This window comes from Micromonospora sp. NBRC 101691 (genome assembly GCF_030269285.1).
Classification (GTDB): domain Bacteria; phylum Actinomycetota; class Actinomycetes; order Mycobacteriales; family Micromonosporaceae; genus Micromonospora; species Micromonospora echinospora.
This window is the reverse complement of sequence record NZ_BSTB01000001.1, coordinates 633204-689694: the sequence shown is the minus strand read 5'-3', so window position 1 is coordinate 689694 and position 56491 is coordinate 633204. Positions and strand designations below refer to the sequence as shown.

The following is a 56491-nucleotide window of genomic DNA, read 5'->3' as shown; positions in this document are numbered from 1 at the left end:
AACACCGAGGGCGCGCAGAAGTTCCTCGAGTTCCTCTTCGACGACAAGCTCCGCGGTGAGCTGGCCAAGGAGTACTTCCAGATCCCGGCGGTGGAGATCGCCGAGCAGCCGGAGTGGCTGGCCAACCTCGACCTCAAGCCGCTCGACGTCGACTGGGACGTGATCGGCAAGAACGAGACCGAGTGGATCAACCACTGGAACAGCCAGATCAAGAACAAGGGCTGACCGCGCGGACGCCGGACCGGGGCCGACCCGGTCCGGCGTACCCGCCCGTCAGTGGTGCGTCCGACCAGGTGGCGTACCGCACGAAGGAGAGGGCCTCATGATCGATGTCACGCTGGAGTCGGTGAGCAAGCGCTTCGCGCGCGGTGGCGACACCGCGGCCGTGGACGACGTCGACATCACCATCGCCGCCGGGGAGTTCTTCACCCTGCTCGGCCCGAGCGGCTGCGGCAAGACCACCACCCTGCGCATGGTGGCCGGGTTCTACTTCCCCACCTCCGGGCGGATCCGCTTCGGCACCGAGGACGTCACCCGCCGGCCGCCGAACAAGCGCGACACCGGCATGGTCTTCCAGAACTACGCGCTCTTCCCGCACATGAGCGTGGCGCAGAACGTCGCCTACGGGCTCAAGATCCGCAAGGTGAACCGGGCCGAGGCGCGGCGGCGGGTCGAGGAGGCCTTGGGCGAGGTGCACCTCGGCGGCTACGGCGAGCGGCGCATCGACGAGCTCTCCGGCGGCCAGCAGCAGCGGGTCGCGCTGGCCCGGGCCCTGGTGATCCGGCCGCGTACCCTGCTGCTCGACGAGCCGCTGTCGAACCTCGACGCCAAGCTGCGCGAGGAGACCCGCACCGAGATCCGTCGGATCCAGCAGGAGGCCGGCACCACGGCGATCTACGTCACCCACGACCAGTCCGAGGCGATGGCCATGTCGGACCGGATCGCGGTCATGCAGTCCGGCCGGGTGCAGCAGATCGGCGCGCCGCAGGAGATCTACCACCAGCCGGCCAACGCCTTCGTGGCCCGCTTCATCGGCCGGAGCAACGTCCTCGACCTGCCGGTGGTCGACGCGGCCGAGCGGAGCGTCACCGTCCGGCTGCCCGGTGGCGGCGAGGTCGCCGTCGGCGCGCCCGCCGGGCACGGCCGCAAGGCCGGGGAGAACGCCCTGGTCTCGGTCCGGCCCGAGCACATCGCCCTGACCGCCACCACCGACCCGGGCGCGCTGCCCGGCCGGATCACCGAGGTGGAGTTCACCGGCATGGCCACCAACCTGGTCGTCGACGTGGCCGGCGAGTCGATCCAGGTGGCCGCCGTGGACGTGCCGGCCGGCGTCGCCGTCGGCGACCAGGTCGGCCTGCGGCCCAACCGGGAGCGGATGTGGGTGGTCCGTCCGTGAGCACCATCCCCGCCACCCCGAGTGCGGCCACCGTCCCGCCGGTCACCGAGGACCCGACGCCGCCGCGTCCGCGCCGCCGGCTCGCCGACCGCTTCGGCGGCGGCGCCGGCTCGCGTTGGTTCCCGTACGTGCTGGTCTTCCCGCTGGCGCTGATCCTCTTCGGGTACGTCGTCCAGCCGATGTTCGCCACCTTCGCCGAGAGCGTCGGCGTGAACGGGGTGGCGAACTACACCGCCTTCCTCAGCGGCGAGGGGGTGGCCCGGTCCGCCCTGCTCACCTCGCTGCTCATCTCCGCGGCCAGCGTGCTGCTCTGCGGCATCGTCGGCGTGGCGATGGCGTTCCTGCTGAAGCGCTTCCAGTTCCCCGGACGCGGGCTGATCGAGGCGATCGTCCTGGTGCCGGCGGCCCTGCCGCCGCTGATCGGGGCGATCTCGTTCCAGCTGCTCTACAGCGAGACCGGCATCCTGCCGCGCGGCCTCCAGCAGCTCCTCGGCACCGAGAACCCGGTGCTGCCGTTCAGCGGCATCGCCGGGGTGCTGGTGGTGCACACCTTCACCATGTACCCGTACTTCTACCTGGCCACCTCGGCCGCGCTGACCGGGATGGACCCGTCGGTGGAGGAGGCGGCGTACAACCTGGGGGCCGGTCGGGTCCGGGTCTGGCGCACCGTGCTGCTGCCGATGCTCACCCCGGCGCTGGTCTCCGCCTCGCTGCTGGTCTTCATGACCTCGCTGGCGTCGTACACCGCCCCGCTGCTGTTCGGCGTGGACCGCACGATGACCATGCAGATCTACATCAACCGCACCAACGGCGACCTGCCGATGGCCTCCACGTACGCCTCGGTGCTCGGCGTGGTCTCGGTGCTGTTCCTGCTCGGCATGCGCTGGTACGAGGGGCGGCGCAGCTACCGCTCCCAGTCCAAGGGCGTGGCCAGCCACCGGCGGGAGATCACCAACCCGTTCGGGCGCTGGGCGGCGCTGGCCGCGTCGCTGCTGGCCACCGCCGTGCTGCTCGCGCCGGTGGCGACCATCGCCCTGGTGGCCTTCTCCGAGGACGGCACCTGGACCACCGAGGTGATCCCGGCCGCCTACACCTGGCAGAACTTCGTCACGATCTTCTCCGACCCGGACGCGTTCCAGCCGATCCTGAACTCGCTCCAGATGAGCCTGCTCGCGACCATCGGCTGCATCGTGGTCGGTGTGCTCATCGCCTACGCGGTGCGCCGGCTGGACTTCCGGGGCCGGGGCCTGCTGGACGTGGCGGTCATGCTGGCCTGGGCGCTGCCCGGCACGGTGGTCGCGATCAACCTGATCTCGGCGTTCAGCACCGGCAACGCGTTCAGCTTCGGGCAGGTGCTGATCGGCACCTTCTGGATCATGCCGCTGGCGTACTTCGTCCGGTTCCTGCCGCTGGTGTTCCGGTCCAGCTCGGCGTCCCTGGCCCAGATCGACCCGTCGCTGGAGGAGGCCGCCCGGAACCTGGGCGCGTCCTGGTGGCGGGCGTTCGGGTCGGTGACGCTGCGGCTGATGCTCCCCGGCGTGCTGGCCGGCGCGCTGCTCGCCTTCGTGCACGGGGTCGGCGAGTTCGTCGCCTCGGTGCTGATCTACACCTCGGACACCGCGCCGATCTCGGTGGAGATCAACAACCGGATGTACTCGTTCGAGGTCGGCACCGCCGCCGCGTACGGCATGCTCCAGGTCGTGCTGATCTTCGTGGTGATGGTGCTCTCCGGCCGCCTGGAGGGCGGCCGGCGGTCCAGCCGGGAGGCGGCGAAGTGGACGGCCTGACGGCCTGGCCGGGCGGGGGCGGGCTGATCCCCGCCACCCGGATCCCCGGCGGGGAACTGGCGGCGGTCGCCGCCGCGGCCGACTTCGCGGTGCTGCCGGTCGGCGCGGTCGAGTGGCACGGCCCGCACCTGCCACTCGGCACCGACCTGATCCTCGCCGAGGGCTTCGCCCGGGAGAGCGCGGTGGACGCCCCGGCCGGCGAGGGCACGGTGGGCGTGCCGGCCGGCGCCAACGCGACGGGCGACGACGCGTCGGCCGGCGGGAACGGCGCCCAGGGGCCCGGTCCGCGCGGGGTACTCTTCCCGGCCGTGCCGTACGCGGCCTGCCCCGGGCAGACCCGCCCCTGGCCGGGCACCGTGGCGATCCGCCCGGAGATCGCCGTCGGCTACCTCGCCGACGTGATCGAGGGGATCGTGGCGGCCGGCTTTCCCCGGCTGCTGATCGTCAACGGGCACGACGCCAACATGTCGACCGTCCGGGCCGCGATGGAGTGGGTCTCCGGGCGGCGCACCGCCAGCCTGATGCTGGTCAACTGGTTCCAGTTGGTCACCCCGGAGGAGACCGCCGCGCTGTACGGCCCACTGCCGGCGCGCGGGCACGGCGGGGCGTACGAGACCTCGGGCGTGCTCGGCTTCGACCCGGACGCGGTCCGCCTCGACGCGGTCGACGACCTGCCGCCGAAGCCCAAGCTGCCGGTGCCGCACCCGTACGTGCTGGTCGAGTCCCGACCCGACCCGTGGCAGGGCTGGTCCGGGCACATCTCGCTGGCCGACGAGACGATCGGGCGACGGGTCCGGGAACTGGCCGGCGGGCGGCTGCGCGAGCTGGTCGCCGCCTGGGTGGCCGCCGAACCCCCGGCCGCCCCCACCGCCGACCCGCTGCCCCGGCCGGCCCCCTCCTCGGGGGAGAACTCGTGACCGTCGACCGGGGACTCGACGTCGTCGACTTCCACCTGCACTTCCGGATCGGCGCGGACGAGACGATCCGGTGCTGCGAGCACGCCGCCGGCATGCACCCGGGCGGGGAGCACGAGCGGGCCGTCCGGGCCGCCGGCTCCGCCCCGTACGCGACGCAGTGGCGACAGGCCTGGGGCTTCCCCGACCCGGAGCCACCGGCCGAGCGCTGGCAGGACGAGGCGGACCGGTGGGCCGACGAGCTGCGGGCGGTGAACGTCCGGCGGGCGGTCTTCGTCACCGGCGGTGGCAACGACACCCTCGCCGACGTGGTCGACCGGCATCCCGACCTGCTGCTCGGTCTCGCCCACCACGACCCGTACGGTCCTGGGGCCGCCGCCGAGCTGGAACGCGCGGTGGTCGAACGCGGCCTGCGCGGGCTGAAGCTCTTCGCCCCGCTGCTGCGCGGCCCCCTCGACGACGAGGCCCTCGACCCGCTCTGGGGCACCGCCCAACGGCTCGGCGTGCCGGTGCTCGTCCACATCGGGCACTACGGCAGCGCCGGTGGCCTCTCCCACGGCCGGTACGGCGGCCCGGACGAGCTGGCCCGGATGGCCCGCCGCTTCCCGGAGCTGGCCGTGGTGGTGCCGCACTTCGGCGTCCAGCACGTGCAGGACCTCTTCTTCGCCGCGTGGGGCTGCCCGAACATCCACGTCGACACCTCCGGCTCCAACCAGTGGGTGCGTTGGATGCCGTACAAGCTGACCCTGGAGGACCTCTTCCGCCGCTGTTACGAGACCATCGGCCCGCACCGGATCGTGTTCGGCAGCGACTCGTCGTGGTTCCCCCGGGGCTACGTCACCCGCTACCTCGACGACCAGCTGCGAATCTGCCGGGAGCTGGGCATGCCCGAGGATCACCTGCGCGCCATCTTCGCCGGGAACGCCGAGCGGCTGCTCGGCCTCGGCGACTGACCGGCTGACGTCGGGCGCGGCGAGCGACGCACCCGGCCTGGAAGGAAGTGGACACCCGTCATGAGCACACCCCCGCTGACCACCTACCAGCGGCACCACCTGCGGCCCACGTACGACCACCACGTCGGGTACCTGTTCCCGGCGATGGTGCGGGCCAGCCAGGCGCACGTGGTGATGCTGACCGAGCAGGGACTCGTCCCCGCCGACCGGGGCGCCCGGCTGCTGCGCGGCCTCGCCGAACTGCGCGCCGACGACACGCCCGCGCCGGAGTTCGACGGCACCTTCGAGGACACCTACTACCTGCTGGAGAAGCGGCTCGCCGAGGCGTGCGGCATCCCCGCGTCCGAACTGGACGTGCAGATGGCCCGCAGCCGCAACGACCTGGACGCCGGGGTGTTCCGGATGCTCCTGCGCGACCAGCTCGTCGGCGTCCTCGAACGGGTGCTCGCCACCGCCGCGACCACCCTGGACGCCGCGCACCGGTACGCCGACGTGGTGATCACCGGCTACACCCACCGCCGGCCCGCCCAGCCCACCACCATCGGGCACGCCCTCGCCGGCTACGCCGAGGCGCTCGCCGGTGAGGCCGTCGCGTACGTCGACCTGATCGACGCGCTCAACACCTCGCCGCTGGGATCCTGCGCGTTCGCCGGCACCGACCTGGACATCGCCCCCGCCCGGGTGGCCGAGCTGCTCGGTTTCGGCGGCCTGGTCACCAACTCGTACGAGGCGGTGGCCGGTGCCGACCACCTGGTCCGGGTGGGCACGCTCAACGCGCAGGCCCTCGCCACCGGCGCCCGGCTGGCCCGCACCCTGATGGACTGGCTGAGCTGGCGTTGGGTGACCACCCCCGGCGACTTCACCCAGGGCAGCAGCATCATGCCGCAGAAGCGCAACCCGGTGGTGCTGGAACACCTGGTCTCGATGGCCGGGGCGACCGCCGCCGACGCCGCCAGCGTGCTCAACAACGTCGGCGCAGCCTGGTGGGAGGACTCCAACAACGCCACCACGGACGTGCAGGTGCGCCTCTGGGAGAGCAACGACCGCACCGACCGGTTCTTCGCCCTGCTCGGCGGCTTCCTCGCCGAGATCGAGCCGTTGGAGCCACCGTCGGCGGAGGAGATCGTCGCCTCCGGGGCCACCACCACCGCCGCGGCCGACGCGCTGACCCGGCACGGGGTGCCGTTCCGGGCCGCCCACTCGGTGGTCGGCCGGCTGGTCCGGGGCGGCGCTCCGGGCACCTGGACCGTCGACGGGGTCCGCGCGGCGGCCGAGGGGATCGCCGACGGGCTCGACGACGCCGCGGTCGAGGATCTGATCGCCGCCGCCGTCCGTCCCGCGCAGGTCCTCGACCGCGCCCAGGTCGACGGGCCCGGCACGCAGGCCGTACGGGCCCAGGTGGCGACGCTCCGCGTCGCCTTCGACGGGGTCGCCGGCCGGCTCGACGCGGTCCGTGACCGGCTGGCCCGGGCCGACGCGGTGCTGGACGCCGTCGCCGCCGAGCGAGCGGGGCTGGATGCCGCCGTCGCCGCCGAGCGAGCGGCGCGGTGAGCGCGCGTCCCGTCCTGTCGACCGGAGGGTGTGACCGGTGAGTGTTGGATTGTCCGGTCGAGCGGCCCAGCCCGCGCCGGTGGCCGGTGACCGGGCGGTGCTGCTCGGCATCGACTTCGGCGGCACCAAGATGGCCGTCGGGGTGGCCGACGGGCAGGGCCGGCTCCTGGTCCGCGAGCGCGTTCCCACCCACGCCGAGCAGGGTGCCCCACAGGCCCTGGACCGGGCGCTGGCGCTGGCCGCGAAACTGGTGGCGCAGGTCGGCGGCCCGGTCGCGGCGGCCGGCGTGGCCTCGCCCGGCGTGATCCGGCCCGACGGTATCGACCTGGCCCCGAACGTGCCCGGCTGGGACCGGCTGCGGCTGGCCGACGCCGTCCGCGACCGGTTCGGCGTGCCGGCGGTGGCGGTCGACAACGACCTGAACGCCGCCGCCCTGGCCGAACTGCGCCTCGGCGCGCTGCGCGACGTCGATCCCGGGCTGGTGGTCGGCATCGGCACCGGCGTCGCGGCGGCGGTCACCGTGGGCGGCCGGGTGGTCGCCGGCCACCGGGGCGCGGCCGGCGAGATCGGGTACGCCGTGGCCGGTGGCCCCTGGCCGGGCAGCATGCTGGAACTCAACTTCTCCGGCCGGGCGCTGGACCGGCTCGCCGACGAGCAGGGGGTGCCGGGCGGCGCGGCCGGGCTGGCCGCCGCCGCCGCGCGTCCCGGCCCGGCCCGGGAGGCGCTCACCGCCCGGGTCGACGAGTTCGCCCGTCACCTGGCCACCTGCTGCCTGCTGCTCGACCCGCAGCGGGTGGTGCTGGTCGGCGGGGTGTCCGGCAGCGACCTGATCCGGGGTCTGCTGACCGAGCGGCTCGGCGCGGTGCTGCCGTACCGGCCGGAGGTGGTGCTCTCCCGGTTCGCCGACGACGCCGCCCTGCACGGCGCGGTGATCCTCGCCCGCGAGGCGGTGCCCGCGTCCCGCTGAGCCGGTTCTGATCGACTCCGTTTCGCCGAAACGGTGGCCTCCAGGGTTCTGGACGGCCCCACCTCGCCGAAACGGAGTCGATCAGGGTGCCCCGGCGCGGCACGGCGCGGCGCGACCCGGCGCGTCCCGCTTCCGGTCAGCTGGCGGCGCGCAGCGCCTGGATCAGCCACTCCACCGCCGGCACCGCCGGCGGGAACGGCGGCCGTCGGTGCAGCACCCCGACCAGCTGCCAGTACCGCTCCACCCGCCGGTCGGTGAAGGTGGACATCCGGTCGGCCAACGCGGCCCGCTGCCCGGCGGAGAGTCCCGGGTCGACGATGCGGTCGACGATCTCCCGGGCGGCGGGGGAGTCCGGGGCGATGCCGGCGGCGAGGGCGTCCCGGGCCGGGGTGACGTCCGGCATCGGCTCCGCCGGGGTGCCCTCCCCGGCCGCCCCGGCCACCGCCATCTCCCGGGTCCGCTGGCGGAACGTCGGATCGCCCACCAGTTCGGCCAGCTCCACCCAGGCGTCCACCTCCTCGTCGGTGGGGTCGTCGGGCAGGTCGGCCGGGATCGCCCCCCGCATCGCCGCGCCGATGCCGCCGGCGGAGGAGTCCGGGTCGATGCCGGCGAACACCTCGGTCACGAAGTCGTCGATGATCTGCTGCCGCTCCCGGGCGGAGAGGCGGGCCAGGTCGTGCATGAGTCTCAACTCCTCGGTTGTGCTTCCGCGACGGACGACCGACCGCAGCACGGCCCGGCGCAGACGTAGCGTCCGGATCTCGACGTCCAGCGCCCGGACGTGTGCCCGTGCCACGTCCGTGACACCGGTCTGCCGGTCCAGGATCCGCCGGACGTCGTCCAGACCGACGCCGAGGTCACGCAGGGTCCGCAGCAGTTCCAACCGGGCCACGGCCTCGGCGTCGTAGAGGCGGTAGCCGCCACCGGACCGGGTGGTCGGCGGCAGCAGCCCCTCATCCGACCAGAACCGGATGGTGCGTACGGTCAGGCCGGTGCGATCGGAGAGCTGTCCGATGGTGAACAGCTCGGTACGGTCGTCCACGGACACAGCGTGCAGCCTCCAGCCGGTGGAGACTCAAGTCCTCAACCGTCGGCCGGGCGGTGGGCGCGCAGCATCAGCGACACCCCGGGCAGCCCCTTCACCGGCAGGTACCGTTCGGCGGTGACCACCGCCCGCAGTCCGAGGTTGACCACGGCGGGCAGGTCGCCCAGGTCGCTGCCGGTGGAGGTGCGCCGCCGCCACGCGGCGACCGGCCGGAGCAGCACGTTCCAGCTCCACAACTCGTCGACCACCAGCCCGGCCTTCTCCACCGTCGCCCGCAGCGACTCCCGGTCGTAGCGGCGGACGTGCCCGACCGCCACGTCGTGCGCCGACCAGAGCCGCATGTCGCAGGGTACGGCGATCAGCGCGGTGCCGCCCGGCCGCAGCGTCCGGCGGATCTCGGCGGCGGCGAGGTGGTCGGCGTCGACGTGTTCGAGGATGTCGAAGGCGACCACCAGGTCCAGACCGGCCGAGGCGACCGGCAGGTGCCGGGCGTCCGCCCGGATCACGTCCAGCCCACGTTCCCGGGCCACCTCCGCGCCGTCCACGCTGAACTCCAGCGCCACCGGTCGCCAGCCGTACGCCCGCAGCACCCGGGTGTTGCCGCCGCCGGCCGCGCCGACGTCCAACGCCCGACCGGGGCGCTGCCCCGAGGCGGCGAGCCGGCGCAGTGCCCGCCCCAGCAGCGCGCGGCGCTCGCGGTACCACCAGTGGGTGTCCTCGAGCGCGGCGAGCTTGCGGATCTCGGTCGCTTCCACGCGTACTCCTCGCAGATCGGGCGACCCTCACCCTATCCACGCCGGCCCGCGCCTCCACCCGGCTCGCGCCGAGTTGGTAGCAGGGGCCCCCTACAGGTGATTTTTGCACTGCAAGGTGCCCCTGCTACCAACGCGGCGGAGCGCGATGCGGACGGCTGGCCCAGCGCAGGAAGCGGCGGAACAGCTCGGCCGGTGCCGGCGGTTCCGCCGGGTGCAGTGCCCGCAGGTCCGCGTCGGCGTCGAGCATCAGCGCAGCGAGGAACAGGCAGAGTCCGACCCGGTCCCCGGCGTACGCCCGCAGCAGCGCCTCCCGCGCCGCCGGGCAGGGCCAGGCGGTCAGGCAGACCCGGCACAGCCAGAGCGGGCGCAACGGCGGATGTGGCCGGCGGTCGGGTCGGTCCATGGCATCTCCTCCCAGGTGGACCCCGGGCGGCGGTCCGGTGGGCCCGCACCCTCGCTGGCCTGCCGGTGGTCGCCCGCTGGTCCGTTCGATGGCCTGCCGGTGGTCGCCCGCTGGTCCGTTCGATGGCCTGCCGGTGGTCGCCCGCTGGCCTGCCCCGGGGACCGCCGGGACCGGGCCGCCCGGGGATCGGTCGTGGCCGGTGTGGGGGCCGCCCCCGGGGAAGGCCCGGCGGTCGCCACGGCCGGGGGAGGGCCGGGCGGTCGCCGCAGCCGGGGCGGCCCCCGCGCTGATCCGGCCGCCGGGCGACGCCTCCACCAGCCGAATCGCGTGTCTCCACCCTGGACTTCGCCGCCGTCGGGGTCGAGGATGGCGGGACGCACACGACGGCTGGTGACGAGAGGACCGCAGACGGTGAGGGTCGGTGAGTGGTGAGCACGTATCTCGCCCTGGTCATGAAGCACGCCCGGGGCGCCCGGGGGCTGACGCAGGAGCAGACCGCCGAGGCGGTGCACGTCTCCGGTTCGCTGATCGCGATGTTCGAGACCGGCCGGCGGATTCCGCACCCGGACACCGCCAAGGCGCTCGACGGGCTGCTGGAGACCGGTGACCTGATCGTCAAGATGGCGGCCGAGGCCCGCCGGGACGCGCAGCCCCGGTGGTTCCGGCCGTGGGCGGAGGTGGAGCGGGAGGCCACCTCGCTGCGCTGCTTCCAGCCCGCCATCGTCCCGGGCCTGCTCCAGACCGAGGGGTACGCTCGCGCGGCGCTCGCCAGTGGCCTGCACGTGCCCGGAAAGGTGGAGGAGCACGTCACCTTCCGGCTGGAACGGCAGGCGCTGCTCGACCGGACCGAGCCGCCGCTGACCACGTTCGTGGTCGACGAGGCGGCGCTGCGCCGGGGCGAACCCACCGTCCTGAAGGAGCAGTTGCTGCACCTCGCCGAGATCGGGCTGCGGGCCCGGGTCTACGTCCACGTGGTGCCGTTCGGCTCGGGCCCCTACATCGGACAGTCCGGGCCGTTCACCATCGCCGCCACCGGCGGCGGCGAGCACCTGGCCTTCCTGGAGGACCAGTTGGAGGGGCGGGTGGTGGCCGACCCGAAGCAGGTTTCCGCGTTGGAGCGGGCGTGGGATGCTGTCCGCGCGGTCGCCCTGCCCCGCGACCAGTCCAGAGACCTGATCCTGAAGCAGGTGAACGAGCTGTGAGCACCGCGCATCCCGTCTGGCGGACGGCCACCCGGAGCAACACCAACGGCGGCGAATGCGTCGAGGTCGCCGACAACCTGCCCGGCGTCGTCCTCGTTCGGGACAGCAAGGACCGCGACGGCGGCACCCTGGCCGTCGACCGCGACGCGTGGCGGGCGTTCGTCGCCCACGCCCGCGCCACCGGCTGATCCCGCACCCGCGCCCGGCCGGGGCCGGCCAGGGACGGGTGCGTGCAGAGGAGCTGGATTCAGGAGAAAACGCCCACCGCTTGCCGGTCGACGTCTACGCTCCAAGGCACCAAGGGGGCGATTATGGGCATTCAGGGCAAAGTGGCGCTCGTTACGGGAGCAGGACGGGGGATCGGCCGGGCGATCGCCCTGCGGCTGGCGGACGACGGCGCCGACGTGGCCGTGAACGACGTCTGGGCCGAGGGGGCCGAGGCGGTGGCCGACGAGATCCGGGCACGGGGCCGACGGTCGGTCGCGGTGCCTGCGGACGTCAGCGACCGGGACGCCGTCCACGAGATGGTGGCGAAGGTCGCGGACGACCTCGGTCGCGTCGACGTCATGGTCTCCAACGCCGGCATGGCGCAGATCAAGCCACTGACCGAGGTGACCGCCCAGGACCTGGAACCCCTGTTCCGGCTGAACGTCTTCGGCGTCGTCTACTGCCTCCAGGCCGCCGTGGCGCAGATGCGGAAACAGGGCGGCGGCGGAAAGATCGTCAACGCCGCTTCGATCGCCGGGCACGACGCGTTCGACTACCTCGGCGCGTACTCGGCGACGAAGTTCGCGGTGATCGGCATCACCCAGGCGGCGGCGAAGGAACTGGCGCAGTTCGGGATCACCGTCAACGCCTACTGTCCGGGGATCGTCGGCACCGACATGTGGGACGTCATCGACCAGAAGCTCAGCGGCTACCTCGGCCTCCAGAAGGGCGAGGCGCTCAAGAAGTACGCGGGCGGGATCCCGCTCGGCCGGGTCCAGACCCCGGAGGACGTCGCCGCCTTCGTCTCCTACCTGGCCGGCCCCGACTCGGACTACATGACCGGCCAGTCCGTGATGATCGACGGCGGCCTGGTCATGCGCTGACGGCCGGGCCACAGGGCACGGGAAGGCCCCGCTGTCGCGGACGACAGCGGGGCCGGAACCTACCGGGCGAACGGGGCGTCGCCGTGAACGCGGTGACCTCAGGCCCGCGTGAAGACGAGGGCCACGTTGTGCCCGCCGAAGCCGAACGAGTTGTTCAACGCCGCCGGGATGTCCATGTGACGCGCCTTGTTGGCGGCCACCTCGAGGTCGAGACCGTCGTCCGGGTCGTCCAGGTTGATGGTCGGCGGCACCACGCCGTCGCGGATCGCGAGGATGGTGGCGATCGACTCCAGCGCCCCGGCCGCTCCGAGCAGGTGTCCCGTCATCGACTTGGTCGCGGTGAGCACGGGGTGGTCACCGATCGCCTTGTGCAGCGCCACCACCTCGGCCATGTCCCCGACGGGAGTGGAGGTGGCGTGCGCGTTGACGTGCACGATGTCCTGCCGGGCCACGTCGGCGTCGGCGATCGCCTTGCCGATGGCCCGGATCGCGCCCGCGCCCTCCGGGTGCGGCTGGACGATGTCGTACCCGTCGGAGGTGATGCCGGCCCCGGCGAGCCGGGCGTAGACCCGGGCACCGCGCGCGGCGGCGTGGTCGGCGCGTTCCAGCACGACCACGCCGGCGCCCTCGCCGAGGACGAAGCCGTCACGGCCCTTGTCCCACGGTCGGGAGGCACGTTCCGGATCGTCGTTACGGGTGGACATGGCCCGCATGGAGGCGAAGCCGGCCATCGGCAGCGGGTGGATGACCGCCTCGGTGCCGCCTGCCACCACCACGTCGGCCCTGCCGGAACGGATGATGTCCAGACCGAGGGCGATGGCCTCCGCGCCGGTGGCGCAGGCGCTGGCGACCGCGTGTACGCCGGCCTGCGCGCCCAGCTCCAGTCCCACCCAGGCGGCGGGGCCGTTCGGCATCAGCATCGGCACGGTGTGCGGAGAGACCCGCCGGGGGCCGGACGCCTCCAGGATGTCGTCCTGGTTGAGCAGCGTCACCGCGCCACCGATGCCGGAGCCGACGCTCACGCCCAGCCGCTCCGGGTCGAGCCCGGAGTCGGCCAGGCCGGCGTCCGCCCAGGCCTGGTGCGCGGCGATCAGGGCGATCGCCTCGGACCGGTCCAACCGGCGCAGCTTCACCCTGTCCAGCAGGCCGGCCGGGTCGACCGCGAGCTGCGCGGCGATCCGGACCGGCATCTGCTCGGCCCACTCCTGGGTGAGCGCACTCACCCCGGAGCGGCCCGCGAGCATGGCGTCCCAGGTCGACGTGACGTCCCCGCCCAGCGGGGTCGTCGCGCCGAGCCCGGTGACGACGACGTCGGTGCGACTCATGATCAGGACTGCGCCTCGATGTAGCTGACGGCGTCACCCACGGTCTTCAGGTTCTGCACCTCGTTGTCCGGGATCTTGACGCCGAACTTCTCCTCCGCCGCCACCACGACCTCGACCATGGAGAGCGAGTCGACGTCGAGGTCGTCGGTGAACGACTTCCCCTCGGCCACCTCGTTCTGGTCCACCCCGGCCACCTCGTCGAGGATCTCGGCGAGGCCGGCGGTGATCTCTTCACGGGTCATTGCGCTGTGTTTCCTCTCATAGGGTTGTACACGCCCGGCGGCGGTACGAGCCGGGCGGGAACGGCACGGTCGGACCGCGCCGGACTTCAGGGGCAGCGCGGGCGGACCCGCGCCGGCCTCAGGGGCAGCGGACGACCTGACCGGCGTAGGTCAGGCCACCGCCGAAACCGAACAGCAGCACCGGGGCGCCCGAGGGCACCTCCCGCCGCTCGACCAGCTTGGACAGGGCCAGCGGCACGCTCGCCGCCGAGGTGTTGCCGGACTCGACGATGTCCTTGGCGATGACCGCGTCCGGGATGCCCAGCCGTCGGGCGATGCCGTCGATGATCCGGGCGTTGGCCTGGTGCGGCACGAAGGCGGCCAGCTCCTCCGGGCGTACGCCGGCCCGCTCGCAGGCCTGGAGCGCCAGCGGGGCCAGTTCGGTGGTCGCCCAGCGGAAGACCGCCTGCCCCTCCTGCGCGACGTACGGACGCCAGCCCTCGATCCGGACCGCGTCGCCCTTCTCGGGGACCGAGCCCCACACCACCGGACCGACTCCGGACGGCTCACCCTCGGCGGTGGCGGTGACCACCGCCGCGCCCGCCCCGTCGGCGAAGATGATGCAGGTCGAGCGGTCCGTCCAGTCGACGAAGTCGGAGAGCTTCTCCGCGCCGATGACCAGCGCGTTGCGCGAGGCACCGGCCCGGATGGCGTGGTCGACGGTGCCCAGCGCGTACGCGAAGCCCGAGCAGGCGGTGTTCAGGTCGAACGCGCCCGGCGCGTTGATGCCCAGGCGGGCGGCGACCCGGCAGGCGACGTTCGGGCTGCGGTCGATCGACGTGCAGGTGGCCACCACCACGAGGTCGATGTCGGCGGCGGTGAGCCCGGAGTTCGCCAGCGCCTTGTCGGCGGCGGCGGAGGCCATGTCGGCCACCGTCTCGCCGTCGGCGATCCGGCGGCTGACGATGCCCACCCGGTCGCGGATCCACTCGTCGTTGGTCTCCACGAGCTGGGCGATCTCGTCGTTGGTCACCACCCGCGAGGGCTGGTAGTGACCGAGGGAAAGGATCCGGCTTCCGCTCACGGTTGGAGTCCTCCGATACGGACGAGCGGCTGGCCCGGGGCGACCGGGTCGTCGTGGTGGGCGAGCCACTCGGTGAGCAGCCCGCTGGCGTGCGCGGCCACCTCGACCGGCCCCTGCCGGGTCGAGACGTGCCCGATGACCTGGCCGGTCCCGACGGTCCCGCCCTCGGCGAGGCCCTCGGCCGGCGCGAAGGTGCCGGCCACGGGCGCGACCACCACGCGGAACGGGGTGGTCGGCTCGTGGCGGGGTGCGGTGCCGTGCCGGGCGATCAGGTCACGGGCGGCCGGCAGGTCGTCCGGGGTGTTCAGGGTGACGATCTCGGGCAGCGCGTCGGAGCCCTTGTACTCCCGCTTGATGAGGTTGTTCAGGGTGCCGGCCGGAGGCAGCTCGATCACCCCGGTCACCCCGAGGTCGACCAGGGTCGCCATGCAGAGGTCCCAGCGGACCGGGGCGGTGACCTGGCGGACGAGGCGCTGCACCATCTCCCGGCCGTGCGGCACGGCGGTGCCGTCGAGGTTGGAGAGCAGGAGCCGGTCCGGACTCCGGACGGTGATCCCGGCGGCGACGGCGGCGAGCGCGGCCTCGGCCGGGGCCATGTACGGGGTGTGGAACGCCCCGGCAACCTTGAGCCGCATGATCCGGGCCTTGGTCGGCGGCTCGGCGGCGAGCTTCTCGATCCCCTCGGTCGCCCCGGCGGCCACCACCTGACCGGTGGCGTTGCGGTTGGCCGGGTGCAGCCCGTGCTTCTCGACGGCGGCGAGCACCTCGTCGGCGTCCCCGCCGAGCACCGCCGCCATGCCGGTCGGCTCCAGCGCGCAGGCCGCCGCCATCTCCCGGCCGCGCACACCCGCCAGGGCGATCGCGGCCTCGGCCGGGAGCACCCCGGCCAGCGCCGCCGCGGCCAGCTCGCCGACGCTGTGGCCGGCGGTGAGCCCGACGCCACCCATCGGCAGGTGCTCTGCGGCCAGCAGCGATGCCGCGACCAGCAGCGGCTGGGTGCGGGCGGTGTCCTTGATCTCGTCCGCGTCGGCCGCGGTGCCGAGGTGGACCAGATCGACGCCGGAGAGCGCCGACCACCACCGTAGCCGTGTCTCGGTGCCGTGCAGGTCGAGCCACGGAGTCAGGAAGCCGGGCTTCTGCGAACCCTGGCCTGGGGAGAGTACGGCGAGCACGCCTATGACTCTGTCTGAATCTTGGCGGCCGTGCGTTGTCGGCAGGCACCAAACCGCACTAGAACATTTGGAGGGATCCTACAAAAAGCCCGGGTCGGAGGCCTCCCGGACCCGGTCAACGCTCCTCGCCGCGCCCACCGCCGGGCGGCGCCGGGAGCACCGGTGTGACCGGGTCCAACCGGCCGACGGTCAACGCCACCTGGAGGGCGAAGGCACCCCGGGGGAGCAACGGGGACAGACCGGTCACCTCGGCGATCCGGCGCAACCGGTACCGCACGGTGTTCGGGTGTACGAAGAGGGTGCGCGCCGTGCTCTCCAACACCCCGCCCGAGGCGAAGAACGCGTCCAGGGTCTCCAGCAGCTCGCCCCCGGCGCGCACCAGGGTCGCGTAGTAGTCCTGCCGTAACCGTCGGCGGGCCTCGGCGTCCCCGGCCAGCGCCCGTTCCGGCAGCAGGGCGGCGGCCTCCACCGGACGCGGCGCGGCCGGCCAGGCCGGAGCCGCCCGGTACCCGGCGAGCGCCGACCGCGCCGACTCGGTCGCCTCGTCCAGGCTCGGCACGGCGGGACCGACCACCACCGGCCCGTCGCCGAACGCCGGCAGCAGCTTCTCGGTGGCCGCCAACGGGTCGGCCGCGCCGCCGAGCACCACCACCAGCCGGTCGCCGTGCACCCCGCCGATCACCCCGACGCGGATCCGCCGGGCCAGCCGGTAGACGGTGTGCAGCACGGCGGCCACCTCCCCGCCCGGCGAGCGACCCACCGCCACCGCCACCGGGGGCGCGTCCGCCCAGCCCAGCGCGGCGGCCCGGCTGGCCAGCACGTCCGAGGAGTCACCGCGCAGCAGCGCGTCCACCAGCAGGGCCTGGAGCCGGGCGTCCCAGTTTCCGCGCACCTCGGCGGCCCGCGCGTACGCCCGCGCGGAGGCGAAGGCGATCTCCCGGGAGAAGCGCAGCACGACCTCCCGCAACTGCTGCTCCTCGCCCTCGGCGGCCAGGTGCGGGACCTGCTCCTCCACCACGTCGATGGTCACCTTGATCAGCGCGACGGTCTGCTGGAGGCTGATCGACCGGGCGAGGGCCTGCGGGGCGATGGCGAAGACCTCGTCGGAGACCTCCTGGGTGCTGTCCGCCCGACCGCCGCCGTCGCGCAGCCACTGCACCAGCGACCGGACGCCGGCCTGGGCGACCAACGTCACCCAGGACCGCTGGTCGGCCGGAAGCGCCCGGAACCAGGGCAGGGTCTCGTCCATCCGGGCCACGCTCGCGGTGGCCAGCGCCCCCGCCGCACGCTCGATCCGGCGCAGCGTGGCCGCCAGTTGCGCACCCCCGGGCTCGGTCCCCACCGTCCTAGCCTGACACGCGCCCCGTCGGCCGCCGCGTCCGTACCCCGCGACGTGCCATCATGGGCGATGATCGCGCGTCCGCCGCTGCTCCTCCCGCTCCTCGCCCTCGCCGCTCTCCTCGCGCTGGCGGTCCCGGTCCTCACCGACTGGGCGCCGCTGGACCGCGCCGACCAGGCGCTCAGCGAGACCTTCCGGGAGTACGGCGACCAGCGCCCCGGACTGGTCTCGGCACTGCGGATCCTCACCGACGTGGCCGCCACGATCCCGTTCCTGGTCGCCGGAGCGGTCGCCGCGCTCGCCCTGCTCGCCCGCCAGCGGCGCGTTCCGGCGGTGTTCTGTGCCGTGGTCACCGTGACCGTGCCGGTGCTCTGGGGGTTGGCGCACTGGCTGCTGCACAACCCCCGCCCGCTGGACGGTTTCGTCACCGTCACCAGCAACGGTTTCCCGAGCGGGCACACCAGCAACGCGGCCGCCGCCGCGCTGGTCGTCGTGCTGCTGGCCTGGCCCCGACTGGGCCGTACCGGACGGCTCGTGACGGTGACGGCGGCCGCCGCGTTCGCGGTGTTCGTCGGCCTGACCCGGGTGGCGTTGCTGGCACACTGGCCCACGGACGTGCTCGGCGGCTGGCTGCTGGCGCTGACCGTCGTGCCGCTCGTCGCGTACGCCGTCCGGCACCGGACCCCCGCCCGCGCGGGCTGACCCCTTCCGGCACAACCCGGCGGCTCGGCGCGGTGGGCCCGCGAACCCTCCCGCGTGGGCCGACCACCACACCGTCGCAGGGATACTCGTCACGCTGGTCGATCGCGGCCTGCCTCCGCCGGGAGCCGGTTCCCGCACGATCACGCGTCGACGGACATTACGCATGCGACGTACCGCCGGACGCGCCCGGCCAGTACGGTGACAGGGCACGGTGCGGCGCGTGGAAGTTCCACGGACGTGATCGCGCGGCCCGCCGCCGGGGGCGTGACCCGGTGACGGGTCGAACAGGGTCCAGGGCGAGCGTGAGGAGACCGGAGATGCCGCACGGGGAGGCCGAGCACGGCTGCGCCCAGGGCGACGCCTGCCGGCCGGGTCACCAGGACCAGCAGACGCCCGGCAAGCACCACACCCACCGCCGGTCACCGATGGGCACCCCGCACCTGGCCGAGCCGGCCGTCCGGCCCGCCGAGGAGGATCCGCCGGTGCCCCGCCAGCGGACCGCCGACTGCGTCGACCCGGAGCCGGCGCGTGCGGCGTCCTGCCGCAGCGACCTGCCGGGCTGGGCCGGCGCGCACCAGCACGGACCGGTCCGGCCGAGCCAGCGCGCGACCCGCCGGGAACGCCCGCCGCGTCGCTGGTGCTGACCGTCGCCACGAGGGCCCGGAACAGCTGATCCGCGGTACGACCGGCCACGACTCGACGACCGGCAGCGCGATGCCCCCGTCAGCAGGACGCCGGTGCTCCCCGGTGGGAACACCCGGCGTCCGATGCATCCGGTGTACGTGTCGGGGTCAGCGGGTGCGGCGCCGGACCAGCAGCGCGATACCGGCCAGCCCGAGCGTGATGACGATCACCACGCCCGCGTTCAACAGCAGCAGGCGCTGCAACTCGCCGAGCGCCTGGTCGATGTCCCGGCCCGGGTCGAGGGACTCCTCCGGGAGCATCCGCTCGCCACCGCCGACCCCGCCGCTCACCGCCTCGACCTGACGGGGCAGGGGCACCCCGGCGGTCCGCAGGGTCTCGGACATGTTGAGCCGGCCGAGGAACCAGGCCGCGTTGCTCTTGGCCGCGTTGGGCTGCTTGGCCGGGCGGTAGGCCCGCGGTCCGCCCTTGGCGAGCGGGTAGAGGTCGAAGGTCTGCTTCGGCTGGTCGCCGGCCAGCACCACGACCGTGTACTTGGGACCGAGGTCGGCCTCCTTCGGGCCCGAGCGCGCGCCGTGGGCACCGAACCAGTTGACCTGGTCGATGACTGCGGTCACGTGGGCCGGGGCGGTGTCGGTCCGCAGCCGTAGCGGCTCGGACAGTCCCTCCCCGGTGATGTCCACTCCGGGGGGCGCGGGCTTGGGCGCGGCGTGCGCCGTCCCGACCGACATCACCGCCACCAGGACCGCCCCGACCGCCGCGACGAGTAGCCGCCTCACCCTCCGGACCACTGCCGCCTCCTCGCCCCGTTTCGATGGATGGCCTTGCTGCGGGTCACGCGCTGACTGGAGATGGCACGAGCACGCCGGGCAGGGCCGGCCGTACTTATCACAGACTCCACCGGCCGTCGTTCGGTTGCAGCTTCCAGAACAGTATTTTGAACTATCTGCGATCTCAGTCCGACTAATGACAGGACGTCTGATCGGTGGGCGGATCGTACCTTTACGGAGGGATGCATGGGGGGCAGGGTCCTACGGCTGGCGGGCTGGCTGGTCACGATCGGCGTGGCACTCGGTCTGTCGCTGTGGTCGGCGGCGCCGGCCGCCGCGCACAACTCGCTGACCGGCAGCACTCCCGCTGACGGCGCACGGTTGGCGCAGGCTCCGACCCGGATCGAGCTGCGTTTCCTCGCCCGGCTCGATCCGAACACGACGAAGATCACAGTAACCGGACCGGACAACGTGCCGGCGTCCCGGGGTGCCCCGACGGTGGACGGCTCCCGGGTGGGCGTGGACTTCGCGCCGGGCGCGGCCGGGCTCTACATCGTCGACTACCAGGTCCGCTCGGCGGACGGCCACCCGGTGCGCGGCGAGATCCGGTTCACCCTGACCATCGGCACCCCGGCCGACCCGTCACCGTCGCCGGCAGTGACCACTCCGGCACCCACGTCGGCCCCGGTCGACCCCGCGCCGTCGACCACAGGTGCCTCCACCGCGCCGGACGCCCAGCCGGCCGCCGGCAGCGGCGACGACGACACACCCGCCTGGCCCTGGGTGGTCGGCGCGATCGTCCTGCTCGCCGCGCTCGTCGCCGGGCTGCTGCTCCGCCGTCGTCCCCGCACCGGCGGCTGACCCGGTCCCTGCCAGCCGCGCCGCCAGGTCTTGGCCAGTCACCGTCCCTGTCAGACGGTGACTGGCCAGGATTCCCGTCGAGAGGACGGCAGGCGGTGGGGGCGGCCTTCTGGGGCAGTACGCGGCCACCGCCCCGTCCGGCGTCATGCGGTCCCGGCGGCTTCCGCGCGTACGGTCAGGGCAGCCGGACCCGGGCGGCGCGCAACCGGGTCAGGGTGCGCTCGTGGCCGAGCACCTCCATCGACTCGAACAGCGGCAGCCCGACGCTACGCCCGGTCACCGCGACCCGGACCGGGGCCTGGGCCTTGCCGAGCTTGAGCCCCCGCTCCGCGCCGACCGCCTCCAGGGTCGACTTGAGCGTCTCCGCGTCCCAGGTCGCCAGCGCCTCGAAGGCGGCGGTGGCGGCGTCCAGCAGCTCGCCCGCGCCCTCCTTCATCGCCTTCGCCCAGGCCGCCTCGTCGACCAGCGGCGAGGCGAGGAAGAGGAAGTCCACGTTCGGCACGATCTCGCTGAGCACCGCGATCCGGGTCTGGGCCAGCGGGGCGACCGCGGCGAAGGCTTCCGCGTCGAACTCCGCGGGCTGCCACGGCGGCGGCGGGATGGTTGCCGTGCCGGTCAGCCACGGCTGGCAGGCGGCGACGAACTCCTCGACCGGCAGCGCGCGGATGTACTCCCCGTTGAACGCGCGCAGCTTCTTCTCGTCGAAGAAGGCGGGGGAGGGGTTCACCTCCTCCAGCCGGAACTCCTCCTCGATCACCGACCACGGGACGATCTCCCGGTCGCCCGAGGGCGCCCAGCCGAGCAGCATCAGGTAGTTGCGCATCGCGTCGGCGAGGTAGCCCTCGTCCCGGTACGCCTCCAGGGCGACCTTGTCGCGGCGCTTGGAGAGCTTCTGCCGCTTCTCGTTCACCACCACCGGCACGTGTGCCCAGACCGGCGGCTTCACGCCGAGCGCGTCCCAGAGGAGCTGCTGCTTGGGGGTGTTCGGCAGGTGCTCCTCGGCGCGGATCACGTGGGTGATCCCCATGGTCATGTCGTCGACCACGTTGGCCAGCAGGAACACCGGCGAGCCGTCGCCCCGGGCGATCACGAAGTCCTCGATCAGCTTGTTCTCGAAGGTGGGCTCACCCCGGATCAGGTCGACCACCCTCGTCGCACCCTCGTCCGGGGTACGGAAGCGCAGCGCCCGCCCGTCACCCGGCCCGAGCCCCCGGTCCCGGCAGAAGCCGTCGTAACCGGCGTACTGCGAGCCGCTGCGGGCCTGCACCGCCTCCCGGGTGCAGTCGCAGTAGTACGCCCGGCCCGACTCGTAGAGACGCCCGGCGGCGGCCCGGTGCTCACCGGCGTTCTGCGACTGGAAGTACGGCCCCTCGTAGGAGCCGCGGGCGATGCCGATCCAGTCCAGCGCCGACAGGATGCCCTCGGTCCACTCCGGCTTGTTGCGGGCCGCGTCGGTGTCCTCGACGCGGAGCACGAACACCCCGCCCTGCTGCTTCGCGTAGATCCAGTTCTGCAGGGCCGACCGGGCACCGCCGACGTGGAACATACCTGTCGGGGAGGGGGCAAAACGCACACGTACCGTCACGCCTTCCAGCGTACGGCTGCTGCGTGTTGGTGGTAGGAGGGGCCCCTTGTTACCGCTTTTTGTCGTGCAGGGGACCCCTGCTACCACCCAGGCCGCAGGCGGCACGGCGAGCACGGCGGGTGCGGCGAGCGCAGCAGGTGCCGGCGGGCACGGCGAGCGCGGCGGGGAGCGGTGTGGGTGGGGCTGGTCAGGGAACGGTGCGGATCTTCAGGACCAGGACGCTGCCGAGCAACGTCACCAGGGCGGTCGCCGCGTACAGCGCCGGGTAGCCGCCGAGGTGCACCACGATCGGCGCGGAGACGGCCGGGCCGAGCACCTGCGGGGCCGAGTTGGCGATGTTGATCACGCCGAGGTCCCGTGCCCGGTTGGTCGCGGCCGGCAGCACCTGCGTGATCAGTGCGGCGTCCACCGACAGGTAGACGCCGTAGCCCGCGCCGAGCAGCGGTGCGGCGGCGACCGCGACCGACCAGACCGGCGCGACGGCGAGCAGCAGCGCCGCGACGCCCATCACCACCCCGGCGGCGATCACGAAGACCTTCCGTCGCCCGGACCGGTCGGACAGCCAACCGGCGACCACGGTGGTGAGGGTCAACCCGGCGGTGTAGAGCAGGATCAGCACCAGCAGCGCGCCGTCCGGGTCGGGGTGACGCACCTCGTCGGTGAGGAAGTACAGCAGGTAGAGCGTGCCCAGCGCGTTGCCGAGCTGGACCAGGAACCGGGTGATCCAGGCCCAGCCGAAGTCGGGGTGGTGTCGCGGGTCGACGGCGGCCAGCAGCGCCCGTGGCCGCAGCGCGGGGCGGTGCGCGCGGGGCAGCGGGTCGTCCGGGGTGAGCAGGGCGAAGGGGAGGGCGAGCACCAGGACGGCCACCGCGACCGCCAAGTAGCCGGCGGCGTTGCCGGTGACCAGCGCGGTCACCAGCAGCACCCCGAGGACCAGTCCGAGCGCCTGGGGAATCCCGACCCATCCGGAGACCGCGCCTCGTTGGGCGACCGGCACCCGGTCCGGCACGGCGGCGGTCAGGCTGGCCAGCATCGCGTTGAAGCAGACCTGGGCGGCGACCCAGCCCATCGTCACGCCGAGGATGGTCTGCTGCCGGGCCAGCAGGACCAGGGCGAGGGCGCCGAGCAGCGCGCCGCCGGCCGTCCACAGGTGCCGGCGGCCGAGGCGTCGGCCGCCGAGCCGGGCGACGGTACGGTCCGACAGCGCGCCGGCCAGCGGGTTGGCCAGCACCGCGGCGAGTGCCCCGACCCCGGTGACCACGGCGAGCATGGTCTCCTTGCCGTCCGGGGCGATCCGTTCGACCTGTTGCGGCAGCAGCACCTGGATCGGGGTGAAGAAGGCCATCCAGACGCCGAGGTTGGCGGCGACGAGCAGGGCGATCCAGCCGCGCCGTACCGGCAGGGTGGGTTCGGCGAGCGCGGCCGGCAGCGATCCGGGGGTCGGGTCGACGGTGCTCACCGTGGTCCGCCGCTCACCACCGCCGGGCCCGGGGGGCCACCCGCACCCGCACCCGCACCCGCCGGGCTCGGGGGCCCACCCACCACCGCCGGACCTGAAGGCGCACGCCCCGCCGCCGAGCCCGGGAGCTCACGCCCCGCCCTCCCGGCTGCGGGCGATCAGGTCCCGGTACCAGGCGTACGACGACTTGGGCGTGCGCGCCTGCGTGTCGACGTCGACGTGCACCAGGCCGAACCGTTTGGTGAAGCCCTCCGCCCACTCCCAGTTGTCCAGCAGGGACCAGACGAAGTAGCCGCGCACGTCCACCCCCTCGTCGACGGCTGCCCGCACCGCGCGCAGGTGGCCGTCCAGGTAGGCGATCCGCTCCGGGTCGTGCACCCGCCCGTCGGCGTCGGGCTCGTCGTCGTACGCGCAGCCGCTCTCGGTGATCTCGATCGGGGGCAGCGCGTCGCCGTACCGGTCCCGCAGGCCGACCAGCAGCTCGCGCAACCCGTCCGGGACCACCGGCCAGTCGAAGGCGGTGCGTGGGTACCCGTCGAGGTCCACCTGCTCGAACGGCAGCGGCGAGCCCTCCTCGGGGGCGCGGACGCCGGTCGGGTTGTAGTAGTTGACGCCGAGCACGTCGATCGGCGTGGCGATGGTGGTCAGGTCCCCGTCGTGCACGACCTCCGGCCCGGGTTCGAGGCCGGGCGGGTAGCCGAGGCCGAGCACCGGATCGGTGAACAGCCGGTTGTGCAGCGCGTCGTACGCCGCCCCGGCGGCCCGGTCGGCGTCGGTGTCGCCGAGGACCCGCACCGGCGAGTAGTTGTTGGTCAGCGCGACCGGGCTGGTCGTCCGGGCCCGGAGGGCGGCGACGGCGAGTCCGTGCCCGAGGAGTTGGTGGTGGGCGACCGGGACGGCGTCGAAGAGGAGTTGCCGGCCGGGGGCGTGAGTGCCCAGACCGTAGCCGAAGCTCATGTGCACGAACGGTTCGTTGAGCGTGATCCAGAGGCGGACCCGGTCGCCGAGCCGGGCGGCGACCAGGTCGGCGTACTCGGCGAACCGGTGGGCGGTGTCCCGGTTCAGCCAGCCGCCGGTGTCCTCCAGGGGCTGCGGCAGGTCCCAGTGGTAGAGGGTGGCGACCGGGTCGATGCCCCGGGTCAGCAGCGCGTCGGTCAGGCGGTCGTAGAAGTCCAGGCCGCGCGGCGAGGCCGGGCCGGAACCCGGCGGCTGGACCCGGGGCCAGGCGACCGAGAACCGGTACGCGGAGACGCCGAGCCCGGCCATCAGCGCGACGTCCTCGGCGTACCGGTGGTAGTGGTCGCAGGCGACGTCCCCGGTGCTGTCGTCGGCGATCCGCCCTGGTTGGTGGGCGAAGGTGTCCCACACCGACGGGCCGCGACCGTCGGTGCCGGCGGCACCCTCGACCTGGTAGGCCGAGGTGGACACTCCCCAGCGGAATCCGGCGGCAAACGCGGGCGTCGACGTCATGCACCCCTCCACGGGACGTGAAACGTATTCGGGACTCTAGGCCCCGCGTCGGGGATGCGCCATGGGTCGTCGACGGAGAGCGCGGGATATCGGCGTGTCTTTTCCGAACACGTCCATATCTGTCCGTTTTGACGCATAGAGTGCGGAATATCGTGGGATGTCCTCAGTGGGGGAAAGACAGAGATGATCCTCGTGGAACGCAGTGCGCACGTGGCGGCGCCGGTGGAAGTGGTCTGGGACGTGGTGCAGCGGGCCGAGCAGTTGCCGGCCTGGCTGGCCGGCGTACGAGCGGCCGAGGTGCTCTCGGGAGAGGGCTACGGTCGCCGGCAACTGGTCCAGGCCGGGCGCGGCGCGGCGCACGAGGCGGAGGTGATCGCCTTCCAGGAACCCAACCTGATCGGTTGGCGGGAACGGGCCAAGGGTGCCGGAGCCCGGGCGGAGGCGCGCACCGAGATCTACGTCCAGCTCACCTCGGACGAGGAGGAGGAAGGCGGCACCGTGGTCCGCCTCATCGTCGTCCGCTGGCCGGCCGGTCCGGTCAAGGCGGCCCTGCTCCGGCTCGGTCTGCGTCGGGTCGGCGCCGACCTGGAGGACTCGCTCGCCCGGCTGACCGACCTGGCCGCCGTCGGCTGAGCCGGGTCGGGTCCGGCGACGCCCGCGACGGCGGTGGCCCGGATTCCCCGCCAGGGTCTCCGGGCCACCACCGGAGTCCGGACACGACGAGGCCCGGCGCGATCGTCCCGCGCCGGGCCTCGTCGTGCAGTCAGATCGCTCGTCGTGCAGTCAGATCGCTCGTCGTGTGGTCAGATCAGGAGTCGCCGCCGGTCTCGCCGACCGGAGCGGCGTTGACGTCCCCGATCGCGTACTTGCGGGCCGCCTCGGCCGGCACCTCCGCCGCCACCGCGCCGCGCAGCGCGAGCTGCCGCAGCGTCGCGACGGCCACCGACTCGGCGTCGACGTTGAAGTGCCGACGCAGCGCGTGCCGGGTGTCCGACATGCCGAACCCGTCGGTGCCGAGCGAGGTGTAGTCACCCGGTACCCAGCGGGAGATCAGGTCCGGTACCGCGCGCATCCAGTCGCTGACCGCGACCTTCGGCCCGTCGGCGTCGGCCAGCTTCTGCTGGACGTACGGCACCCGCTGCTCCCCGCCCGGGTTCAGCAGGTTGTGCTCCTCGCACTCCACCGCGTCGCGGCGCAGCTCCGTCCAGGAGGTCACCGACCAGACGTCGGCGGCCACGCCCCAGTCCTGGGCGAGCAGCTGCTGGGCCTTCATCGCCCACTGCATGCCCGTGCCCGAGGCCAGGATGTTGGCCCGGGGGGCCTCCCCGGCCGAGTTCACCGACGGGGCGGGGGAGTAGCGGTAGATCCCCTTGAGCAGCCCCTCGACGTCCACGTCGGCCGGCTCGGCCGGCTGGAGGATCGGCTCGTTGTAGATGGTCAGGTAGTAGAAGATGTTCTCCTGCGCCTCGCCGTACATCCGGTGCAGGCCGTTCTCGACGATGTGCGCGATCTCGAACGCGAACGCCGGGTCGTACGCGACCACCGCCGGGTTGGTGGCGGCCAGCAACTGCGAGTGGCCGTCCTCGTGCTGGAGGCCCTCACCGTTGAGCGTGGTCCGGCCGGCGGTCGCGCCGAGCACGAAGCCCCGGGCCATCTGGTCGGCTGCCGCCCAGAACCCGTCGCCGGTGCGCTGGAACCCGAACATCGAGTAGAAGATGTACAGCGGGATCATCGGCTCGCCGTGCGTGGCGTACGAGGAACCGGCCGCGGTGAACGAGGCCACCGAACCGGCCTCGTTGATCCCCTCGTGCAGGATCTGCCCGGTGGTCGCCTCCTTGTACGACAGGAACAGCTCCCGGTCGACCGAGGTGTACTTCTGGCCGTGCGGCGAGTAGATCTTCTGCGTCGGGAAGAGCGAGTCCATCCCGAAGGTGCGCGCCTCGTCCGGGATGATCGGCACCCAGCGCTTGCCGAACTCCTTGTCCTTCATGATGTCCTTGAGCAGCCGGACGAAGGCCATCGTGGTGGCCACCTTCTGCTTGCCGGACCCGCGCTTGACGTCGGAGAACCGCTCGCTGCCGGGGATGACCAGCGACTTCTGCTCGGTCCGCCGGGACGGCAGGTAGCCGCCGAGCTGCTGCCGCCGCTCGCGGAGGTACGCCATCTCCTCGGAGGACTCGCCCGGGTGGTAGTACGGCGGGAGGTAGGGGTTCTCCTCCAGCGCCTTGTCCGGGATGTCCAGGTAGAGCCGGTCGCGGAAGGTCTTCAGGTCCTCCAGCGTCAGCTTCTTCATCTGGTGGGTGGCGTTGCGGCCCTCGAAGTGCGAGCCCAGCGTCCAGCCCTTGATGGTCTTGGCCAGGATGACCGTCGGCTGCCCGGTGTGCTCCATCGCCGCCTTGTACGCCGCGTAGAGCTTGCGGTAGTCGTGCCCGCCGCGCTTGAGGTTCCAGATCTCGTCGTCGCTGAGCTGGTCGACCATCTTGCGGGTCCGCTGGTCGCGGCCGAAGAAGTGCTCCCGGACGTACGCCCCGGACTCCGCCTTGTAGGTCTGGTAGTCGCCGTCCGGGGTGGTGTTCATCAGGTTGACCAGCGCGCCGTCGGTGTCCGCCGCGAGCAGCGGGTCCCACTCCCGGCCCCAGACGACCTTGATCACGTTCCAACCGGCGCCCCGGAAGAACGCCTCCAGCTCCTGCATGACCTTGCCGTTGCCCCGGACCGGGCCGTCCAGCCGCTGGAGGTTGCAGTTGATCACGAAGGTGAGGTTGTCCAGCTCCTCGCGGGCGGCCACGCCGATCGCGCCGAGCGACTCGACCTCGTCCATCTCGCCGTCGCCGAGGAACGCCCAGACGTGCTGCTGGCTGGTGTCCTTGATGCCCCGGTGGTGCAGGTAGCGGTTGAAGCGCGCCTGGTAGATCGCGTTCAGCGGGCCGAGACCCATGGAGACCGTCGGGAACTCCCAGAAGTCCGGCATCAGCCGCGGGTGCGGGTACGACGGCAGGCCACCACCCGGGTGGGACAGCTCCTGCCGGAAGCCGTCGAGCTGGTCGTCGCTCAGCCGGCCCTCCAGGTACGCGCGCGCGTACATACCGGGGGAGGCGTGCCCCTGGTAGAAGATGTGGTCGCCGCCGCCCGGGTGGTCCTTGCCCCGGAAGAAGTGGTTGAAGCCGACCTCGTAGAGCGAGGCGGAGCTGGCGAAGGTGGAGATGTGGCCGCCCACGCCGATCTCGGGACGCTGCGCCCGGTGCACCAGCATCGCCGCGTTCCACCGGATGTACGCCCGGATCCGCCGCTCGATGTGCTCGTCACCCGGGAACCACGGCTCGCGCTCCGGCGGGATGGTGTTGATGTAGTCGGTGGTGGTCAGCGACGGCACCCCCACCTGACGCTCCCGGGCCCGCTCCAGCAGGCGCAGCATGACGTAGCGCGCGCGCTTGGTTCCGCGCTCGTCGATGACCCCGTCGAGCGACTCGACCCATTCGCTGGTTTCTTCAGGGTCGATGTCCGGAAGCTGGCTCGGCAGACCGGCGGTGATCACCGGGCGCTTGCGTTCCGTGGCCACAGGCGTTCCCTCGGTTGTGTGTGGGATAGGTCTCTAGCGCCATCCTGCCCTCTGGTGGCACCCCTCGTCACGTCTGCCTCCCCCAGACGCGACGCTCAACACAGGTACCGACCAGTAACTTTCGACCGGGTTGCGACCGGTGCCCCAGCAGGTCCGTCAGGGTCGCTTTCGCGCCCGGCGGGGCCGCGCCGGGCGCCACCGGACCGCACCGGCCCGGCGGCGGTGGCTTCCCGGGCGGTGGCGACAGCGGCTGCTCCGGCGGCGGTGGCTCCGGCGGCGACAGCTACTGACGCCACGGGCCCGCCGCGCCGCGCGGCCTGCGGCAGAATGCGGCGTATGCGCAGTGAGGTGATCACCGTCCAGACCGGTTCCCGACCCACCGTCCGGGACATCACCGCCGAGGCCGAGCAGTTCGTCGCCGACCAGGGCGACGGACTGCTGCACGTCTTCGTGCCGCACGCGACCGCCGGACTGGCGATCATCGAGACCGGGTCGGGCTCCGACGACGACCTGCTCACCGCGCTCGACGAACTGCTGCCGACCGACGACCGCTGGCGACACCGGCACGGGTCGCCCGGGCACGGCCGGGACCATGTGCTCCCGGCCTTCGTCCCGCCGTACGCGACCGTGCCGGTGCTCGCCGGCCGGCTCGCGCTCGGCACCTGGCAGTCGATCTGCCTGGTCGACACCAACGGCGACAACCCGACCCGGAAGGTCCGCTTCTCCTTCCTTCCCGCCTGACCGACGCACGCTCCCGCCCCGTTCGTCCCTGAGATGGGCCGGAAGTGCGGGACCGGACTACCCTCGCGCCGATGAAGGCAGAGAACGTCGACGCCCCCATCGTCGCGGTGACCGTCTACGCCGACCGGGCCCGGGTGACCCGGCACGGCACCGTCCCCCTGGCCGCCGGTGAACACCGGCTGCGGATCGGGCCGCTCCCGCTCGGCCTGCGCCGTGACTCGCTGCGCGTCGGAGGCCGGGGACCGGCCACCGTGCTCGGGGTCGACCTGGTGACCCGGCACCAGCCACGCAGCACCGACGAGCAGGCCCAGGACCTGGAGCGGCGCCGCCGGGAACTCACCGAGGAACTGGCCGCGCTGGACGACGCGGACACCGTCGAGGCCCAGCGGACGGAGTTCCTCACCCTGTTGTCCCAGCGCGCCGGCGGGACGTACGCCCGGGCGTTGGCCAGCGGCGACGCGGCCCCGGCCGACGTCGCCGCCTTCGCCGACTCGGTCGCCGGGCAGTTGGCCGCCGGGCACGAACGGCAGCGGGAACTCGTCCGGCGGCGGACCGACGTGTCGGAGTCGCTCGCGGCCGTCGACCGGCACCTGGCGGACGTACGCGCCAAGCGGGCGCCGGACCGCCTGTTCGCCGAGGTGACCGTCCTGGTCACCGACGAGGCCACCACGGTCGGACCCGCCACCGACGGAGCCGCCGCCCGTGGATCCGCCACCCCTGCTCCGGCCACCACCGTCGTCGACCTGGAGTTGGAGCTGACGTACGTGGTGGACGGCGCCCGCTGGCAGCCCTCGTACGACCTGCGGCTGGTCGACGAGGTCGTCACGCTTACCTGGTTCGGGCTGGTCAGCCAGGAGACCGGTGAGGACTGGCCGGAGTGCCGACTCGAACTCTCCACCGCCCGGCCGTCGGTGACGGCGACCGTGCCCGAGCTGTCGCCCTGGTACCTGGACCGGGTCCGGCCGCTGCCCCCACCGATGCCCATGTCGGCCCCGGCCGGCGGCGCGCTCCCGAAGCCGGTCCCGCCGGCCGGCTCGTTCGGCACGGCGGAGGTCGCCCGTGCCGGCGCGCCCCGGTCCGCCCCGGTACGGCAGAGCGTCGCCGAGGTGGAGCAGGGGATCGCCGCCGCCACCTACCGGCCGGCCCGGCCGGTCGCGGTGCCCGCCGACGGCACCGCGCACCGGGCGACGGTCGCGGTCATGGACCTGCCGGCGACCCTGGACCACGTGACCGCGCCGGTCCGCGAGCCGGTGGCCCACCTGCGGGCCACCGTGCGCAACACCTCCACGCACACCCTCCTGCCCGGCCCGGCGGCGATCTTCCACGGCGCCGACTTCGTCGGCAGCACCCGGTTGCGGGCCTGGGCGCCGGGGGAGGAGACCGAGTTGGCGCTCGGCCTGGACGACCGGGTGCGGGTGGAGCGGAAGTTGACCCGGCGCAGCGACACCCGTGCCACGCTGGGCTCGACGCGGCGACGGGACGTGGAGTACGTGGTCACCGTCGCCAACCACACCCCCCGGGTCGCGACCGTGACCGTGCGGGACCAACTGCCGGTATCCCGGGACGAGGGTGTGGTGGTCCGCGAGACGCGCCTCGACCCGACCCCGGACGAACGTACCGAGCTGGGTGAGCTGACCTGGCGGCTGCGCCTCGCGCCGGGCGGGACCGGCGAGGTGGCCCTGGCCTTCCGGGTGGAGCTGGCCAAGGGCGTCGACCTCGTCGGCTGGCGCGACTGATCCGCACCCGGACTGCGGTGGCGGGGGCTCCGGCCCCCGCCACGACCGGGTCGGAAGGGCCACCGGGACCCGGGCGCGCATGCCATCGTCGAGAACGATGTCGATGGATGATCAACCCGTAGGATGTAAGACATGACTCAGGGCACCGTGACCTCCGCCACTCCCAAGGTGGCCGACAGCACGGGGCTCGCCGGGGAGACGGTGCGCCGGATCATGCACCTCGCCGCCGCGATCCGTCACTACCAGGACGTCGACATCGCGGAACTGGGCCTCACCCCGGCGGTCGCCCGTGCGTTGCACGAACTCGACCCCGATCATCCCGTGCCCGCCCGGGACCTCGCCGAACAGCTCCGCTGCGACCGTTCCAACGTGACCGCCCTGGTCGACAAGCTGGAGCGGGCCGGACTGGTGGAGCGCCGGGTCGACCCCGCCGACCGGCGGCTCAAGACGCTGGTGGTGACCGAGGCCGGCCGTCAGGTGCGCGCCCGCGTGCACCAGGTGCTGTCGGACTCCCGACTGCTCGCCGCCCTCGGCGCCGACGAACTGGCCGCGCTGCGCCATCTCGTCTGGAAGGTTTCCGGCAGCTGCGCGCCGCCGCACTGCGGCCCCGACTGAGCCCACCGGAAAGCCCCGACCGAAACCACCAGACACGCGCGGACCGGGGCGGGAACACCGGGTCGGCGGAGCCCGCCGGCCGGGCTGCGGCCCCCGCCGGGTCCGTGTCTGAGTGGGCAGGGTTGGCCGTCTTCGGTAATGCTGTGCGACGTGACCACCCCGCAAGATCTCGACGACCGGTTCCGGGAGAGCCTGGCCGCGCTGGCCGGCGCGGCACAGCGACGGGACCCGGACCAACCCGTCCGGGACGGCGCCACGCTGACCGGGACGCGCGCGCTGGAACTCTTCGACGCCCAGGTCACCAGCCGGCAGCTCGACCTGGCCGCGCGCTGGCTGCGCAGCTTTGACGAGGGCTTCCACACGATCGGCTCCGCCGGACACGAGGGCAACGCCGCGGTGGCCGCCGCGTTGCGTCCCACCGACCCGGCGCTGCTGCACTACCGCTCCGGCGCCTTCTACTGCGTCCGGGCCGCCCAGGTCCAGTCCGGGGAGCCCGACACGGACGCCCCGGGCGCGGACGACGCCGACGGCGCGACACCGGGGGCGTACGCCGGTGCGGTGCGGGACGTGCTGCGCGGCGTGGTCGCCTCCGCCGAGGACCCGGCCGCCGGTGGCCGGGACAAGGTGTTCGGCCGGACCGACCTGGCGATCGTTCCGACCACCTCGACCATCGCCTCCCACCTGCCCCGCGCGGTCGGCATGGGGCTGGCGCTGGAACGGTTGCGCCGACTCGACGGCATCGGCCGACGGCTCGGGGGCCGCGCCGGTGGCGGCGCGGGCCTGATCCGGCCGCCGTGGCCCTCCGACGCGCTGGTGGTCTGCTCGTTCGGTGACGCCTCGATCAACCACGCCAGCGCCACCGCCGCGCTGAACACCGCAGGCTGGTGTGACCACACCGGACTGCGGGTGCCCGTGCTGTTCGTCTGCGAGGACAACGGCCTCGGGATCAGCGTCCGCTCCCCGGAGGGCTGGGTGGAGGCGATGCTGCGGTCCCGGCCGGGGGTCCGCTACTTCGGCGCGGACGGGTGCGACCTGGTCGGGGCGTACGAGGGAGCGGCCGAGGCCGCGGCCTGGGTCCGTCGGCACCGCCGTCCGGCCGTGCTGCACCTGAGCACCGTCCGGCTGATGGGGCACGCCGGCGCGGACGCCGAGACCGCGTACCGGGGCAGCGACGAGATCGCCGCCGAACTGGAGCGGGACCCGGTGCTGGCCACCGCACGGCTGCTCGTCGACGCCGGCCTCGCCGACCCTGCCGAGCTGATCGCCCGCTACGACGAGATCGGCTGGGAGGTCCGTAAGACGGCCGAGGAGGTCATCGGCGAACCGAAGCTCGCCTCGGCGGCCGACGTCGTCGCCCCGCTCGCACCCCGCCGCCCGCTCCGGGCGGCCCGCGTGGTCGCCGACGCCGCCGCCCGCGCCGCCGGCCCCGGGGCGGCCGCCCGGGCCGCCGCGTTCGACGGCAAGCTGCCTGAGCTGGCCGGGCCGCTCACCCTCGCGCAGAGTGTCAACGCCGCGCTCGCCGACGGCATGCTCGACCATCCCGAGATGGCCGTCTTCGGCGAGGACGTCGCCGCGAGGGGCGGGGTGTACGGGGTGACGGAGGGGTTGCGCGAGCGCTTCGGCGTCTCCCGGGTCTTCGACACCCTCCTCGACGAGACCTCGGTGCTCGGACTCGGCCTCGGCGCGGGGATGGCCGGGATGCTGCCGGTGCCCGAGATCCAGTACCTCGCGTACCTGCACAACGCCGAGGACCAGCTACGCGGCGAGGCCGCGACGATGCAGTTCCTCTCCCGGGGGGCGTTCCGCAATCCGATGGTGGTCCGGGTGGCGGGACTGGCGTACGAGAAGTTCGGCGGACCCTTCCACAACGACAACTCGGTGGCCGTACTCCGGGACGTTCCCGGTCTGGTGGTCGCGGTCCCGGCGCGGGCCGACGACGCCGCGCCGATGCTGCGGTCCTGCCTGGCCAGCGCGGCGGTGGACGGCAGCGTCTGCGTCTTCCTGGAGCCGATCGCGCTTTACCACACCCGGGATCTCTACGTCGACGGCGACGGCGAGTGGCTCGACCCGTACCAGGGTCCGGGCGGCTGGGTGGGCGCGCACGTGCCGATCGGTCGGGCCCGGGTGTACGGCGTCGGATCCGCCGAGGACATCACCATCATCACGTTCGGTAATGGGGTGCGGATGTCGCTGCGCGCGGCGGCGCACCTCGCCGCCGAGGGGGTCGGCACCCGGGTGGTGGACCTGCGCTGGCTCTCGCCGCTGCCCGTGCCGGACATCATCCGGGAGGCCTCGGCCACCGGCCGGGTGCTGGTGGTGGACGAGACGAGACGTTCCGGAGGGGTCGGCGAGGGGGTGATCGCCGCCCTGGTCGATGCCGGTTATGTCGGCTCTGCCCGGAGAGTGGCAGCAGTCGACTCTTTTGTACCGTTAGGTCCGGCTGCGCGCCAGGTCCTGGTGTCGGAGGAAGCCATTACCCACGGTGCCCGTACGCTGCTGGCGCGGTAAATTCCGTTCCACCCGGTGCGCCACTTGCGCCGGAGGGCTCAAGTGTGTGGACTTTGCCTAACGGTGTCGGAGGAGATGCCGGGAGCAGCGACGAGATGAGGAGGCACGCGACAGTGAGCGCGACCGCTGGTCAGGCCGCCGACGGGGTACGCAGCCTGGCGGACCGGTTCGGAATCGAGCCGGGGATGGTCGTCATGGAGATGGGGTACGACGAGGACGTCGACCACGATCTCCGGGACGTCCTTACCGACCGCTGTGGAGAGCTGGTCGACGAGGACACCGACGAGGTGGTCGACGCGGTGCTGGTCTGGTACCGGGACGGCGACGGTGACCTCTTCGAACTCCTCGTCGACGCCCTCGGCCCGCTGGCCGACAACGGCGTCGTGTGGCTGCTGACGCCCAAGGCCGGGCGACAGGGGCACGTCGAGCCGAGTGAGGTCGCCGAGTCCGCGCAGACCGCAGGTCTCCAGCAGACGTCGACCGTCAACGCCGGCCGGGACTGGAGCGGTGCCCGTCTCGTCCCACGGCGTGGGTCCAAGAGCAAGAAGTAGCACCGCCACCCCGCCACCGGGTGTGGCAGGCTGGTCCCACCCGTGACTAACCAAGGAGCTTGCATGCCGATCGAGGTTGGCGCCGAGGCGCCGGACTTCGTGCTGAAGGACCAGAACAACCAGGAGGTCCGCCTCTCGGACTTCCGTGGCAAGCGCGCCGTGCTGCTGGTCTTCTACCCGCTCGCCTTCACCGGCATCTGCCAGGGGGAGCTCTGCGAGGTGCGGGACAACCTCAACGAGTACGTCAACGACGACGTCCAGGTCCTCACCGTGAGCGTCGACTCGGTCTACGCGCACAAGGTCTGGGCCGAGAAGGAGGGGTACCAGTTCCCGCTGCTGGCCGACTTCTGGCCGCACGGGGCGGTCGCCCAGGCGTACGGGGTGTTCAACGAGGTCGCCGGCATCGCCAACCGGGGCACCTTCGTGATCGACAAGGCCGGTGTGGTGCGCTTCGCCGAGATGAACATGCCCGGCGAGGCCCGCGACCAGCAGGGTTGGCGCAAGGCGCTGGCGGAGACCGCCGCCGCCTGAGATCCCACCCGGCATACGGTTCGACCAGGCCGGTGGCCGGCAGGTAAGCTGCCAGCCACCGGCCTGCCGTACAGGCGCCCGGGCGCGTAGCTCAGTGGGAGAGCACTCGCCTTACAAGCGAGGGGTCGCAGGTTCGAAACCTGCCGCGCCCACCATCTGACCTCGTCACAGAGTGCCCGGGGTGTCCAAGATCGCCGCGTGGTGCTTCCAGGCCAGCTCGATGCAGCCGGCTCCTGCGGGGGCAACCCGCCCGCCGGTCAGTAGGCCGGCGATGGCCTTCTCGGTGAACGGCATACGCTCGTTGACGATGGCTCCCTCGTCGTTGCGGTCGACGAAGTCACGGCTGAGTTCGTCGAACAGGTCTGCGTCAACCACGGCCACCGTCATGATCTCCCCGACCAGGGTCAGCGCATCCAGGGCGACGCCGAGGCAGTAGATCCGGATCCGGCCGTCTCGCCGTGCCGCTTCGAGGGTGGCGAACGGTTCGTGGCTGTAGTTGACGGGCTGGCCGTCGCCGTCATGCTCGGGATTGCCGAGAAGCTCCTCGGAGAACTCGCGCATGAAGTTGCGCCACAGGTCGAAGTCGGCTTCCTGCGCACCTGGGAGCACCGATGACGGTTGGAAGATGCCGGACGGGATGACCTGCAACATGCCGCCGGCTGCGGCCACCGAGCGGGGGTCGCGGCGGTGTAGCAGAAACTCGGCCCCGTCGGGTGCGTTACGGATGGTCAGGGTGGAGATCGCCGGCATCACGGGACGGCGGCCGAGGTTGAACGGGTCGCCGATGAGACGCCGGAACGGCAGGTCCCGCATGCTCGGCGACCGGTCCTGTGGGGTGCCGTCCTCGGTGAGAACCACACACGCCAGCTCGTGGGCCGTGGACTCGAAAACATCGCAGGCGGCGAAGTAGGTGGTGTCGCCGAACACCATGATGTTGTCACCCCACGAGACTTCGGTGAGCCGCCAGCAGAGCCGGTTGTCGAACAGTCGTGGCTTGGCGAGGTCGCGGATGGCCTGGGTGTACCGGGCGTACCGCCGGTTGATGGACTGCATCGGCCGGGCGTAGGACGCCTCGTTCTCCTGTCCGTCAAGTTCGGATGCCGGCGACGGGGCGTGGGGCTGGTGTTCAAGCTTGATGTCGGCCAGGTCGACGGGTGCGGCGGGTAGCCAGTCGGGGTGGGCGATCAGTCCGGTGGTGCCGAGGCGGTGAGCCTCCGGGTAGAGGCGTGCGGCGATCTGCGAGAGGGCGTGCCGTCGGGTGTTGAGGGCGTTCCGGGTGTAGCGCCACTCGTCCTGGCTGTGTTCAACGCGCGGGTCGAGGGTGACGACGTCCATGTAGTCCTCCGGGACGCCGAGGGGCACTGGGCGGGCTGGCGTGGAATCGAGGTGCAGGTCTTGCACGGTGACGCCGAGGGTCCTGGCGAGTAACCGTTGGTAGAGCGGCTGGGGTGTGTGATCGCCCCGTTCCCAGCGGCCGACACTGTCTGCGCTGGCGGCTGCCGTGCGGTGTTGTTCGTGCCGGGCTAGCTCGTTGATCCGCTCGGCGAGGTCACGTTGGGACAGGCCTGCTGCAGCGCGGAGTTCGCGGATGCGGTTCGGCGGGGTTGCGCTCATTCTGCTCTCCTGCCTGTGGCAGTCACCCGGCATCCGGCAGGCAGGTTGGCAGCAGATGCCTGCACGCTGGCCATGTGCCGGGTTGGTGCCCGATCAATGCTGTTCCTTACGGTATCGGTTCAACAGACCGTGATGAACATGGGGCTTTCGGTGAGTGTGCCGCCCGGTGCACCAGACGTGCTGTTCGTCGGACGCAGGTTGGGCGGTGGGCACCCAGACGCCCACGCCGAGAACGGCCACGTCGTCTGTTGGGTCCTCCGCGCGGGCGGCGTCACCAGCGTCGCGGAGACGACTCGGGCGGTGCCGGAGTGGCGGTGGCGTCGTGGACAGCAGTGAGCTTCTGCCGGTTGGTCGTCGAGTGGCGTACTGGCGCGGGCGACGAAGACTCTCGCAGCAGGTGTTCGCCGACCGGCTCGGCAAGTCCAAGAGCTGGGTCGACAAGGTGGAGCGGGGTGTCCGGTCGCTGGACAAGGTGTCGACCCTCCAGGACATCGCCGCAGTCCTGCGGATCGACCCGGCGGTGCTGCTCGGTCGGGGCGCCCAGCCCGCCGACGTGACTGAGCGGGCCAAGGGGGTGGAGCGGATTCGGGTGACGTTGTCGGCGTACGAGATCGCCTTGGAACGCCCACCGGCCCGCCGTCCCGTCTTGCCGGCCGACGAGTTGGCGCGGGATGTCGCCCATGCCTGGACCACCTTCCAGCATGCCCGCTACCCACAGATGATCGACCTGGTGCCGCCGTTGTTGGCCGACGCGCAGCGCACCCACGCCCACGATCCTGGCGACGGTCGGGCTCTGTTGGTGGAGGCGTACCGTGCGACCGCGGCGCTGCTGGTGAAGCTCGGCGAATCCGACCTGGCGTGGTTGGCGGTCGACCGGGGGATGACCGCCGCTACCGGTGACCGGGTGTTGGTGGCTGCCGTTGCCGTGCAGCTCGGCCAGGTGTTACGCGAGGCGGGGCAGGCGCGGGTGGCGAAGTCGGTGATGCTGGCCGCCGCGTACCGGATCGTCCCGCCGGTGATCGAGTTCGGCGCTGCACCGGAGCTGTCGCTGTGCGGGACGCTGCTGGTGCAGGCCGCCCTGGCCGCTGCCCGGGACGGGGACGACCGCGCCGTAGTCGAACTGATCGACGAGGCCGCCGAGATGGCGGCGCGGGTGGGGGACGGGCACGACCACCACCGGACCGGGTTCGGGCCGACGGCGGTGGAGTTGGCCCGCGTCGCGGTAGCCGTGGAGTTGGGCGACGTAGGAGAGGCCGTGGCCCGGCACGAGAAAGCGACCACCCGGGACGGCTGGCGATGGCTGTCCGCCGAGCACCGCGCCGCGTACCTGATCGACGCCGCCCGCGCCTACCTTCAGGCTGACGATCCGGTCAGCGCCGGCCGGGTCCTGATGGAGGCCGACCGGATCGCACCGGCCGAGATCCGCCATCGGCCGGTAGGTCGGGACCTCCTCGCCCAGGTTGCCCGCGAGCCCGCTGCCCCGACGACGCTCACCCAGCTCGCCACCGCCCTCGGGGTGGGCTGACCGGTGACCGCGCCGTTCCTGTCCCTGACCCAGATCCTCAACCGGCTCGCCCTCACCGCCCGGACGATCCTGCGCCACCACCGAGCCGGGCCGGACGGACAGTGCCGAGCCTGCCGCGTGCCGGGATGTTCGGTGGCGACCGCCGCTCGCGACGTCCTCCACACCGTCGAGGAGATACAGCAGCGCGATACCGCGACCGAGCGGACCGCACCTGACCCGGACGGCCCGCAGCAGACCCGATGACCTCGGACGACGCCCGATCCGCCGGCTCGCCGTCAGTGCACACAGAGAAGGCCGCTGGTTCGATCCCGGTTCGGCCCACCACCGATACGACGCAGAAGAGGCACCCTTGATCGAGGGTGCCTCTTCGTGGAGCAGCCGAACAAAGTGGTGTGAGAGGTGCCGGTCTACCAGTTGCAGTTGGCGGCCGGGATCCAGCCGTCCTGCCCCGGTGCCTCGGCCCCGTGGCCGTAGTACCAGGTCCCGACCTCACTGCCGCCGAAGATCGAGTGAACGCGGAAGCCCCGCCCGGGGCTCAGGGTGCGGAGGACGTTGCCCCAGGGCTGGTCGCGCAGCCAGGTGGACTGGTTGGTCACGCAGATGTCACCAGGGGTGTCGCTGGCGGCGGCCGGCGCGGACACTGCCGTCGATCCGGCGGCGACGACAGCCATGACCGCCAGCACGCGTACAACGTTGCGCTTCATGCGCTTCCTCTCGGTGAAGATGCCTTGCGAGCCAGACGATTATGCCCGCCGATCCCGACGTGGCAAGCCGGGCAGCCCGAGCGCCAGATCGACTGGCGGCCAATGTGGACGGCGCGAGACCAACGGGCACTCAGAGGTCGAGGACTCCGACAGCCTGACCGCCGCTCTGCTCACCCGTCGGTCTGAAGCCGAGTTTGAGGTAGAACTCCTCTGGCCCCCCTGCCCGTGGCTCCCAGGTGACGTAGGCGCGGTTGCCGCCCCGGGCGCGAATCTCCTCGCACACGGCCTTGACGGCGAACCGGCCGTAACCGTATCCCTGCGCGTCGGCCGCGATGTTCAGTCGCCAGAGGCCGGAGCGCAGGTCGTCGGGGTTGTGGCCCCAGGTCACGCCGAGGAAGGCCATCAGAAAGCCGACCGGTCGATCGCCGTCAAAGATCAACCTGGGCCAGGCGTTGTCGGGGAAGACGTACGCCTCGGCCAGCGACTTGACCACGGGCGCGACCAGATCTTCCTGGTCGGGACGGACGGACAGCCCGAGGGCTGCCTTGTAGTTCCCCGGGGTGACCTTTTCGAGGCGCATGGGGCGGACCGTAGCGGGCGGATGGACGGTCAGCGACCGGATTGGCGCTTGCTGACGCTGTAGCGATGGGGCCTTCCTGCGTCCAGGGAGGCCCCATCGCCTGTCGGGGCGGGGTCCGGCGAGCCGATTACCGTGGTGACGTGGGTTTGGCGTCCCACCGGTCCGGTGCCGCAGCCCGCGGCCGGCGGGTCGGGCGTCAACTGACGGCGGTCCAGGTCTGGTTCGGCGCTCCGGTGCAGTTCGCGGTCACGACGAGCGGTCCGGTGGTGGGACTGGTCGGGTAGACCGTCAGGCACCTGAAGCTGAATCCGCTCCGAATCTGGTTGCCGTACCAGTTCCAGTACTGGTTCGGTGCTCCGGTGCACGTCCAGACGAGCACCGGAGCACCGTCGAAATTGTTCCAGTTGTAGAGGTCCAGGCAGAGTCCCTGCACGGAATTCTTCAGTTGGTTCCCGCTGGGAACCCAGATCTGACTCGGTGAGTTCGAGCATTCCGCGACATAGACCGCCGCGCCGCTCCAGACACCGGCCCAGGTTTCTAGGCACTTTCCGGTTTCGGCGTTCTTGATCCTGTAAGAGGAGGCACTCTCGGCCGGCTGCGGCACCTCTTCGGATGCCGCCCGATCGGTGCTTTCTCCAGCCGTGCTCCGAAGCGGGTTCGCGCCGACGGGAGATGCCGTCAGTGCGGCTCCGGCCAGCAGCACGGCAGCGAAGACGGATACGACTAGGCGACGTTTTCCACGGATCATTACCAACGTTCCTCTCGGGGAGTGTGAGGGTGTCCATGGAGAATAAAACAAAGGCGACTATGAATATAGGTGCCTGCATTGGGATTGCGGGTTAATGTGCGGCTCTGTTGTCTTTGTCGTATCTGGCGGGGCATGGCGTCCAGGGTGATTACCAACGAGACCGACGGGGATGCGGCGGATGTTGTACCAGCCGTCGATGTAGGTAAAGATCGCGTTCTCGGCCTCGTCGCGAAAGCGCCTTTGATGCACACCGAGATGCTCGGCCAGGCGCCGTACACGGTGTACCGGGACCGCCGGGCCTACGACTACAGCCGCCCGGGGGCATTTCGACGGCCGCCGGACACGACGAAGTCACCGCGTTCCCGCAGGGTTGGCCGCGCCGGCGGTTCACACCGAAGAGGTCACTGGAGCGGATTCAGCGCCGCCCATCATCGACACAGCGCAGAAGGGGCACCCTCTGGAGAGGGTGCCCCTTCTGGAACAGTCGACCAACGCTGAGAAGGTTGGCGGTCCCTGTCTACCAGTTGCAGTTGGCGGCCGGGATCCAGCCGTCCTGCCCCGGCGCCTCGGCCCCGTGGCCGTAGTACCAGGTCTGGATGTGGCTGCCGCCGTAGATCGAGTGGACGCGGAAGCCCCGCCCGGGGCTCAGGGTGCGGAGGACGTTGCCCCAGGGCTGGTCGCGCAGCCAGGTGGACTGGTTGGTCACGCAGATGTCACCAGGGCTGTCGCTGGCGGCGGCCGGCGCGGACGCCACTGCCGTCCCGGTGGCGAGGACGGTCATGACCGCCAGCACGCGTACCACATTGCGCTTCATGCGCTTCCTTTCGATTGGGTGCCTTACGAGCGCACCGATTATTTCCAGACGCCGATCATGGAGTTGTGGCGCCCGATCGGCGTCCTTTGTGAAGTTTGTTCGGTGCCCGAACTCCATGATCGACGGGGTGGGCCGGGCGGGTCATGGTGCGGGCGGGGTGCCACGGCGCTCCGGGGGTCAGCCGCAGTGCACGTGGCTTTCGAGGATCCAGCCGTCCGTGGTGTCCGCCTCGGCGCCGTGACCGAAGATCCAAATGCGACCGTGGACGTCCCTGATGCTCGACAGGTGGTAGCGGAACCCGCGACCGGCGTGCAGCGTACGCAGGTAGCCGACCCCGCCGTAGCTGTCGTACGAGGCGAACAGCCATCCGTTCGAGCTGAGGTTGCAGAGCAGACCGAACGTGCCGTGGGCGTGCGCAGGACTCGCCGTGGCCAGCGTCCCGCCACCGACGGCGATCGACAGAGCGGCGACCACGCTGAGAAGTTTCCGCCTCATGCATTTCCTTTCCGGCTTACGGTTTCCCGACCCCGGCGAGTCTTGCACCGGAGATCCCCTGCTGTGTATGGGAAGGGCTTCCCGGTACGGCGCATAGGCTCGACGGGTGGTCGGTCCCTTCTCCACCGCGCGTCTGCTCCTGCGTCCCTTCACCCTGGCCGACCTGGACGACGTCTGGGCCTACCAGCGCCGGCCGGAGGTGGCCCGGTTCATGTCCTGGTCCGCCCGGGACCGGGAGCAGTCCCGCCGGTCGCTGGAGCAGATAATCCGCGAGGACGGTCTCCGCGTCGAGGGTGACTGTCTGGCCCTGGCGGTCGTCTTACGGGACACCGGCCGGGTGGTGGGCCACGTGGAACTGGTGTGGCGCAGCCGCGCGCACCGGCGGGGTGAGTTGGGGTACGTTCTCGACCCGCGTCACCAGGGTCACGGCTACGCGACGGAGGCCGCCACCGAGATGCTCCGGTACGGCTTCGAGGAGTTCGGCCTGCACCGGATCGTCGCCCGATGTAACACCCGGAACACCGCGTCGGCCCGCCTCATGGAGCGGCTGGGCATGCGTCGGGAGGCGCACTTCCGGGAGTGCGCGTTCGGCAAGGGTGAGTGGCGGGACGAGTACGTCTACGCGCTGCTCCGCACCGAGTGGACCCGGACCCCGCACCAGCGTGGCGGTTGACCGCGACCGGGCGGAGTGCCCGGCCGTTCGCGGGGAACCCCGAGGGTCTGCCGATCCGTGGGCCGGAGGGGACCGTGAGCTACGCCGACGTCAACGGGGTGCGCCTGTGGCACGAGAGCCACGGGTCGGGCCCTGCGCTGGTGCTGCTGCACGGCGGCATCGGCACCGGGGAGATGTTCGCGTCGGCGCTGCCGGCGTTCACCGCGCACCGTCGGGTGGTCACCGTCGACCTTCAGGCACACGGTCGTACGCCGGACGTGGACCGTCCGCTGCGTCACGAGACGCTGGCCGACGACGTGGCCGCCCTGCTCGACCGGATCGGACTGGCCGAGGCGGACGTCCTGGGGTACTCCCTCGGCGGCGCGGTGGCGCTGCGCACCGCGATCCAACACCCCGGCCTGGTCCGCCGACTGGTCTGCGTCTCCGCCCCGTGTCGCCGTGACGGGTGGTATCCCGAGGTGCTCGCCGGCATGGCGGGCATGGGGGCGGAGACCGCCGCCGAGAGCCGGGCCTCGTCGGCGTACGCGCGCCACACCCGGGTCGCGCCGCGACCGCAGGACTGGCCGGTGCTCTGGACCAAACTGGGCGCCCTGCTGCGGCGTGACTACGACTGGTCCGCCGAGGTGGCCGCCCTGACCGTGCCGACCCTGCTGGTCTTCGCCGACGCGGACGCGGTGCGTACCGCCCACATGGTGGAGTTCTTCGGTCTGCTCGGCGGCGGCCACCACGACGCCGGACCGGACGGCGCCGACCGGCCCACCTCCCGGCTGGCCGTTCTGCCCGGCCACACCCACCAGGACATCGTCGGCTCACCCGCCCTGCCGGCGGCCGTGCTGCCCTTCCTCACCCACCCGGTACGCCCACCCGGCTGATCCGCCCCGCCCCGGCTGATCCGCCCCGCCCCGGCTGATCCGCCCCGCCCCGGCTGAGCCGCCTCGCTCGACGCCGACGCCGCCGCTGGCCGCCCGACGCGCTGCCGGTGGCCCGCCTCCGGGAGCGTCGAGGGGCGTCGCTCAGCGCAGCCGGCGGGCCAGCCAGGGCAGGAGCGCGTCGCCCTGGGCCCGCTGGAACGCCCGGACGGTGGGGATGCCGGCCGGGGCGGGCTGCCGGGCCGCGTCCAGGAAGAAACCGGCCCACCCGGCGAGCACCCCGGTCACCGCGTCCGGGTCGACGTCGGCGGTCAGCGGCCGGGCACGCAGCAGCGCCTCGGGGTCGTGCCCGCCGTACAGCGCGACGTTGACCAGCAGGATCACACTGTCCAGCCAGGCCGGCCCCCGGCAGGCCCACGGCCAGTCGACCACCGTCACCCGGCCGGCCGCGTCGACCAGCAGGTTGTCCGCCCGTACGTCGACGTGGCAGAGCGTGTCCCCGGCCAACGCGGCGAGGCCCCGGTCGGCGGCGGCGCGCAGCGCGGCCAGGTGCCCCCGCGCCCAGGGGTCGAGGTCGTCCGGCGGGTCGGCGGCGATCCGGTGCCAGCCGGCGAAGTCGTACCCCAGGCTCTCGGCGGCGGTGGGCGCGTGACCGGCCGGCGCGGGGGTGAGCACGGCGGCCAGCGCCGCCAGGGTGTCCAGGACGGCGGCCAACTCGTCGGCCTGCCAGGGGGTGACCGGGTGACGACCCTCGACGTCGGCGTAGACCAGCGCCACCCAGTCGCCGTCGTCGTGACAGCCGAGCAGCCGGGGGACCGGTGCGTGCGCGGGCAGGGCGGCGGCGTTGCGGGCCTCCTGCCGGTGCAGGTGCGGGCTGCGGTCGTTCTGGGCGCGGCTGACCGCCTTGACGAAGGCACGCCGGCCGTCGGCGGTGCGCACCCGGTCGGCGGTGCCGGGGGAGAAGCCGCCCGGCTGGGACACCGCCGCCACGACCTCGCCCCCGACGATCCGCTCCACCTCCGTCCGCACCCCGGCCGGCAGGTCGGCCCAGCCGATCCGACGGTTCGTGATGGTGTCCATCCGTCCACGGTGGCCGGGCCGGCCCCGGCGGGCAAGCGGATTGGCCGCCGCTGGTGGCCCGCCGGGGACGGCCACACCCGGCGTCGCCGGGAGAAGTCGCCCGCCCGGGGCGGCGACACCCGGCTCCGGCGGGACGAGTCGTCCGCCCGGGCCGGCCACACCCGGCACCGGTGGGACGGGTCGCCCCGCCCGGGGCGGCCACGCCCGTTTCCGGCGACAGGAGTCCCGCCCCGGTCGGCGGCGTGACCCGCGAACAGGCATGGCCGGGGCCGGGGCGGGTAGGCCGGGGGCCGGCGAGGGGAGGGCGGCATGGGGGAGCTGACCATCGGCGTGCTGGGCTCGTACGGAGGGCGAAACCTCGGGGACGAGGCGATCCTGACCGCCCTGCTGGCCGATCTGCGCGACCAGCAGCCGCGTGCCCGGATCGTCGTCTTCTCCCGTAATCCCACGCACACCCTGGCCCACCATCCCGGGGTGGAGGCGGTGCCGTGGGAGGGGGTGAGCCGGGTCGACTCGGCAGCCGTCCTCGACCGGCTCGACCTGCTCATCCTCGGCGGCGGTGGCATCCTCTACGACCGGGAGGCCCGCCGCTACCTGCGGGTGGTGCGGGTGGCCCAGGAACGCGGCCTGCCGCTGCTGACGTACGCGGTGGGGGTCGGGCCGCTGACCGAGGCGGTGGACTGCGGCATGGTCCGCGAGACGCTGACCAGCGCCACCGAGGTGACGGTGCGGGACGAGGAGTCCCGCGTGGTCCTGGAGGAGGCCGGCCTGCTCACCCCGATCACGGTCACCGCCGATCCGGCGTTCCTGCTGGAACCGGAGGACTTTCCCGCCCAACTGCTGCGGGAGGAGGGCGTACCGAACGGGAAGCGGCTGGTCGCGATGAGCGTACGGGAACCGGGCCGGGCCGCCGAGCGGCTGGACGTGGACGCGTACCACCGCCTGCTCGCCCAGGTCGGCGACTTCCTGGTGCACCGGATCGACGCCGACGTGGTCTTCGTGCCGATGGAACGCGACGACATCCGCCACTCGCACGGCGTGATGTCCCACATGACCGCCGCCGACCGGGGACGGATCCTGCACGGCGACTACTCGCCACCGCAGGTGCTGGGGCTGATGCGGCATTTCGACCTGGCCGTCGGGATGCGCCTGCACTTCCTGATCTTCGCGGCGCGGGCGAACATCCCGTTCCTGCCCCTGCCGTACGCCGGGAAGGTCTTCGACCTGGCCCAGCGGCTCGGCGTGCCGGCGCTCAAGGGGGTGGCCCGGGAGGTGGAGGGGCCGTTGCTGGCCGAGGTCGACCGGCTCTGGGACGAACGCGACACGCGCGCCGAATCCGTGTCCCGGCGGGTGGCGGAGATGTGCGAGCAGGCCCGGAGCACCTCTCTCGTGACCCGCGCGGTGCTGGACGGCCTGCGGTCCCGCGCCCGCGCCCGGGTCACCGCCTGAGCGCCGTTCCGCCCGCGCTGCCTCCCGCTCCCGGGCTGAGGTGTGTGCAGGGGACCCTTCCTCGGCAGAAAGCGGTAACAGGGGGCCCCTGCTACCACCCTTCAGGTGGCGGGGCCGCGCCAGCAGTAGCGCCAGGCCGGTTCGCCCTCGGCAGACTCAAGCTCGTAGATCTCCGCGTTGGCCAGCCCGGCGGCGCCGAGGTGGTGGTGGGTCAACGGCGGACGGCCGTTCGGGTCCAGTTCGACGGTGACGGTCTCGCCGTCGAAGGCGCCGCCCACCAGGGGAATCTCTGCCGTGGATGCCATGGCCCCATCCTGCACGCACCCCGGTCGACCCGCACGGCTATGCCACGACCGGGCACCTGCCGGCAGCGGCGGGGGATTCCACCCTGCGGACCCCGGAGGTGCGGAAGCGGCGGTCCCGGGCGGAAAAGGGACCGCGGGAGGTCGGATCCCTCACTACGGTCGACGCCATGGCCGAGACCACCATCCACCCGTCCGTCGATCCCACGCTCGCCCCGGTGATCGCCCGTACCGGCGACGAGCGGGCCGTGCTGGAGGCCTTCCTCGACCTGCACCGGCAGGTGGTGCTCACGAAGCTGCGGGGCCTCACCTCCACCGACGCGACCCGCCGGCTGGTGCCCTCCGACACGACGGTCGCCGGCGTGGTCAAGCACCTCACGATGGTGGAGGCGAACTGGTTCCCCCGCCTGCTCGCCCCCGCACCGGGCGAGGAGCACGTGTTCTCCGCCGAGGCGGGCCGGCTGAGCTGGACCGTCGACCCGGCGGACACCGTCGAACGGCTGGCCGAGGCGTACGAGGCGGCCTGCGCCCGGTCCCGCGAGGTCGCCGCCCGGTTCCCGCTCGACCACGTGGTGCCGCAGCCGCAGCTCGGCGAGGTGAACCTGCGCTGGATCTACGTGCACATGATCGAGGAGACCGCCCGGCACGCCGGCCACGCGGACATCCTGCGGGAACTGACCGACGGGGCGACCGGAACGGTGTGACCGGGGACGGGCCTCAGGGCCGCGGGAGCAGTCCCGACGGGTACTCCATGCCGTCGTGGGCGCAGGCCGCCGCCGCCACCTCCGCCGCGTACCGGGCCGCCGCCTCCGGGGCGTCGCCGCGCAGCCGGGCGGCGAGGAACCCGGCCGCGAAGGCGTCCCCCGCGCCGTTGCTGTCCAGCACCGGCGCGGGCGGCGTCGCCGCCGGCACCCGGACCGGCGGGTGGTCCGGCCGGTACAGCGCCGCGCCGTCCGCGCCGTGGGTGACCACCACGGTCCGGGGCGTCAGCGCGGTGGCCGTCGCGGCGGCGTCCGCGCCCAGCCGTACCCCGCTGACGAAGACCAGGTCGGCGACCTCGGCGAAGGGGCGGTGGTAGGGGTTCCGGCCGTCCCAGTCGTGCAGGTCCGTCGAGACGCCGACACCCTCCGGGAGGGCGGCCCGCAGGGTCGGCAGCAGGTCGTGCGTCCAATCCATGATCGACAGGTGTACGTGGGCCGCCCGCGCGACCAGCGCGGCCAGCTCGTCGGCGGTGAACGGGGGCGGCCCCTGCCACGGGCGGGAGTCGTAGAGCGACATGCGCCGTCCGGCCGGGTCGACCAGGTTCACCGACCGTCGGGTGCCCCGGTCGTCCGTCCGCAGCACCGTCGTGGCGTCCGTCCGGGCCAGCGCCGCCCGGACCACGTCACCGGGCGGGTCGTCGCCGACCACGTCGACCACCGTCACCGGCAGTCCGAGCGCGTGCGCGGCGAGCGCCACCCCCGCACCGGTGTTGCCGATCCGCAGGTCGACGGGGTCCACGTGGAGGGAGTCGGCCAGGGGCAGCGGAAGCGCGGGCACGCGTACCCGCACGTCCACGCCGAGACCGCCGATCACCAGAAGTCCGGACACGGCGCCGACGGTATCCCGGGCCGGCTCACTATCCTGTCCCCGGGCGACGACGAGGGGAGACGTGTGCTGCTCATCCACGGGGTGTGGCTGGTCGGCGTCGGGCTCGCCCTCTGGGCCGAGGAGAGCACCGCCCCGACGCGTCCGCCCCGACGCGCCGGACGTCCTCCCCGGGAACGTCCGCACCCCTTCGCCGCCGACCACGCCGCGCTGGCTGCCGCGCTCGGTCCGGCCGCCGCGTCCGCCACGCACGGCTCGGCGGCGCTCGCCCTGCCCACCCGGGGTGGCGCGCCGCTCGACTCGCCGGAACTGGTCCGCACCGCCGCCGTGGACCCGGTCCGCGGCGCGGTCACCCTGGCCCGCTGGCGGGTGCCCACCCTGGAGTACGCCCCGGCCGGCGCCCTCGCCGTGCTCCGTCGGATCGACGGGTACGCCGGGACGCCCGGTGCCGGTCTGCGGCACCTCGCCGAGCTGTCCGCCTTCGCCGCCGATCTGGTGGCCCGGGGGCGTGTCCTGCCGGTGGTGGCCGACGACGACCGGCCGGGCCGGGACCGGACGGCGGGCGGAGTGCGCCACGGCCGCGCCGACGGGGCGGTCGCCTGCTGGCATCCGCTGCTCACCGGCGCGGACGCCGGCTGGGCGCGGGCGCTCACCCTGGCCCTGCCGCCGTCGGTCCGTGCCGTGGCACCGGTCGCCGGGGGCGGGCCGGGTCCGGCGGGGCGGGCCGAGGACAGCACGTCGGGTCGGCGCGGTCGGGTCGCCGGTGGCCCGTCGAGCCGGGCCGATGCCCCCGACGGTGCGCCGAGCCCGGCCGACGTGGTCGCCGACGCGCTCGACGCGCTCACCGACGCCGCCGCCCGGGCCGCCCTGGACGGCCTCCGGCTGCCCGGAACCGGACGGCGTGACCCGGTCGCCGCCTGGTTGACCGCGCTGACCGCTCCCCGGCCCGGGTTCGCGGTCGACCCGGTCGACCGGGAGGCGCTCCGGGCCGGGCTGGACGCCTGGCAGCGGGACGCGGTCGGTAGTCCGGTCCGGGCCAGTTTCCGGCTGACCGAGCCGCCGACGATCGCCGTGGACGCGTCCGACGACGTGGACGCGTCCGACGGCCCGACCGCCCCGGATGGCCCGACCGCCCCGGAAGGCCCGACCGCCTCCGACGGCCCCACCGCCTCCGGTGACCCGACCGCCCCGGCCGCGCCGGACGACCCCGTCGACGCGGGCGTCTGGCGGGTCGAGTTCGGGTTGCAGGCCGCCGACGAGCCGGGCCTGCTGGTCGGCGCCGAGTCGATCTGGCGTGACCCGGCGAGTGCCAGCGTGTTCGCGGACCGGCTCGACGCCCCGCAGGAGACACTCCTGGCCGAGCTGGGCCGGGCCAGCCGGCTCTGGCCGGAGCTGGACGACGCGTTACGCACCGCGACTCCGGAGGCCATGGAACTCGACGCCGAGGGAGCGCACCGCTTCCTCCGGGAGGGCGCTCCGGTGCTGCACGCCGCCGGCTTCGGGGTGCTGCTGCCCGGCTGGTGGCACCGCCCGGGCGCCCGGCTCGGCGCGCGCCTGACGGCCCGCAGCCGGACCGCACCGGGCACCGTGGCCACCCCGGGCGGCGTCGGGCTGGACGCCCTGGTGGACTACCGCTGGGAGCTGGCCCTGGGCGACCAGCCGCTGACCGCCGAGGAGTTGGCCGCGTTGGCGGAACGGAAGAGCCCGCTGGTCCGGCTGCGCGGGCAGTGGGTCGAGCTGGACCCGAAGCGGCTCGCCGCCGGCCTGCGACTGCTTCGTTCCTCCGGTGAGCTGACCGTGGCCGACCTGCTCCGGCTCGGCCTGGCCGACAGCGGTGACGCGTCCCTGCCGGTGCTGGAGATCAGCGCCGACGGCGCACTCGGTGACCTGCTCTCCGGGGAGGCGGAGCGGCGGCTCGCCCCGCTGGACCCGCCGCCGGGCTTCGCCGGCGAGCTGCGGCCGTACCAGCGGCGGGGGCTGGCCTGGCTGGCCTTCCTCCAGTCCCTCGGGCTGGGTGCGGTCCTCGCCGACGACATGGGGCTCGGCAAGACGGTGCAACTGCTCGCCCTGCTCGCCGCCGACCCGCCGGAGGCCGGGCCGACCCTGCTGGTCTGCCCGATGTCGCTGGTCGGCAACTGGCAGCGGGAGGCGGCCCGGTTCACCCCGAAGCTGCGGGTGCGTGTGCACCACGGCACGGACCGGGCGCGGGGCGAGCGGTTCGCCGAGGCGGTGCAGGACACGGACCTGATGATCACCACGTACGCGGTGGCCGCCCGGGACGCGGTCGCGCTGGCCGGCATCGACTGGCACCGGGTGGTGGTGGACGAGGCACAGGCGATCAAGAACGCGGCCACCCGTCAGGCCGAGGCGGTCCGGGCGCTGCCCGCCCGGCACCGGATCGCGGTCACCGGTACGCCGGTGGAGAACCGTCTCGCCGACCTCTGGTCGATCATGCAGTTCGCCAATCCCGGCCTGCTCGGCCCGGCCTCCTCCTTCCGCAGGTCGTACGCCGAGCCGATCGAGCGCCACGGCGACGAGGAGACGGCCGGGCGGCTGCGCCGGGTCACCGGGCCGTTCGTGCTGCGGCGGCTCAAGACCGACTCGTCGATCATCTCCGACCTGCCCGAGAAGCTGGAGATGGAGGTGCTCTGCAACCTCACCGCCGAACAGGCCGCGCTCTACCAGGCGGTGGTCGACGACATGCTGGCGAAGATCGAGTCCAGCGACGGGATCGAGCGGCGCGGTCTGGTGCTCGCCACCATGACCAAGCTGAAACAGGTCTGCAACCATCCGGCCCACCTGCTGCGCGACGGCTCGGCGCTGCCCGGCCGGTCCGGCAAGCTGGCCCGGCTGGAGGAGATCCTCGACGAGGTCCTCGCGGCGGGGGAGAAGGCACTGCTGTTCAGCCAGTACGCCGAGTTCGGCGGCATGCTGCGCGGGCACCTGTCGGCCCGGTTCGGCCGGGAGGTGCTCTTCCTGCACGGCGGGGTCGGCAAGGCCGACCGGGACGAGATGGTCACCGGCTTCCAGTCCCCGGACGGCCCCGCGCTGTTCGTGCTCTCCCTCAAGGCCGGCGGCACCGGGCTCACCCTGACCGCCGCGAACCACGTGGTGCACGTGGACCGGTGGTGGAACCCGGCGGTGGAGGACCAGGCGACCGACCGGGCGTTCCGGATCGGGCAGCGTCGCCGCGTGCAGGTCCGCAAGTTCGTCTGCGCCGGCACGGTGGAGGAGAAGGTCGCGGCCATGATCGCCGAGAAGCGTGGGCTGGCCGCGCGGGTCGTGGGCAGCGGCGAGCAGTGGTTGACCGAGTTGTCCACCGCCGACCTGCGTGACCTGCTCACCCTCGCCCCGCAGGCGGTGGTCGAGTGAGCCCCGCCGAGCGGCGGTTCGCCGACTACGGTCCACCCCGCCGCGTCACCGGGGGACTACGGGCCCGCAGCAGCCGGGGCGCGATCGGTCAGTCCTGGTGGTCCCGGCGGTTCGTGGAGGTGCTGGAGTCCTTCGCGCTGGGCACCCGGCTGACCCGGGGACGCGCCTACGCCCGCGCCGGCCAGGTGCTCGCCCTGGACGTCGCGCCCGGCGCGGTCACCGCCGTGGTGCAGGGCTCCCGACCCCGGCCGTACCAGGTCCGCATCGAGCTGGCCCGGTTCCCGGAACCGGTCTGGACGCGCCTGGAGGAGGCGCTGGCCGCGCAGGCGTTCTTCAGCGCCCGGCTGCTCGCCGGCGACCTTCCCGGCGAGCTGGAGGAGCTGTTCGCCGCCGTCGGCGCGCCCCTGTTCCCGGCCGGTGTCGGCGAGCTGGACCAGCACTGTTCCTGTCCCGACGTCGCGGTGCCCTGCAAGCATCTGGCGGCCACCTTCTATCTGCTGGCCGAGGCGTTCGACGCCGACCCGTTCCGGCTGCTGCACTGGCGCGGCCGGAGCCGTGCGGAACTGCTCGACCGGCTCCGCGCCCTGCGCGGCGCGGTCACGTCCCATCCCGGTCCGACCAGCACCGCGCCGGTCGGCGCGGCGACGGGACCGAGCGGCGGGCGGCCGGCAGCCGTGCCCACCAGCGGGTCGGCCGCACCTCGTGCGGCCGGTGCCGGACGGGTGCTCGGTGACCTGCCCGACCCGTCCCTGGCCGACCAGGTGGACCGGTTCTGGCTGCCACCGGTGCCCCTGCCCGAGCGTCCGCCGACGCTGGCCACGGAGCCGGAGCTGGTGCTGCGCCAGCTCGGGCCGCCGGACAGCGCGCTCGGCGGGCCGGGCCTGACCGAGCGGCTACGCCGGGCGTACCGGCGCTTCGGCGCGACCGAAGCCAGCGCGATCGACGGCGGCGCGATCGACGGCGTGGTCGGCACCGGCCTGACCGGTGCTGCGACGGACTCCGCTCCGGCCGGCGGCGTGGTCGGCACCGGACCCGTCGGTCGGTCCGGCAGCGGTCCGTCCGGTGCCGACTCCGCCGAGGACGGTCGGGAGTGACGGCGGCCCGTCCCACGGCGGGACCGGTGGGGTCGGCGGGCCGTCACAGCCATCGCCGTCGGTGCCGCCACAGCAGGGCGGAGTTGGCCAGGAGCACCACGGCGCAGATCGCGCCGGCCACCCGTCCGGCGAGCACGGTCATCGCCGGCAGCGAGGCCCACAGCACGATCGTCAACAGCACCAGGTAGCGGCCCCGGTGCGCCCGCGCCCGTTGGTCGAGCCGGGAAAAGAACGCCGGGTCGCTCTCCCGGAGATACCGGGTGATCTGCTCGAACCTTCGCTGGTCCTCTTTGCTGAGCATGGCGGTGCCTTCCCCTCATGCGGTTCAGCGGTCCGGCGGCATACCCGCTGCGGTGGCGGCTCACGCCCCTGCTGCTGCTTCTTTGCCCGCGATGCCGCGACGGCGTCGGGTGGGCCGGATCCTGGCCGGTGGTTCGCCACCGGCGGCACGCGCGGTCCCGCCTGCGTGTCCGCAGGTGGACGCCTCAGCGACCACTTAGTGGAACCTTAAGTTTCACTGTGCCTGCGGTCCGGCCGGAACCTGCGGCGACGTGGGGAAACGTCGCGTTCGGGCGGTCCGGCCCCGGGTTGGGCCTGCTCGGGACGGTTGCCGCCGCACCGGCGGATATCCGACCTGCCCGGCGCCTGGTGCAGGCGTGTCTTAAGTGGCCCTCCGGGTGGCGTCAGCGCACCTTGATGGCCCTCTACCGCTTGGTTACCGTGCCGTAGAACCCCCCTCAGACATCGACTGCCCTCGCCGTCGCGCCGCACCTGACGCCGGTTCCGGGCAGAATTCAGCAGAAAACAGGATTGGTACATGGCCGACCAGAACGTGCCACCACGCCGGCCGCGGGACGAGGGCCGCTGGGACGGACGACACCACCCCACCCCCGACGCGTACCACGATCCGTACCCGTCCCCGCCGTACTCGTCCGGTTCCGGGTCGACGTATCCGTACTACACCGGCCAGCCCGACGACCCCCGGGCGTCGTACGCCCCGTGGCCGGGACAGGCGCAACCGACGCCGGCCTCCTGGCCCGCCCCGGGTGGGTCGACCGCCCGCCGGGGACCGCAGTGGATCGGCCCGGCCGGACCCGGCCCCCAGGGACACGGCGGTGACCCGGGACTGCCCGACCTGGACGACGACTCCGAGGACAGCCGCCGCCGGAGCCGCCGGCGGGCCCTCGCCGCGCTCGGCGGCACCGCCGCGGTGGTCGCCGGTGGCGCCGCGCTCGCGATGACCCCGCAGGTGCGCGGCCTCTTCGGCGACGACGCGCCCGGCGACGCGACCGTCACCCGGGCCACCGACGGCAACGCGAACCGCCCGAGCGGGCAACAACCGAGCACCGTGCGCACCTACACCGAGCAGAACGAGAGCTACATGGGCTCCCGGGCCGGTGCGGCGCTGAAGAAGAACACCCCGGCCGGTGGCCGTACCTTCTCCGGTCCGGCCGCCGCCGCGGCGGCCACCACGGTCACCGTCAAGACGGTGCTGGCCAAGGACCCGGCCCGGCACCTCGCCACCCGGACCACGTTCGGCGCGACGCCCAAGGTGCTCGCCGACATCGAACGGATGGGCATCGACGCCTGGCTGCGCTGGCAGCTCGACCCGGAGAAGATCGCCCCGACGAAGGCCGAGCTGAAGCTCAGCGAGCTGCCCACCCTGCGGCTGACCCCGAAGCAGCTCCGGGAGCAGCGTGAGCAGCTCAACGAGCGCGGCGCGCAGCCGGAGAAGGAGATGGTGGACGCCACCATCGCCCGGCAGATCTGGTCGGAGCGGCAGCTCTTCGAGGTGATGGTCGACTTCTGGAACGACTTCCTGCACGTCGCCGCCGACTTCGACGGCGGCGAGGTGTACCGGCACTCCTTCGACGTCGACGTGGTCCGCAAGTACGCCCTGACCAGCTACCCGGAGATGCTGGTCGCCGCGAACCGGCACCCGGCGCTGCTGCTCTACCTCAACCAGAACGACTCCCGTGCCGACGCGGTCAACGAGAACCTCGCCCGGGAGAACCTGGAGCTGTACTCGGTCGGCGTGGACGGCGGCTACACCGAGAAGGACGTCCGGCAGGCGGCCCTGCTCCAGACCGGACGGGGAGTGAAGGACGGCGAGTACGTCTTCCGCGAGGACCGGCACTACGTCGGCAAGGTCAAGATCCTCGGCTTCACCCACGCCAACGGCTCGAAGGACCCGAAGAAGGCCGACGCGGTCATCGACGCGTACATCCGCTACATCGCGCTGCACCCCTCCACCGCCCGGTACGTGGCGCAGAGTCTCGCCACCCGGTTCGTCTCGGACACCCCGCCGAAGACGCTGGTGGACCGGCTCGCCAAGACGTACAGCGCCAACGACGGGCTGATCAAGCCGGTGCTGATGACCCTGTTCAGCTCGTCGGAGTTCTGGGCGTCGGTGGGGCAGAAGGTCCGTCGCCCGATGGAGTACCTGATCGCCACGTACCGGGTGCTCGGCGTCTCGCCGGAGGCGTCCCCCGACCACAAGGCCGACGACAGCAAGCGCACCCCGTACGCCCGGGGGCTGCGCCGGATCCACGACCGGCTGCGGGAACTCGGCCACTACCCGATGGGCCAGCCCACCCCGGACGGCTACCCCGACGTCTACGTCGCCTGGACCTCCGCCGGCACGATGGTCAACGGCTGGAACGAGGCCGGTGACGTGGTCAACGGGTACCGCCGGGAGTTCTCCTACGTCAAGCCGGAACGGCTGGTCGCGAAGCCGCCGACCACCGCCGGGGCGTACGTGGACGCGCTCGCCCGGCGGCTCGTGCACCAGAAGCTGACCGCCCGGGAGAAGGCGCTGATCCTCGGCGTCGCCGGGGTGTCGGCCGACACGAAGGTCGACGCGTCGTTCAACGGGGCCGTCACCGCCGTCGCGCGGGCGATCCTCGCGTCCCCCCAGCACCACCTCCGGTGAGGCACCCGATGGAGAAGACTGTGTACTCGTACCCCCTGCACCCCGAATGCCCGGACCTGCGTCGGCTGGCGGACGACCCGGCCGAGGCGCTGCTGCGGGCGGAGGCGGACGTCGTGGCCGCCGAGAACGCCGCCGAACGGGACCGCTACCTGCGCCTGGAGGCGGAGGAGGAGGCCCAGCAGGACGGGCGCGGGGTGACCCGGCGGACCTTCGTCGCCGGGGCCGCCGCCACCGCCACCGCGCTGGCCACCGCGCAGTTCGTCACCACCTCGGCGTCGTTCGCCGCCACCAAGACCGGCACCCTGATCCACGTCTTCCTCTACGGTGGACTCGACGGGCTGAGCCTGGTCGCCCCCGCCGACGACCCGGTGCTGGCCAAGGCCCGCCCCGACCTGCTGCTCGGCTCCGACTCCCTCGCGCTGGCCCGGGGCTTCAAACTGACCAGCGCGTTCAAGCCGCTGGAGAAGTGGCTGAAGGCCGGGCAGCTCGGCTTCGTCCCGGCAGTCTCCGACGAGCGGCTCTCCCGCAGCCACTTCCAGGCCGCCGACGCCTGCAACCTGGGCGGCCTGCCCGGCGAGACCGGCGGCCGGGGCTGGCTGGACAGCCTCGTCGACCACCTCGGCAAGGGCACCGCGTTCCGCAGCGTCGGCATCGGCAGCACCCTGCCCCGGTCGCTGGTCGGCACCAACGGCGCGCTCTCCCTGGGCAGCGTCGGCTCGCTGCGGCTTAACGGCGACGAGAAGTACCGGGCCGCCACCGAGAAGGCCATCAAGGGGCTCTTCACCGGCATCAACCACCCGGTCGAGGAGGCCGTCCAGGACGGGCTCGGCGCGCTCGCCACCGCCCAGAAGCTGGCCGCCAAGCCGTACCAGGCCGCCGAGGGGGTCGAGTACCGGGGCGTCGGCAACTCGTTCAAGCAGCTCGCCCAGCTCATCAAGGGCGGCGCGAACGTGCGGGTGGCCACCGTCGGCATGGGCGGCTACGACACCCACGAGAACCAGGGCACCCGCGACGGCGGGCAGCTCTGGCGCCGGCTCAACGAGCTGGCCGAGGCGATGGCCGCGTTCTTCACCGACCTCGGCGACCAGGCCGCCGACGTCACCGTCATGGTCTCCAGCGAGTTCGGTCGCCGGGTCGCCTCGAACAGCGGCGGCACCGACCACGGGCACGGCGGGGTGGTGACCGTCCTGTCCGGACGCCGGCTCACCGGCGCGCTGCTCGGCGCCTGGCAGGGGCTGGACGACCTCGACAGCGGTGACGTGCCGGAGTACAACAACATGTTCAACGTCTACGGCTCCGTCGCGCAGGGTCGCTTCGGGCTGACCAACGCGGAGGTGGACAAGATCTTCCCCCGGATGAAGTACACCCCGATCAAGATGTACGCGTGACGTACCCCCGTACCCACGCCGCCGGCCGTCGCGGCGGGACCCCGTCCCGCTCCGGCGGCCGGTCGGCTGCGGCTGTACCGCCACGGGTGCCGCCCCGACGCGGGCCCGCCGGCCGCCGCGCGGTGCTCGCGGTGCTCTGGGCCGGGTTGCTGCTGGCCGTGCTGCCCTGGTGGTGGCAGACCCCGGACGACTCGCTGCGCACCACCACCGCCACGCTGACCGCCGCCGGCCGGATCACCGGCCTGGTCGCCGGCTACCTGCTGCTGGTGCAGGTGCTGCTGATGAGCCGACTGCCGGTGCTGGAACGCCGGCTCGGCGGCGAGCAGATCG

The 56491-nt window shown here is 72.9% G+C and carries 52 protein-coding genes, 1 tRNA gene and 3 pseudogenes (2 of these 56 only partly in view); 33 read left to right on the top strand and 23 right to left on the bottom strand.

Annotation, left to right across the window (positions count from 1 at the left end; genetic code table 11):
* From QSK20_RS02975 to QSK20_RS02945, 7 genes are all read left to right on the top strand, one after another.
* Positions 1 to 225: the final stretch of an extracellular solute-binding protein gene (locus QSK20_RS02975; RefSeq protein WP_285786973.1), read on the top strand. It extends 828 nt beyond the left edge of the window; only the last 225 of its 1053 coding nucleotides appear in the window; its start codon lies off the left edge, out of view; the stop codon is at positions 223 to 225.
* Positions 226 to 322: 97 nt separating this feature from the next.
* Positions 323 to 1396 carry an ABC transporter ATP-binding protein gene (locus QSK20_RS02970; protein WP_285786972.1) on the top strand — a complete coding sequence of 358 codons (1074 nt, stop codon included), beginning with the start codon at positions 323 to 325 and terminating at the stop codon, positions 1394 to 1396.
* A complete protein-coding gene (locus tag QSK20_RS02965; RefSeq protein ID WP_285786971.1) occupies positions 1393 to 3183 on the top strand; it encodes an ABC transporter permease in 1791 nt (596 codons plus the stop codon). Before QSK20_RS02970 ends, QSK20_RS02965 begins: the two co-directional genes overlap by 4 nt.
* Positions 3171 to 4100: a creatininase family protein gene (locus QSK20_RS02960; RefSeq protein WP_285786970.1), complete on the top strand. Its 930-nt coding sequence runs from the start codon at positions 3171 to 3173 to the stop codon at positions 4098 to 4100. Before QSK20_RS02965 ends, QSK20_RS02960 begins: the two co-directional genes overlap by 13 nt.
* A complete protein-coding gene (locus QSK20_RS02955; RefSeq protein ID WP_285786969.1) occupies positions 4097 to 5050 on the top strand; it encodes an amidohydrolase family protein in 954 nt (317 codons plus the stop codon). Before QSK20_RS02960 ends, QSK20_RS02955 begins: the two co-directional genes overlap by 4 nt.
* Before the next feature lie 60 nt (positions 5051 to 5110).
* Positions 5111 to 6601, top strand: coding sequence for an argininosuccinate lyase (locus QSK20_RS02950; protein ID WP_285786968.1), 1491 nt, complete (start codon positions 5111 to 5113; stop codon positions 6599 to 6601).
* 37 nt (positions 6602 to 6638) lie between these two features.
* Positions 6639 to 7568 carry an ROK family protein gene (locus QSK20_RS02945; RefSeq protein ID WP_285786967.1) on the top strand — a complete coding sequence of 310 codons (930 nt, stop codon included), beginning with the start codon at positions 6639 to 6641 and terminating at the stop codon, positions 7566 to 7568.
* Between the two features lie 136 nt (positions 7569 to 7704).
* Here the strand turns inward: QSK20_RS02945 and QSK20_RS02940 are convergent, their stop codons facing one another.
* The 3 genes from QSK20_RS02940 to QSK20_RS02930 all read right to left on the bottom strand — a co-directional run bounded on the left by QSK20_RS02940 (position 7705) and on the right by QSK20_RS02930 (position 9771).
* Positions 7705 to 8610: a helix-turn-helix domain-containing protein gene (locus tag QSK20_RS02940; protein WP_285786966.1), complete on the bottom strand. Its 906-nt coding sequence runs from the start codon at positions 8608 to 8610 to the stop codon at positions 7705 to 7707.
* A 41-nt stretch (positions 8611 to 8651) separates the two neighbouring features.
* Positions 8652 to 9368 carry a class I SAM-dependent methyltransferase gene (locus tag QSK20_RS02935; protein ID WP_285786965.1) on the bottom strand — a complete coding sequence of 239 codons (717 nt, stop codon included), beginning with the start codon at positions 9366 to 9368 and terminating at the stop codon, positions 8652 to 8654.
* Between the two features lie 124 nt (positions 9369 to 9492).
* Positions 9493 to 9771, bottom strand: a complete 279-nt coding sequence (locus QSK20_RS02930; RefSeq protein ID WP_285786964.1) for a hypothetical protein — start codon at positions 9769 to 9771, stop codon at positions 9493 to 9495.
* Between the two features lie 428 nt (positions 9772 to 10199).
* Here QSK20_RS02930 and QSK20_RS02925 point away from each other — a divergent pair, with 428 nt between their 5' ends.
* The 3 genes from QSK20_RS02925 (at position 10200) to QSK20_RS02915 (ending at position 12064) form a co-directional block, all read left to right on the top strand.
* Positions 10200 to 10973, top strand: a complete 774-nt coding sequence (locus QSK20_RS02925; protein ID WP_285786963.1) for a helix-turn-helix domain-containing protein — start codon at positions 10200 to 10202, stop codon at positions 10971 to 10973.
* The gene (locus QSK20_RS02920; protein ID WP_285786962.1) at positions 10970 to 11161 is read left to right on the top strand and encodes a DUF397 domain-containing protein; all 192 of its coding nucleotides are present in this window, start codon (positions 10970 to 10972) and stop codon (positions 11159 to 11161) included. Before QSK20_RS02925 ends, QSK20_RS02920 begins: the two co-directional genes overlap by 4 nt.
* Positions 11162 to 11302: 141 nt before the next feature.
* Positions 11303 to 12064 (top strand): acetoin reductase, encoded by a 762-nt coding sequence (locus tag QSK20_RS02915; protein WP_285786961.1) that lies wholly within the window; start codon positions 11303 to 11305, stop codon positions 12062 to 12064.
* 98 nt (positions 12065 to 12162) lie between these two features.
* Here the strand turns inward: QSK20_RS02915 and fabF are convergent, their stop codons facing one another.
* The 5 genes from fabF to QSK20_RS02890 form a co-directional block, all read right to left on the bottom strand.
* Positions 12163 to 13389 carry a beta-ketoacyl-ACP synthase II gene (fabF, locus tag QSK20_RS02910; protein WP_285786960.1) on the bottom strand — a complete coding sequence of 409 codons (1227 nt, stop codon included), beginning with the start codon at positions 13387 to 13389 and terminating at the stop codon, positions 12163 to 12165.
* 2 nt (positions 13390 to 13391) lie between these two features.
* Positions 13392 to 13631, bottom strand: coding sequence for an acyl carrier protein (locus QSK20_RS02905; protein WP_088982708.1), 240 nt, complete (start codon positions 13629 to 13631; stop codon positions 13392 to 13394).
* Positions 13632 to 13749: 118 nt separating this feature from the next.
* Entirely contained in the window at positions 13750 to 14694 is a 945-nt protein-coding gene (locus tag QSK20_RS02900) for a beta-ketoacyl-ACP synthase III (RefSeq protein WP_088982709.1), read from the bottom strand.
* Complete coding sequence (locus tag QSK20_RS02895; protein WP_285786959.1) at positions 14691 to 15866, bottom strand: acyltransferase domain-containing protein; 1176 nt, start codon at positions 15864 to 15866, stop codon at positions 14691 to 14693. The genes QSK20_RS02900 and QSK20_RS02895 overlap by 4 nt, the downstream gene beginning before the upstream one ends.
* Before the next feature lie 115 nt (positions 15867 to 15981).
* Entirely contained in the window at positions 15982 to 17208 is a 1227-nt protein-coding gene (locus tag QSK20_RS02890) for a PucR family transcriptional regulator (RefSeq protein ID WP_285786958.1), read from the bottom strand.
* Between the two features lie 66 nt (positions 17209 to 17274).
* Between QSK20_RS02890 and QSK20_RS02885 the strand changes: the two genes are divergently transcribed.
* A complete protein-coding gene (locus QSK20_RS02885) occupies positions 17275 to 17907 on the top strand; it encodes a phosphatase PAP2 family protein (RefSeq protein ID WP_285786957.1) in 633 nt (210 codons plus the stop codon).
* A 317-nt stretch (positions 17908 to 18224) separates the two neighbouring features.
* Positions 18225 to 18551 carry a hypothetical protein gene (locus QSK20_RS02880; protein ID WP_285786956.1) on the top strand — a complete coding sequence of 109 codons (327 nt, stop codon included), beginning with the start codon at positions 18225 to 18227 and terminating at the stop codon, positions 18549 to 18551.
* Positions 18552 to 18698: 147 nt separating this feature from the next.
* Here the strand turns inward: QSK20_RS02880 and QSK20_RS02875 are convergent, their stop codons facing one another.
* Entirely contained in the window at positions 18699 to 19340 is a 642-nt protein-coding gene (locus QSK20_RS02875; protein ID WP_502888828.1) for a hypothetical protein, read from the bottom strand.
* Positions 19341 to 19565: 225 nt separating this feature from the next.
* On the opposite strand from QSK20_RS02875, the gene QSK20_RS02870 reads away from it, so the two are divergent.
* Positions 19566 to 20180 carry a copper resistance CopC family protein gene (locus tag QSK20_RS02870; protein ID WP_285786955.1) on the top strand — a complete coding sequence of 205 codons (615 nt, stop codon included), beginning with the start codon at positions 19566 to 19568 and terminating at the stop codon, positions 20178 to 20180.
* A 175-nt stretch (positions 20181 to 20355) separates the two neighbouring features.
* Here the strand turns inward: QSK20_RS02870 and gltX are convergent, their stop codons facing one another.
* From gltX to QSK20_RS02855, 3 genes are all read right to left on the bottom strand, one after another.
* Positions 20356 to 21765 carry a glutamate--tRNA ligase gene (gltX, locus tag QSK20_RS02865; RefSeq protein WP_285786954.1) on the bottom strand — a complete coding sequence of 470 codons (1410 nt, stop codon included), beginning with the start codon at positions 21763 to 21765 and terminating at the stop codon, positions 20356 to 20358.
* A gap of 187 nt (positions 21766 to 21952) precedes the next feature.
* Positions 21953 to 23224, bottom strand: a complete 1272-nt coding sequence (locus QSK20_RS02860) for an MFS transporter (protein ID WP_285786953.1) — start codon at positions 23222 to 23224, stop codon at positions 21953 to 21955.
* A gap of 129 nt (positions 23225 to 23353) precedes the next feature.
* Complete coding sequence (locus QSK20_RS02855; protein ID WP_285786952.1) at positions 23354 to 24694, bottom strand: GH1 family beta-glucosidase; 1341 nt, start codon at positions 24692 to 24694, stop codon at positions 23354 to 23356.
* 183 nt (positions 24695 to 24877) lie between these two features.
* On the opposite strand from QSK20_RS02855, the gene QSK20_RS02850 reads away from it, so the two are divergent.
* Positions 24878 to 25327 carry an SRPBCC family protein gene (locus tag QSK20_RS02850; protein ID WP_088982718.1) on the top strand — a complete coding sequence of 150 codons (450 nt, stop codon included), beginning with the start codon at positions 24878 to 24880 and terminating at the stop codon, positions 25325 to 25327.
* Between the two features lie 175 nt (positions 25328 to 25502).
* On the opposite strand, the gene aceE is transcribed toward QSK20_RS02850, so the two are convergent.
* Positions 25503 to 28253, bottom strand: coding sequence for a pyruvate dehydrogenase (acetyl-transferring), homodimeric type (gene aceE, locus QSK20_RS02845; protein ID WP_352232268.1), 2751 nt, complete (start codon positions 28251 to 28253; stop codon positions 25503 to 25505).
* 336 nt (positions 28254 to 28589) lie between these two features.
* On the opposite strand from aceE, the gene QSK20_RS02840 reads away from it, so the two are divergent.
* The 8 genes and pseudogenes from QSK20_RS02840 to QSK20_RS02810 all read left to right on the top strand — a co-directional run bounded on the left by QSK20_RS02840 (position 28590) and on the right by QSK20_RS02810 (position 35090).
* Positions 28590 to 28994 carry a secondary thiamine-phosphate synthase enzyme YjbQ gene (locus QSK20_RS02840; RefSeq protein WP_285786951.1) on the top strand — a complete coding sequence of 135 codons (405 nt, stop codon included), beginning with the start codon at positions 28590 to 28592 and terminating at the stop codon, positions 28992 to 28994.
* Positions 28995 to 29065: 71 nt separating this feature from the next.
* Entirely contained in the window at positions 29066 to 30730 is a 1665-nt protein-coding gene (locus QSK20_RS02835; RefSeq protein WP_285786950.1) for a DUF4139 domain-containing protein, read from the top strand.
* A 132-nt stretch (positions 30731 to 30862) separates the two neighbouring features.
* Entirely contained in the window at positions 30863 to 31345 is a 483-nt protein-coding gene (locus QSK20_RS02830) for a MarR family winged helix-turn-helix transcriptional regulator (RefSeq protein WP_285786949.1), read from the top strand.
* A gap of 138 nt (positions 31346 to 31483) precedes the next feature.
* A pseudogene (locus QSK20_RS32215) lies at positions 31484 to 31834 on the top strand (transketolase); the annotation flags it as partial.
* 66 nt (positions 31835 to 31900) lie between these two features.
* Positions 31901 to 33853 (top strand): annotated as a pseudogene (locus QSK20_RS02825) (transketolase C-terminal domain-containing protein); the annotation flags it as partial.
* Positions 33854 to 33966: 113 nt separating this feature from the next.
* Positions 33967 to 34404 carry a DUF3052 domain-containing protein gene (locus QSK20_RS02820; protein WP_285786947.1) on the top strand — a complete coding sequence of 146 codons (438 nt, stop codon included), beginning with the start codon at positions 33967 to 33969 and terminating at the stop codon, positions 34402 to 34404.
* Positions 34405 to 34467: 63 nt separating this feature from the next.
* The gene (locus tag QSK20_RS02815; protein ID WP_285786946.1) at positions 34468 to 34935 is read left to right on the top strand and encodes a peroxiredoxin; all 468 of its coding nucleotides are present in this window, start codon (positions 34468 to 34470) and stop codon (positions 34933 to 34935) included.
* A gap of 80 nt (positions 34936 to 35015) precedes the next feature.
* A tRNA-Val gene (locus QSK20_RS02810) sits at positions 35016 to 35090 on the top strand.
* A gap of 10 nt (positions 35091 to 35100) precedes the next feature.
* Here QSK20_RS02810 and QSK20_RS02805 read toward each other — a convergent pair.
* On the bottom strand, positions 35101 to 36549 hold the full coding sequence (locus tag QSK20_RS02805) for a helix-turn-helix domain-containing protein (RefSeq protein ID WP_285786945.1): 1449 nt from the start codon (positions 36547 to 36549) through the stop codon (positions 35101 to 35103).
* 322 nt (positions 36550 to 36871) lie between these two features.
* On the opposite strand from QSK20_RS02805, the gene QSK20_RS02800 reads away from it, so the two are divergent.
* Positions 36872 to 38074, top strand: coding sequence for a helix-turn-helix domain-containing protein (locus tag QSK20_RS02800; protein ID WP_285786944.1), 1203 nt, complete (start codon positions 36872 to 36874; stop codon positions 38072 to 38074).
* Between the two features lie 3 nt (positions 38075 to 38077).
* Positions 38078 to 38317, top strand: a complete 240-nt coding sequence (locus tag QSK20_RS02795) for a hypothetical protein (protein ID WP_285786943.1) — start codon at positions 38078 to 38080, stop codon at positions 38315 to 38317.
* A 164-nt stretch (positions 38318 to 38481) separates the two neighbouring features.
* Here QSK20_RS02795 and QSK20_RS02790 read toward each other — a convergent pair whose 3' ends face one another.
* The 5 genes from QSK20_RS02790 to QSK20_RS02770 form a co-directional block, all read right to left on the bottom strand.
* The gene (locus QSK20_RS02790; RefSeq protein ID WP_285786942.1) at positions 38482 to 38778 is read right to left on the bottom strand and encodes a hypothetical protein; all 297 of its coding nucleotides are present in this window, start codon (positions 38776 to 38778) and stop codon (positions 38482 to 38484) included.
* A 130-nt stretch (positions 38779 to 38908) separates the two neighbouring features.
* Positions 38909 to 39358, bottom strand: coding sequence for a GNAT family N-acetyltransferase (locus QSK20_RS02785; RefSeq protein ID WP_285786941.1), 450 nt, complete (start codon positions 39356 to 39358; stop codon positions 38909 to 38911).
* 196 nt (positions 39359 to 39554) lie between these two features.
* Positions 39555 to 40106 (bottom strand): RICIN domain-containing protein, encoded by a 552-nt coding sequence (locus tag QSK20_RS02780; RefSeq protein ID WP_285786940.1) that lies wholly within the window; start codon positions 40104 to 40106, stop codon positions 39555 to 39557.
* A 517-nt stretch (positions 40107 to 40623) separates the two neighbouring features.
* The gene (locus QSK20_RS02775; RefSeq protein WP_285786939.1) at positions 40624 to 40920 is read right to left on the bottom strand and encodes a hypothetical protein; all 297 of its coding nucleotides are present in this window, start codon (positions 40918 to 40920) and stop codon (positions 40624 to 40626) included.
* A 177-nt stretch (positions 40921 to 41097) separates the two neighbouring features.
* Positions 41098 to 41415, bottom strand: a complete 318-nt coding sequence (locus QSK20_RS02770) for a hypothetical protein (RefSeq protein WP_285786938.1) — start codon at positions 41413 to 41415, stop codon at positions 41098 to 41100.
* Between the two features lie 106 nt (positions 41416 to 41521).
* Here QSK20_RS02770 and QSK20_RS02765 point away from each other — a divergent pair, with 106 nt between their 5' ends.
* Positions 41522 to 42088: a GNAT family N-acetyltransferase gene (locus QSK20_RS02765; protein ID WP_285786937.1), complete on the top strand. Its 567-nt coding sequence runs from the start codon at positions 41522 to 41524 to the stop codon at positions 42086 to 42088.
* A gap of 74 nt (positions 42089 to 42162) precedes the next feature.
* A complete protein-coding gene (locus QSK20_RS02760) occupies positions 42163 to 42960 on the top strand; it encodes an alpha/beta fold hydrolase (protein WP_285786936.1) in 798 nt (265 codons plus the stop codon).
* A 141-nt stretch (positions 42961 to 43101) separates the two neighbouring features.
* On the opposite strand, the gene QSK20_RS02755 is transcribed toward QSK20_RS02760, so the two are convergent.
* Positions 43102 to 44037, bottom strand: coding sequence for an aminoglycoside phosphotransferase family protein (locus tag QSK20_RS02755; protein WP_285786935.1), 936 nt, complete (start codon positions 44035 to 44037; stop codon positions 43102 to 43104).
* A 309-nt stretch (positions 44038 to 44346) separates the two neighbouring features.
* Here QSK20_RS02755 and QSK20_RS02750 point away from each other — a divergent pair, with 309 nt between their 5' ends.
* Entirely contained in the window at positions 44347 to 45486 is a 1140-nt protein-coding gene (locus tag QSK20_RS02750) for a polysaccharide pyruvyl transferase family protein (RefSeq protein ID WP_285786934.1), read from the top strand.
* Between the two features lie 101 nt (positions 45487 to 45587).
* On the opposite strand, the gene QSK20_RS02745 is transcribed toward QSK20_RS02750, so the two are convergent.
* A complete protein-coding gene (locus tag QSK20_RS02745; RefSeq protein ID WP_285786933.1) occupies positions 45588 to 45791 on the bottom strand; it encodes a DUF8847 domain-containing protein in 204 nt (67 codons plus the stop codon).
* A 215-nt stretch (positions 45792 to 46006) separates the two neighbouring features.
* Between QSK20_RS02745 and QSK20_RS02740 the strand changes: the two genes are divergently transcribed.
* Positions 46007 to 46492, top strand: a complete 486-nt coding sequence (locus QSK20_RS02740) for a DinB family protein (protein ID WP_416905864.1) — start codon at positions 46007 to 46009, stop codon at positions 46490 to 46492.
* Positions 46493 to 46505: 13 nt separating this feature from the next.
* On the opposite strand, the gene QSK20_RS02735 is transcribed toward QSK20_RS02740, so the two are convergent.
* Positions 46506 to 47378 carry a carbohydrate kinase family protein gene (locus QSK20_RS02735; RefSeq protein ID WP_285786931.1) on the bottom strand — a complete coding sequence of 291 codons (873 nt, stop codon included), beginning with the start codon at positions 47376 to 47378 and terminating at the stop codon, positions 46506 to 46508.
* Positions 47379 to 47441: 63 nt separating this feature from the next.
* Here QSK20_RS02735 and QSK20_RS02730 point away from each other — a divergent pair, with 63 nt between their 5' ends.
* Both QSK20_RS02730 and QSK20_RS02725 read left to right on the top strand, forming a co-directional pair.
* Positions 47442 to 50747: a DEAD/DEAH box helicase gene (locus tag QSK20_RS02730; protein WP_285786930.1), complete on the top strand. Its 3306-nt coding sequence runs from the start codon at positions 47442 to 47444 to the stop codon at positions 50745 to 50747.
* Positions 50744 to 51667, top strand: a pseudogene (locus QSK20_RS02725) (SWIM zinc finger family protein); the annotation flags it as partial. The gene QSK20_RS02730 and the pseudogene QSK20_RS02725, both read left to right, overlap by 4 nt.
* Positions 51668 to 51884: 217 nt before the next feature.
* Here QSK20_RS02725 and QSK20_RS02720 read toward each other — a convergent pair.
* Entirely contained in the window at positions 51885 to 52142 is a 258-nt protein-coding gene (locus tag QSK20_RS02720; protein WP_088982740.1) for a DUF3040 domain-containing protein, read from the bottom strand.
* 516 nt (positions 52143 to 52658) lie between these two features.
* Here QSK20_RS02720 and QSK20_RS02715 point away from each other — a divergent pair.
* The 3 genes in view from QSK20_RS02715 to QSK20_RS02705 are tightly spaced (at most 8 nt apart) and all read left to right on the top strand, a layout consistent with a single transcriptional unit that may run on beyond the window.
* Positions 52659 to 54773, top strand: coding sequence for a DUF1800 domain-containing protein (locus QSK20_RS02715; RefSeq protein ID WP_285786929.1), 2115 nt, complete (start codon positions 52659 to 52661; stop codon positions 54771 to 54773).
* 8 nt (positions 54774 to 54781) lie between these two features.
* On the top strand, positions 54782 to 56161 hold the full coding sequence (locus tag QSK20_RS02710; RefSeq protein WP_285786928.1) for a DUF1501 domain-containing protein: 1380 nt from the start codon (positions 54782 to 54784) through the stop codon (positions 56159 to 56161).
* Positions 56158 to 56491, top strand: the 5' portion of a protein-coding gene (locus tag QSK20_RS02705; protein ID WP_285786927.1) for a ferredoxin reductase family protein. Its footprint extends 1085 nt past the window's final position; the window shows 334 of its 1419 coding nt (coding positions 1–334); it begins with the start codon at positions 56158 to 56160; its stop codon lies off the right edge, out of view. The genes QSK20_RS02710 and QSK20_RS02705 overlap by 4 nt, the downstream gene beginning before the upstream one ends.

Excerpts from the sequence above, each read along its gene's own strand:
- QSK20_RS02970 (WP_285786972.1), top strand. The coding sequence starts at position 323 with ATGATCGATGTCACGCTGGAGTCGGTGAGCAAGCGCTTCGCGCGCGGT.
- QSK20_RS02885 (WP_285786957.1), top strand. The coding sequence starts at position 17,275 with ATGATCGCGCGTCCGCCGCTGCTCCTCCCGCTCCTCGCCCTCGCCGCT.
- QSK20_RS02790 (WP_285786942.1), bottom strand. The coding sequence starts at position 38,778 with ATGAAGCGCAACGTTGTACGCGTGCTGGCGGTCATGGCTGTCGTCGCC.
- QSK20_RS02710 (WP_285786928.1), top strand. The coding sequence starts at position 54,782 with ATGGAGAAGACTGTGTACTCGTACCCCCTGCACCCCGAATGCCCGGAC.
- QSK20_RS02835 (WP_285786950.1), top strand. The coding sequence starts at position 29,066 with ATGAAGGCAGAGAACGTCGACGCCCCCATCGTCGCGGTGACCGTCTAC.
- QSK20_RS02830 (WP_285786949.1), top strand. The coding sequence starts at position 30,863 with ATGACTCAGGGCACCGTGACCTCCGCCACTCCCAAGGTGGCCGACAGC.
- QSK20_RS02780 (WP_285786940.1), bottom strand. The coding sequence starts at position 40,106 with ATGATCCGTGGAAAACGTCGCCTAGTCGTATCCGTCTTCGCTGCCGTG.
- QSK20_RS02815 (WP_285786946.1), top strand. The coding sequence starts at position 34,468 with ATGCCGATCGAGGTTGGCGCCGAGGCGCCGGACTTCGTGCTGAAGGAC.
- fabF (WP_285786960.1), bottom strand. The coding sequence starts at position 13,389 with ATGAGTCGCACCGACGTCGTCGTCACCGGGCTCGGCGCGACGACCCCG.
- QSK20_RS02905 (WP_088982708.1), bottom strand. The coding sequence starts at position 13,631 with ATGACCCGTGAAGAGATCACCGCCGGCCTCGCCGAGATCCTCGACGAG.
- QSK20_RS02755 (WP_285786935.1), bottom strand. The coding sequence starts at position 44,037 with ATGGACACCATCACGAACCGTCGGATCGGCTGGGCCGACCTGCCGGCC.
- QSK20_RS02880 (WP_285786956.1), top strand. The coding sequence starts at position 18,225 with ATGCCGCACGGGGAGGCCGAGCACGGCTGCGCCCAGGGCGACGCCTGC.
- QSK20_RS02775 (WP_285786939.1), bottom strand. The coding sequence starts at position 40,920 with ATGAAGCGCAATGTGGTACGCGTGCTGGCGGTCATGACCGTCCTCGCC.
- QSK20_RS02870 (WP_285786955.1), top strand. The coding sequence starts at position 19,566 with ATGGGGGGCAGGGTCCTACGGCTGGCGGGCTGGCTGGTCACGATCGGC.
- QSK20_RS02950 (WP_285786968.1), top strand. The coding sequence starts at position 5,111 with ATGAGCACACCCCCGCTGACCACCTACCAGCGGCACCACCTGCGGCCC.
- QSK20_RS02720 (WP_088982740.1), bottom strand. The coding sequence starts at position 52,142 with ATGCTCAGCAAAGAGGACCAGCGAAGGTTCGAGCAGATCACCCGGTAT.
- QSK20_RS02745 (WP_285786933.1), bottom strand. The coding sequence starts at position 45,791 with ATGGCATCCACGGCAGAGATTCCCCTGGTGGGCGGCGCCTTCGACGGC.
- QSK20_RS02855 (WP_285786952.1), bottom strand. The coding sequence starts at position 24,694 with ATGACGTCGACGCCCGCGTTTGCCGCCGGATTCCGCTGGGGAGTGTCC.
- QSK20_RS02850 (WP_088982718.1), top strand. The coding sequence starts at position 24,878 with ATGATCCTCGTGGAACGCAGTGCGCACGTGGCGGCGCCGGTGGAAGTG.
- QSK20_RS02770 (WP_285786938.1), bottom strand. The coding sequence starts at position 41,415 with ATGAGGCGGAAACTTCTCAGCGTGGTCGCCGCTCTGTCGATCGCCGTC.
- QSK20_RS02840 (WP_285786951.1), top strand. The coding sequence starts at position 28,590 with ATGCGCAGTGAGGTGATCACCGTCCAGACCGGTTCCCGACCCACCGTC.
- QSK20_RS02750 (WP_285786934.1), top strand. The coding sequence starts at position 44,347 with ATGGGGGAGCTGACCATCGGCGTGCTGGGCTCGTACGGAGGGCGAAAC.
- QSK20_RS02715 (WP_285786929.1), top strand. The coding sequence starts at position 52,659 with ATGGCCGACCAGAACGTGCCACCACGCCGGCCGCGGGACGAGGGCCGC.
- QSK20_RS02930 (WP_285786964.1), bottom strand. The coding sequence starts at position 9,771 with ATGGACCGACCCGACCGCCGGCCACATCCGCCGTTGCGCCCGCTCTGG.
- QSK20_RS02805 (WP_285786945.1), bottom strand. The coding sequence starts at position 36,549 with ATGAGCGCAACCCCGCCGAACCGCATCCGCGAACTCCGCGCTGCAGCA.
- QSK20_RS02785 (WP_285786941.1), bottom strand. The coding sequence starts at position 39,358 with ATGCGCCTCGAAAAGGTCACCCCGGGGAACTACAAGGCAGCCCTCGGG.